Raw genomic sequence first — 56169 nt, forward strand, 5'->3', positions numbered from 1 at the left:
GCCATGCCGTGTTCGCGGATGCCGTAGTGGATGTAGCGGCCCGCATAGTCGTCGGCAGAGAACGTCCTGGTCTGCGAGGTATCGGTATTGTTCGAGCCCGTCAGGTCAGCGGAACCGGCGAGGGTTTCCGGAACGACGCCGTTGATGACTTCGAGGGCCTTTTGCGACGATGCGCGGGTGGCCAGCTTGGGCTTGTCCTCGGCCAGCTTGCGCTTGTAGTCGGCCATTGCCGAACGCAACGCCGGGGGCAGGTCGCCGTTCATGCGCCGGTCGAACTCGGCCTTCTGCTCAGCTTCCGTGGCGTTCAGCCGTTCTGACCAGGCAGCGTATTCGGCACTGCCGCGATTGCCGGCCAAGCGCCAGGCGTCGACAATTTCCTGAGGCACTTCAAAGGGGCCGTACGCCCAGCCGAGCTGCTTCTTGGCCAGCGCGATTTCCTCTTCGCCGAGGGGCGAGCCGTGGGCCTTGGACGTGCCGGCCTTGTTGGGCGAGCCGAAGCCGATCGTTGTCTTGGCGGCGATCAGGGTGGGCTTGTCCGACTTCTGGGCCGCAAGCAGGGCCTTTTCGATCTCATCGGCATTGTGACCATCGATGGCCATGGTGTCCCAGCCGCTCGCTTCGAAGCGCTTGCGCTGATCGGTCGAATCCGAGAGCGACACCTTGCCGTCAATGGTGATGTCATTGTCGTCCCAGATGACGATGAGCTTGTTGAGCTTGAGGTGCCCGGCCAGCGAAATCGATTCCTGGGAGATGCCTTCCATCAGGCAGCCGTCGCCCGCATAGACATAGGTGAAGTGATCGACGAGATCAGCACCGAACTCGGCGCGCAGCTTGGCTTCGGCAATCGCCATGCCCACGGCATTGCCCAAGCCCTGCCCGAGCGGGCCGGTCGTGGTCTCGATGCCTTCGGCGTGGCCATATTCCGGATGGCCCGCAGTCTTGTAGCCAAGCTGGCGGAAGTGGCGGATGTCGTCGAGGCTCATATCCTCGTAGCCGAGCAGATAGAGCGCGGAATAGAGCAGCATCGAGCCGTGGCCTGCCGAAAGCACGAACCGGTCGCGGTCCGGCCAGCGGGGGGCCGTGGGGTCGAACTTCATGATTTTGGAAAACAGCACCGTCGCGATGTCGGCGCCGCCCATTGGCAGGCCCGGGTGGCCTGAATTGGCAGCCTGTACGGCGTCCATGGAAAGGGCGCGTATGGCATTGGCCATTGCATCGTGATTGGCGGTGTTTGTCATGGTGTCCCGAAGCGTTCGAGGTAAGCGAGAAGGACGACGCGTTCGGGCCTGCCGACCCGATCCGGTCGCGCGTGGCCGACACATAACAGGTCCGGGTTTCGAGTCAATGTGGTGTCTGGGTCTTGTGGCGGGGCGCACCCTTGCCATTTCCGCCATTTTTAAGGTTATTGTGGCGGTTAACGGCAATGGATTCGAAGGACCCGCTCCAGTGACATCGCCATCTTCGGGAGACAGCTTCTCGACCGCCATGGAACGGCTGGATCGGGCGCTCAACCGCCTCGATATCTCGGTGCGCTCCTTGTCCGGGCGCATGCGCTCGACGGCGCAGCTTCACGACGAAGGGCGGCGGCTGGTGGCCGAACGCAGCCAGTTGGCTGGGGAACTGGACAAGGCCAATGCGCGCGCCGAGCGGCTCGATCAAACCGCTGAGGATGTGTCTCAGCGGCTCGATGAGGCAATGGCAGCCGTGCGATCGGTGCTTGAACAAGGAGATGTACGTGGCTGAGGTCAGCGTCGAGATCAATGGACGCAAATATCGGATGGCGTGCGAGGATGGGCAGGAAACAAGGCTGTCTTCGCTTGCCGCGCGCTTCAACCGGTATATCGATGAATATAAGGAAACGTTTGGCGAGATCGGGGACAACCGGCTGACGGTGATGGCCGGTATCGCCGTAGTTGACGAGCTGGTCGAGGCCGAACGCAAGCTGGAAATGCTTTCGGGGGAACTGCAGACGGTGACCAAGGCGGGCAGCGATGTTGCCGCCGAGGCCGAGTCCATGGAGACCAGATTCGCCGCCAAGATGGCAGACGTGGCCCGCCGCATCGAATCGATTGCCACCGCCGTCGATGCGGCGGGGCAGGAACCAGGCGAAAGCTGACCCCGAGGGGCAAGCGCGGCGGAGACGAGAGAAAACTGCGTCTTTCCCCTTTGCCGCCCGATCAATACGGCTTATATGAGCCTTGCTGCCCGGTGCGTGTAGGATACTGCATCCCCGGGGCCTTATCGATCCTAAAGGGAGCTGTCCCTGGCCAGGCCCGTGGGCTTGGACATACGGCGCCCACCTACGTATGTAGGTTCCCGGGATCGACACATCCCACGGCCAGGGCGGCACCTTATTGTCGATAGAAAGTAACGGCTTGACCGATAGCGAAGCCCATCTTGAAGAGCAAAAGGCAAGGCTTCGCCAGGAAGCGTTTTCCCGCCGCGCCGCTCTTGGTCCCTCCGATCGCGCCGATGCTTCCAAAGCCGCCGCCTCCGTGTTTCTTGAAGGCGTGCCGCTGGTCAGCGGGCAGGTTGTGGCGCTCTACTGGCCCATCCGTGATGAGATCGACTGCAAGCCGCTGCTGACGAGGCTGGTGGATTCAGGACAGCCGGTCTGTCTGCCGGTGGTACTTGGCGAGGACATGCCGCTGGAATTGCGGCTCTGGGAAGACGGGCAGCCGCTCTACCCTTCAGGTTTTGGCACCCTCGCCCCCTCCGAAACCGCTCCGGTGGTCGTTCCCGATATCGTGGTCATCCCGCTGCTGGCGTTCGACGCGCAGGGAACGCGGCTGGGGTATGGCCGGGGCTATTACGACCGCACGCTGGCGGCGATGGCGAGCAAGCCATTGCTGGTGGGCTATGCGTTTGACGCGCAGGAAGTGGAAACCATTCCGCGGCTGGCGCATGATCTGCCGCTTGATATTCTGGTCACTGAAACCGGCCTGCGCCGCTTCGAGGACACATGAGGCTGTTGTTTTTGGGGGATGTCATGGGCCGGGCCGGGCGCCAGGCCGTGGCCGACCGCTTGCCCGGGCTGATCGAGCGCTATCGATTCGATTTCGTGATCATCAATGGCGAGAACGCCAGCCATGGGCGCGGGCTGACCGAGGGCCACTATCAACTGCTGCGCGATGCTGGGGCCGATGTGGTGACGTTGGGCGACCACGCGTTCGATCAGCGCGAGATGATGAGCGCCATTGCGCGGCACGACACGCTGGTGCGCCCGATCAATTACCCGCCCGGGGCACCGGGACGCGGCGCGGTGCTGGTCACCGGGCGCAACGGACATCAGGTGCTGGTGGTCAATGCGCTGGGCCGGGTGTTCATGCCGCCGATGGACGATCCTTTTCGCGCGGTGGATGCGGCGATTGCCGCTTGCCCGCTGGGTGAGCAGGCCGACGCCATCGTGGTCGATTTCCATGCGGAAGCGACATCCGAGATGCAGGGCATGGGGCAGTATCTCGATGGCCGGGTATCGCTTGTTGTTGGAACGCACACTCATATTCCGACCTCGGATCACCGCATTCTCAGCGGCGGCACGGGGCTGATGAGTGACGCGGGGATGTGTGGCGACTACGACAGCGTCATCGGCATGGAGGCGGACGAACCGATCAATCGGTTCCTCACCGGTATTCCCAATGCGCGGTTCACGCCCGCCGAAGGGCAGGCGACGCTTTGCGGGGTTGCGATCGAAACCGATCGCCGGTCCGGGCTGTGCACATCGATCCAGCCGGTACGTATTGGCGGGACGCTCGCACAGGCCCTGCCGCAATTGCCCTGACGCAACCGCTCACCACGGCTTTATTTTCATCTGCCGGCCCAGTATAAGCCGGCCATCGCCCATCAATCAGCCATTAGGGGACTGTTCGAAATGGCCGGCCATTCCCAATTCAAGAATATCATGCACCGCAAGGGCCGTCAGGACGCGGTGCGCTCGAAGATCTTTTCCAAGCTGGCGCGGGAAATCACCGTCGCCGCCAAAGCGGGCCTGCCCGATCCCGGGATGAACCCGCGTTTGCGTCTGGCCATCAACAACGCCAAGGCGCAGTCGATGCCCAAGGACAACATCGAACGCGCCATCAAGAAGGCAGCGGGCGGCGAGGGCGAGAACTATGACGAGGTCCGCTACGAGGGCTATGGCCCGGGCGGGGTGGCCGTCATCGTCGAGGCGCTGACCGACAATCGCAATCGAACCGCGTCCAATATCCGGGCGATCTTTTCCAAGGGTGGCGGCGCGCTGGGGGAAACCGGTTCGGTTGCCTTCATGTTTGAGCGCGTGGGCGAGGTCTATTACCCGGCCAAGGCCGGCGATGCCGATGCGATGATGGAAGCAGCGATCGAAGCGGGAGCCGATGACGTCCAGTCGGACGAAGACGGCCACACGATCTATTGCGCTTTCGAAGACATCGGCGAGGTTTCAGCAGCGCTGGAAACGGCGCTGGGCGAAGCCGAGAGCGTCAAGGCGGTGTTCCGGCCCCAGACCTCGGCACCGGTGGACGCTGAGAAGGGCGCGAGCCTGATGCGCATGATCGAGAATCTCGAAGACGATGACGACGTGCAGAACGTCTATGCCAATTTCGAGATGAGCGAAGAAGACATGGCCAAGCTTTCTGCCTGATAGGCCTGTCAGAGGAAATAATCTGGGCGGTCCGGTGGGCCGCCCTTTTTCATGCGGTGCGCCGCCTCGGCGCAGGCGTCGGGAGGGGGATTGAGGTGTTGGCCGGGCGCGGGGGTAGCAGGACGACGTCGAAATTGTTCCGCCCCGATTCCTTGACCTTGTAGAGCCGCTGGTCGGCGTGGCGGAACAGTTCCCCGAATTCAAGTGCGCCCCGGGTCACCGCGCCTCCGATGCTGACAGAGAGGCCGCATCGTTCGGGGCCAGCGTCGAAATTGATGTCCCGCACCGCAGCGCGGATCGCTTCGGCGGTACTGCGGGCCCGATCGACATCGGAGTTCAGAAGGAATACGCCGAATTCTTCGCCTCCGAGTCTGCCGATGATATCGCGATTATGGGTCGAGCTGCGGATGGCGCCGACCAAGAGCTTCAGGGCGGTGTCGCCACAGGTGTGGCCGAACCGGTCGTTGATCGATTTGAAATGATCGGCATCGACGACGAGCAAAGCGAAAACCTGATTGGTATTCTCGGCCATGGCGGCATTGACCGCGGCCACGAACGCTCCGTGGTTGAGGCAGTTGGTCAGGCTGTCCCGAGCAGCGGCGGTTTCAAGGCGCTCATAGGCCAGTTGCAGTTCCTGCTGCTTGAGCGAGAGATAAAAGACCAGCGGTCCCCCAAGCATGATCGGCGCCACGATCGCCGCGATCAGGCCGATATGGCCCAGCCCCTGGGAAAATATCTCCAGCATGAGGGTCGAAAGAATCACTGACGCCACAACGGCAATGAGAATATGTTTCGCCGTGCGCCAGAACGCAGCGGCCCACACCGTGGCCGGCAGTCTGAAATCTCCTGTCATCAACATGTCCTGAATGTTCCGCGTCCGGTTGGACACTAGCCGGTGCAAAGTGAACACAGTCTTGCGCCGTTGGGTAAAATGTCAGCTTTCGGCGTGCCTGTGGACAACCGCCGTGAAGTGCGAATGTTTTTGGTTTGTTCACTTTGTACTTGGTAGGTTCCGCAAGAATGGATTAGCCTGGAGGCATGCTGCAAGTGGTGCGAATCATGGGTATCGATCCGGGGCTGCGGCGCACCGGGTGGGGAATTATCGAAGCCGAGGGGAACCGGCTGCGCTTCGTCGCCTGTGGGGTGCTGACGCCAGCGGTCGATCAGGAACTGTCCCTGCGGCTCGTGCACCTGCATGAGGGGTTGATGCGGCTTATTGCCGAGCATCATCCGGCGGAGGCAGCAGTGGAGGAAACCTTCGTCAACGCCGGTGCGCGCTCGACGCTGCTTCTGGGGCAGGCCCGTGGAATCGCTGTGATGACGCCGGCCTCAATGGGGCTTCCTGTGGGAGAATATTCTGCAAACCTGGTCAAGAAATCCGTCGTCGGAACCGGTCATGCCGAAAAAAAGCAGATCGAGCTGATGGTGAAGACCTTGATGCCCGCTGCCAATTTCACTTCAAGCGATGCGGCGGATGCGCTGGCAATTGCCATCTGTCACGCCCATCACCGTCAGCATCGCAAGCTGGCCGCAAGCGCATGATCGGCAAGCTCAAGGGCGTCGTCGAGGCGCTGGGCGAGGATATCGCGCTGATCGACGTGCATGGCGTGGTGTATGAAGCCTATTGTTCGGCGCGAACGTTGCAGACCCTGCCGCAGGTGGGCGAGGCTGCGGTGCTGTTCATCGAGATGATCGTCCGCGAGGACATGATCCGGCTGTATGGCTTTGCGACAGAAGCCGAGCAGAAATGGTTCAAGCTGCTGATGACGGTGCAGGGAGTGGGCGCGCGGGTGGCGCTGGGGACACTTTCGACGCTGTCGCCGTCCGAATTGACCTCGGCAATCGCCTTGCAGGACAAGGCCATGGTCGGGCGCGCGCCCGGCGTCGGCCCCAAGCTGGCCCAGCGTATCGTGACCGAGCTGAAGGGCAAGGCGCCTGCTATCGGCGCTCTCGATGCCGGAGTGATCGGGCTGCAAAGTGCGCTGGGCGAGGGTGCCGCGGGCGGTAACGTTGCGGATGCCGTCTCGGCACTGGTCAATCTGGGGTACGGCCAGGCTCAGGCCTCGGCTGCGCTCGCTGCCGTTGTCGGCAGGGAAGGCGCGGATACGGCCACTGAAAAACTCATTCGCCTTGGATTGCGCGAGTTGAGTTCGTGAGCGAAGGTGCGCCCGCCGCAAGGGCAGGCGGGCGCCGTCTGCCACAATTTGAAATACGACAACAGGATCCGGGGCAGGGCACGCGTTTTGCGCGCTGGCTGCAGGGATCCGGCAGGTTCTCATGACCGATCTTACCGATGCCGCCCAGGGGCGGGACGACACACTCGATGTTTCCCTGCGTCCCTCGGGTTTTTCCGAATTCATCGGGCAGGAAGCGGCGCGCGCCAATTTGCAGGTGTTCATCGAGGCAGCGCGGCAGCGTCAGGCCGCGCTCGATCACGTGCTGTTCGTGGGCCCGCCGGGCCTGGGCAAGACGACGCTGGCGCAAATCATTTCGCGTGAACTGGGGGTTGGCTTTCGGGCAACATCCGGGCCGGTGATTGCCAAGGCGGGTGATCTGGCGGCGCTGCTGACCAATCTTGAAGAGCGCGACGTGCTGTTCATCGACGAAATCCACCGGCTCAACCCGGCGGTGGAGGAAATCCTCTATCCGGCGATGGAGGATTTTCAGCTCGATCTCATTATCGGCGAGGGACCGGCGGCGCGTTCGGTGCGGATCGATCTGGCCAAGTTCACGCTGGTGGGCGCGACGACCCGCGCGGGGCTGCTCACCACCCCGCTGCGCGACCGCTTCGGCATACCGGTGCGGCTCAATTTCTATACGCCCGAGGAACTGGTCAAGATCGTGGAGCGCGGCGCGCGGCTGTTGGGCATGGCCATGTCCGAGGACGGGGCGATGGAAGTGGCTCGCCGCTCCCGCGGCACGCCGCGTATTGCGGGGCGACTTCTGCGGCGGGTGACCGATTTTGCCCTTGTCGAAGGCGCCAAATCCATCGACCGCAAGGTGGCCGACCGGGCGCTTCTGCGGCTTGATGTCGATGCCAAAGGGCTCGACCAGCTCGACCGGCGCTATCTCAAGACCATTGCGGAATTCTACGGCGGAGGACCGGTAGGGATCGAAACCATTTCTGCCGCGCTCAGCGAGCCGCGCGACGCCATCGAGGAGATCGTCGAGCCGTATCTGCTGCAACAGGGGTTTATCCAGCGGACGCCGCGCGGGCGGATGATGACCGCGCTGTCGTTCCAGCATATGGGCTACGCCGTGCCGCAAGGTTTTGCGGGGATGCAGGCAGGGCTGTTCGAAGAGGATGCCGATCAATGATGGAACGGCAGATGATCAGCTTCGATGGGGCGGGAGGCCGTTTTAGTTTTCGTGCCGCGGGCATCGCCTTGCGTCGCGGCCACGTTCTCGTTCACCGTGCGCACTGGGATACGCACTGGTCACTGCCCGGCGGGCGTGTCGAGGTCGGGGAAGCAAGCGCGCTGGCGCTGACGCGCGAAATGGAAGAGGAACTGGGCGTTGTCGCCGATATTGGCCCGCTCCGCTTCGTCATGGAAAATTTCTTCAGCTATGACGATACGCGCTTCCATGAACTCGGCTTCTATTACGCAATGGCCCTGCCCGAGAGCTTTCCATTCCCCGATGATGGCGGCATTTGCCACGAATGCGTGGATGGCGACGCCCGGCTCGAATTCAAATGGGTGAAGGCGGACGGCCCGCTTCTTGCCGGGATCGACTTCCAGCCTGCCAAGCTGCGCGCGCTCCTTGTGAGGACGAGCGACGAGCCGGTCCACATAATCCACGACGAGCGTGCGCCATGAGCGTCGCCAGCGGCATGATCGGCCCAGATGGTGTTCACCGGTTTGCGGTCCGGGTCTATTACGAAGACACCGATTTTTCCGGCAATGTCTATCACGCGGCTTATCTGAAATTCTTTGAGCGCGCGCGCACCGAATTTTTGCGCGACCTGGGCATTCATCACCACGAACTGGCCCGTGAGGGCACCGCGTTCGCGGTGCGCTCGATGAGCATCGATTTCGAGGGGGCGGCCCATATCGATGATCTCCTTGAAATCACGACAGACGTGATGGCGGTTTCAGGTGCTCGGCTGCGGCTTTTACAGACGCTGTCGCGAGATGGCGTCTTGATCACCCGCGCTGAGGTGCTCGTGGTTGCCATCCGGCCAGGCGGTGGCCCGGCGCGCTTGCCGGCGGCGTTGCGCGCCAGGCTGGCAGGGGTCTGACGCAAAAAGGAGGGCGTTGACCCTCCTTTCCAGCCGTTGGGATGACGGCACTTACATGGGGTCAGCTGCCAAGACCTGACCCCGGATTTCGCCATCGGGATATTGCTCTGTGTGAATGTTGAGATACCACATGCCGTCAAGAAGCTGGGTCGCCTGCTCTTCGGTCAGGGTCGCGCTGCCTTCAATGGGGCTGGCAAGGTCGCCCTGGATGGGCACCACGGGGGGAGCATTTTCGCCCGCGGAGGCGGGGCCGTGGAAGTGGGCGGCGGTGGCCGGTCCGGTCAGCCCCTCATAGGTCGCCGTCCAGGAAAACTCCATGGTATCGGAGTCATAGCTCGCTTCCAGCGAGCCAGTGCCTGTGGAGTCGGCGGCGTCAGCCCCAGGGGCCAGCGTAGCGGTGAAATTGGTGGTTTCGGCGTAGGCGGGAGCTGCCGCGAGCATCACTGCGGCTAAGCCGGCCCCAAGGATCGGTGCGAACTTCATGATGTACTCCTCGTTGCGGTAGGTGCCGAGGGCGTTTTGCCCTGCGCGTTCGGTAAAACGCTGTACATCGCGGGCCGTTCCGCTCACGAAAGCGCGAACGGCGCCCAGGCAAGAGGGTTTATTAACCTTTTCTTGACCATAAATGAGGCATCCGGCGAGGAGTCGCGTACAGGCGCCGGAACGCGGGGATTTGTCTCCTAATTTTGACAAATTTGAACCGCATCGCATCGGACACTTGGCTTGAGGCGGGCTGCCCCCCGCGAAGGATCACCCCGGAGAACAGTTTTATGGAAGCAATCGACGCAGTGGGCAGCGCGGCCGCGCATACGGACTTCTCGCCCATTGGCCTGTTTCTCATGGCCGACATCGTCGTCAAGCTCGTGATGCTCGGACTGCTGGCCGCTTCGATCTGGTGCTGGGCCATCATCATCGACAAGGCGATGATGTTCACCCGCGCGCGTCATGACATGAACCAGTTCGAGCGCACCTTCTGGTCAGGCCAGTCGCTTGAAGAGCTTTATCAAACGCTGTCGGAGCGCCCCACGACGGGGCTGGCTTCGGTTTTCGTCGCGGCGATGAAGGAGTGGAAGCGCTCCCATGAGCAGAATGCGTCGAGCTATGTGGGCGTACAGGCCCGGCTCGAAAAAGTGCTCGATGTGGCCATCGCCCGGGAAAGCGAGACACTGGAAAAGCGCCTGTCGTTTCTGGCGACCGTCGGATCGGCAGCGCCATTTATCGGGCTGTTCGGAACGGTTTGGGGCATCATGAATGCGTTTTCATCGATCGCCGCGTCCCAAAGCGCCAGCCTGGGCGTTGTCGCCGGACCGATCGCCGAGGCCCTGTTCGCCACGGCCATCGGCCTTGTCGCGGCCATTCCGGCGGTGATTGCCTATAACAAGCTTTCCGGCGACGCCAACAAGCTGATCGGGCGCCTGGAAGGCTTTGCCGATGAGTTCTCGGCCATTCTGGGACGCCAGCTCGAAGCGCGAGGCAGCAAATAATGGGTATGGGCGCATCCGGATCGCGGGGCGGCCGCAGGCGTCGGCGCGGTTCGCGCGGGCAGCTGATGAGCGAGATCAACGTCACGCCATTCGTTGACGTGGTGCTGGTGCTGCTGATCATCTTCATGGTTGCCGCGCCGATGATGACGGCGGGCGTCGCTATCGACCTGCCGCAGACTGCTGCCGGAGAACTGGACACGCCCCGCACGCCGATCATGGTATCGGTGACGCCAGAAGGCGCGATCTATGTGGGAGAGGATGTGGTTCCGGCCGGTGGCCTGGTCGCCGCGGTGAGCGCGCTGGCCGAGGGAACCGAGGACCGCATCTATGTGCGCGGCGACACGTCTGCCAGCTACGGCACCGTCATGGAAGTCATGGGGACGCTGTCGTCGGCAGGATATTCGCGCATCGGTCTGATCACGGAACAGGCAAACGCCGAAGTATCGGGACAATAGCCCATGCGGATCGGGACCACCGCATCGGTGCTCGGCCACATCGCCATTCTGGCGCTCAGCCTCGTGCATCTGTCGAGCGTCGATCGGCTAAATCCCAATATGGATATGGCGATTTCGGTCGATCTGGTCCCGATCTCTGAATTTTCCAACATCCGGGTGGGTACGCTCGACAGCGATGTGGTGGAAACCGAGACGCCATCGGCAGTCGAGACGGAGCAGGAAGCCAATATCGCCGAGCGCACCGGCAATACCGATCAGGACCAGCCCACGCCTGAAATCACCCCAGATGAATCACCCGCGCCAACGATCCAGACTGCACCGGCTCCGGAGCCGGAAGCCAATCCCGATCCCGTGCCGGAACCTCAACCAGAGCCGACGCCGCCGCCAATTCCTGCAGCGCGTCCTCAGCCCATACCCGCTCCGGAACCCGAGCCTGCGCCTCAACCAGAGCCTGCGCCTGAACCGGCCCCGGCGCCTGAGCCCGCTCCTGCACCCGAACCTGCCCCCACGCCTGAGCCTGCGCCGGTGCCCGAGCCCACGCCAGCACCTGAGCCCGAGCCCGAACCCCAGCCTGCTGCGCCGGTTCCTCCGCGGGTAACGGCGAGCGTTGAGCAATTGCGCGACCAGTTTGCTCGCGATGCAGCACAGCGGGCCGAGCGTCAGCGCCAGGAGCAACAACGTCAGGAGCAGCAGCGGCAGGAACAGGAGCGCCAGCAGGCAGCGGCCCAGACGCCGCAGCCTACCGATCCACTGGCGACCGATCTCGCAGACCGTATCGAGGATATCATCAACAACGAGACCTCGCGCGGCACTACGACGGGAGCGGGCGGGCAGCAGAGCCTTGGTGCGGCAACCGGTCAGGCGGCGACGCTGACCCAATCCGAACAGGCAGCGCTCGCGGCCGCCATGCGCCGGTGCTGGAATCCGCCGATCGCGGCAATGACCACTGCCGGGCTGACGGTGCGGCTGTTGGTGACATTCAACCGGGACGGCTCGGTTGCGGGAACGCCGCAAATCCTCTCGGCAATCACCGATGACCTTGTGCGGTCGACGGCGATGGCCGCTCAGCGCGCTGTGCAGCAATGCAGCCCCTACACCTTGCCTGCCGACAAGTTCGACAACTGGCGTGAGGTCGATGTGACATTCGATCCGCGAGACCTTTGAGGAGATCGGGCCCGTGCGTGACCAAAATGCCATACTGATTCGAAAACCTCGCCGTCACCGACATTCGGACATGATTGGCGGGTATTCGGCGCACCCTTGAATTTGCAATTGCCTCTCCGGTCAGACGCCGGATGGAAGGCGGCGGCGAGACCGCTCAACATGGAGACCGACGTGCACAAGAATGTGATGACCCGCAGAGCCGCTCTTCGGCTTGGCCTATCCGGGGCGGCCCTGATGGCGGTTAGCCATCCCGCGCTGGCCCAATTGCAGATCACCGTCTCCGGTGGCAATTTCACGCCGATGCCGATCGCCGTCCCGGACTTTGCTTCGGGCGATGCCAGCTTCGGGGCGGAAGTGGCGCAGGTCGTGCGCAACAACCTCACCGGTTCGGGCCTGTTCCGGCTGGTCGATCCTGCCGGATATCCCCAGCGGGTCGGCAGTCCCAACCAGACGCCGGATTTCCCGTCCTGGCGGACGACCGGGGCCGACGCGGTGGTGATGGGCGAGGTCAACCGCGCCGGGCAGATACAGTCGAGCCTTCGCTTGTGGGACACGACCGCGGGCGCACAGGTGACCGGCAAATCCTATGGCACGGATGCCAATTCCTGGCGGCGGATCGCCCACATGGCGTCCGACGCCATTTATACCGGTCTGACCGGGGAAACCGGCTATTTCGATTCGCGGGTGGTTTTCGTTGCCGAGAGCGGCCCCAAGGCCAACCGGGTCAAGCGTCTGGCGATCATGGATCAGGACGGAGCTAATGTCCGCTATCTGACCGATGGATCGCTGCCCGCGATCACTCCGCGCCTGTCACCCAATGGGCAAATGGTTGCCTATATGGTGCTCGACGGACCAAATTCTTCGGGGATTTACATTCTCAATCTGGCGACGGGCCAAACCCAGTCTCTGGGGCGGTTTGGGCAGATGAGCTTTGCGCCGCGCTTTTCTCCCGATGGACGCCGGCTGGCCTTCTCGGTCACCCAGGGGGCGGCAACCAACGTCTATGCGCTCGATCTGGCGGGCGGGCAGCCGATCGGCCTGACCACGGGCGCGGCGATCGACACCTCGCCCTCCTATTCGCCGGACGGCCAGCGATTGGTATTCGAATCGGATCGGGGCGGTCGCCCGCAAATCTACGCCATGTCGGCGGCAGGGGGCGGCGCCGAGCGGATTTCGTTCGGCAACGGTTCCTATTCCACTCCGGTGTGGTCGCCCAAGGGCGATCTGATCGCGTTTACACGCCAATCGGGCGGACAGTTCTCGATCGGCGTGATGGCACCGGACGGATCGGGTGAGCGGATCCTTGCCACGTCCTACCACGCCGAGGGGCCGACCTGGGCCCCCAATGGGCGCGTGATCATGTTCTTCCGCGATCCGGGTGGCAATGAAGGGCCGCAGCTCTATTCCATCGACGTGTGGGGCCGCAATGAGCGCCGCATCGCCACCGAAGGCTTTGCGTCCGATCCGGCCTGGGGTCCGTTGCTGTCGTAAGCCAAACGGCAGTACGGCGATCCATTGCAATCGTGCAACACTTATACGGCGTCCCACTCCGGGACGCCGTTTTGCCTTCCAGCGCCGCAATTGCGCCCGATTATCCCAAGATTAACCATGCTCGGACACGCGCGATTAAGATAACGCGCGGTAAAAACGCTAACCACGATTTTCCGTTTTCTGGAGCTTTCTCGCTATGGGTTCGACCATGCCCCTTCTTCGCTTCGGCAAAGGCCTCCTCATGGCGGCGTTGCTCGTCGTCGTAGCAGCCTGTGCCCGTACGCCATCCACCGGTGTCGGCAATCTCGCGCCGGGGCAGGGCGGTGGCGGTTCGCCCGGCAGCCAGCAGGAGTTTCTGGTTTCGGTGGGCGACCGGGTTTTCTTTGAGCTCGACTCGTCGCTCCTGACCGCCGATGCCCAGTCCACGCTCGACAAGCAGGCCCAGTGGTTGCAGCAATATCCGCAGTACCGTATCGTTATCGAAGGCCATGCCGACGAGCGCGGCACCCGCGAATACAACATTGCGCTGGGCGCGCGCCGCGCCACCGCTGTCGTCAACTATCTGGTCTCGCGCGGTATCCCGCAAAATCGCCTCTCTTCGGTGTCCTATGGCAAGGAACGCCCGGTGGCGATCTGCAACGATATTTCGTGCTGGAGCCAAAACCGTCGTGCGGTCACAGTCCTGACAAACTGACCGGCCAAACACCAGATGCCAATCTGGAGGCATAGCGTCGGGACCGCGTATCAGGTTCCGGCGCTTCTTTTTTGCCAAAAACCTGCTTTAATTGCTTTATCGCGTTAGAAAACTGCGCGTTTCGCGTCGGTGACGGAAGCGCGTAACAGGAGTGATTGCCGTGTCGAGACTTTTGCGGACACTGGCGGCGCGGTGGCGGCATGGGGCCGTCATCGCAGCGACCGCCGGACTACTTACCTTGAGCATGACGATGACCGGGCAGGGACAGGGCAATGACCTCGCCTCGCTTCAGGTCCGCATGGATCAGCTTGAAGAATTGGCCCGGGTCAATTCCGGCCAGATCGAAGGGCTGCAGTTCCAGCTTACCCAGTTGCAAAGCCTTCTGGAGCGGATGCAGGAAGATAACGAATTCCGGTTCCAGCAGCTGGAAGGCGGTGGCCTGGGGGAAACTGATGCGGTAACCCAATCCGGAGGCGTGATGCCAGCCGAGCGGTTACCGCAGGAAACACCAGACATGAGCCAGGCCGGAGTGCCGACGGTCATCGATCCGCTGGTCGGCGATTCCGATCTTATCGGAGAGGAACAGCTGGGCGGAGAGGATAATCTTTACGCCCGGGACGTGTTCGGCGAGCAGGGTGTCGTGCTCGGGCCGCCGGAAGGTGCGTTGGGCGCGACCCCGCCTTCGCAGCCGCTCGATCTGAGCTTTGATCCGAACGCCGTTCCCCTCAACGATGGCGACGCCAATGCCCAGTATCAGGCCGGTTATGACGCCGTGGTGCGCGGCGAGTATGCGTTTGCCGAAAACCAGTTCCGCCAGTTCGTCGAAAGCTTCCCCGATCATCAGCAGGCGCCGGATGCGACCTACTGGCTGGGGGAGACGCTGATCAAGCGCGAGGAGTATGGCGAGGCAGCCGAAGTGCTGCTGGGAGCCTTCGAGCGCTATCCGACCTCGACGCGGGCACCGGACCTGCTGTTCAATCTGGGCATCGCACTGCACGGCGCGGGTGAGTTCGACACGGCCTGCCGCACCTATAGCGAGGTGCTGCGCCGCTACAGGGATTCGACAGCCGCTTTCCGGGATCGTGTCGCGGCGGAGCAGGCCCGAGCCGGGTGCTGATCCCCGACGAGCCAGCGCTTGATCCTGCGGCGCTGTTCGCGCCGATCGCTCACCTGCATACAATCGGCCTCGCCATATCGGGCGGGGCCGATTCTTTGGCATTGATGCTGCTCTATGCCCGCTGGATGCCGTCCGGAACAAAACCCCGTGCCATTGTCTATACGCTCGATCACGGCCTGCGTTCCGAAGCGAAAGACGAGGCGGAGATGGTTATGTGCGAAGCCGGCCGGCTCGGCCTTGAGGCACGCGCGTTGCACTGGGACGGCTCCCGGTTCCAGACCCGCCGGCAGCAGGAAGCGCGCGCGGCACGGTATCGGCTGATCGGGGACGCGATGCGGGCGGACAGCGCGCAGGTGCTGCTGACCGCGCATCACCAGCGCGATCAGGCGGAAACGGTGCTCATGCGGCTTGCAAGGGGCAGCGGGACAACAGGACTGGGGGCGATGCACCCGTTTTCCTGCGTGGACGGGGTCAACATCTTCCGCCCCTTACTGGACGTACCTGCCGAGACTCTTTTTGACCTTGTGCAACAGGCGGGTCTGTCCCCGGCGGTCGATCCTTCAAATGCCGATCCGGCATATGAGCGCGTGCGGTGGCGCCAAGCACTGCCGGAGTTTGCGGCCTTGGGGCTTGATGAAGCGGCGCTGGCGCTGGTCGCGCGCCGGGCGCGTCGGATCGATGGGTTGGCTGAAAGGCTCGTCGATCAGTTCATCGCAAAGCATCTTTCCCTCGACAGCTTGGGTATCGTGCGGGTGGACCGGGCGGCGCTTGAGCAAGCCGATGCGGAAATCATCGTTCGGGTGATCGGGCGGATGATCGAAATCGCGTCGGGCCAGCGTTGCGACGCGCTGGCAAGCATCGAGGCGCTGGCGGGGCGTTTGGCTGAGGAGAAATCCTTTGCTGCAACGCTTGCGGGAGCCTCGCTGGTCGCCAATGACAATGGCGTGATGGTCTCTCGTGAAGCTGGCCGCATGAATGTGGCGCTGCGGCATCTGGCTGCGGGTGAGCGGTGTTTTTGGGATGGGCGGTTTGACATCGCCGCGTCTGTTCCCGTCGTGATCGCGCCGGGCGCCGACCTGACACGGGCGCAGTACAAGGCCAGTGTCGGTGGGGAGTTGTCCGGCCCGGTGGCGGCGCTGCGGGCAGCACCCGTCATTTCCACCCCTGACGGCACTATTCTTGCCATCGGCGCACATGTAGTGGGGGACGGAGTTGCCGTCAGCCAGCCGACGTTAACCTCATCCTTGCGAAGCTGCCGCAATCGGACATCTACGGGGGCAGCCGCCCTTGTATCGCCCGAATGACCGCCTTACATTCGGCGTCAACGATCAAAGGCACACATGTGTCGTGCGGATCCCTTCGCCGGGTCCGTTGAAACCCGCGGGCCAGGCCCGATCAGGACAGGATTGATGAACGGAAATTTTCGCAACTTGGCCATCTGGCTGGTGATCCTATTCATGCTGCTGGGCCTGTTCCAGGTGTTCCAGTCCTCCAGCCGGACGGTATCCACGATCGAGCGTACCTACAGCCAGTTCGTTACCGATATCGATAATGGCCGTGTCGCTGAAGTCACCATCATCGACAATACCGTCCAGGGCAGGACCAATGAGGGCACCCGCTTTGAGGTGACCATCCCCGCTGGGGCCAACGTGGTCGAGCGGCTGGAAGATCACGGCGTTTCGATCACGGCGCGTGCGCCGGAAGGCTCGCCATTCTGGTCGATCCTGCTGTCGAGCTGGCTGCCCTTTATCGTCCTGATCGCTGTGTGGTTCTTCTTCATCCGGCAGATGCAGGGCGGGGGCCGTGGCGGAGCCATGGGGTTCGGAAAGAGCCGGGCCAAGATGCTCACCGAATCGTCGGGCAAGGTCACGTTTGAGGACGTGGCGGGCGTCGAGGAAGCCAAGCAGGACCTTGAGGAGATCGTGGAATTCCTGCGCGATCCCGGCAAGTTCCAGCGGCTCGGCGGGCGCATTCCGCGCGGCGTGTTGCTGGTTGGCCCTCCGGGTACCGGTAAGACCTTGCTGGCCCGGTCGGTTGCGGGCGAAGCCAATGTTCCGTTCTTTACCATTTCGGGTTCGGACTTCGTGGAAATGTTCGTCGGTGTCGGTGCGTCGCGGGTGCGCGACATGTTCGAGCAGGCCAAGAAGAATGCCCCGTGCATCATCTTCATTGACGAAATCGACGCTGTCGGACGTCAGCGCGGTGCGGGTCTTGGCGGCGGAAATGACGAGCGCGAGCAGACCCTGAACCAGCTGCTGGTGGAAATGGACGGGTTCGAGGCCAATGAAGGCATCATCCTGATCGCTGCCACCAACCGTCCCGACGTTCTCGATCCGGCGCTGCTGCGTCCGGGCCGTTTCGACCGCCAGGTCGTTGTGCCCAATCCTGACGTTGGCGGGCGCGAGCGCATCCTCAAGGTGCACGTGCGCAAGGTGCCGCTGGCTCCGGACGTCGACCTCAAGGTGCTGGCGCGCGGTACACCCGGCTTTTCGGGTGCTGACCTGATGAATCTCGTCAATGAAGCAGCGCTTCTGGCGGCCCGCCGCAACAAGCGGTTCGTGACCCATGCGGAGTTCGAGGATGCCAAGGACAAGATCCTGATGGGCGCTGAGCGCCGGACCATGGCCATGACCGATAGCGAGAAAAAACTCACCGCCTATCATGAGGCCGGTCACGCCTTGATCAACCTCAAGTTCAGCGGCAAGCTCGATCCCATCCACAAGGCAACGATCATCCCGCGCGGCCGAGCGCTGGGCATGGTGATGACGCTGCCTGAAAAGGACACCTATTCGTTCAGCCGCGAAAAGGCGGTGGCGCAGCTTGCCATGCTGTTCGGTGGGCGCGAGGCCGAAATCTACAAGTTCGGTCCGGAAAAGGTGACGTCGGGTGCGTCCGGTGACATCCAGATGGCAACCAATCTGGCCCGCTCCATGATCATGGAATGGGGCATGAGCGAAAAGCTCGGTCGTGTCCGCTACCGCTCCAACGACCAGGAAGTGTTCCTTGGCCATTCGGTGACCCAGTCCCAGCACATGTCCGATGAAACGGCCAAGCTGATCGACGAGGAAGTCCGGACATTGATCGAGGATGGGGAACGGACGGCTCGTGAGCTGATCCGGGAAAATATCGATCAATTCGAGGGGATTGCTCAGGCCCTGCTCGAATATGAAACGCTGACCGGGGACGAATTGCGTGACCTCATGGAGGGCAAGCAGCCGGTGCGTGACGCCGATAGCGACAACACGCCCAAGTCGACCGGCGTTCCTAAGGCCGGGAAGGCGCATAAGAAGCGCAGCGACGATCAGGGCGAGGCGGGTCTGGAACCGCAGCCTGGCACTTGAGCCAATCGCCTTGCGTAAAGATCAAAGGGCTGCCTTCGGGCAGCCCTTTTTGTTTGGTGCGCGGCTAGACCTCACGGCAAGGGAGCGGTGCGATAAAGCGCGATCCGGATGCCATTGTTGTCAACGCTGTCGCCGGGTTTGCCGAAGGGCAGGCTGGTGGCCGCGGCCAGCGTTTTATCCGCCGTGACCAGCCCGACCCGCCAGCCCGAAAAACGGCTCGAAAGCGAGCGGCCCAGCGCGCCATAAAGCGGATAGAGGCCCTTGCGATCTCCGATGCGCGCGCCATAGGGCGGATTGACGATGATCAGGCCGGGAGGCCCCTGTGGCCGTTCCAGCGTTTCCACGCCAGTTTGGGTAAAGCGGGTGACCGACGCTACCCCGGCGCGCTCGGCATTGGCTGTGCTCATGCGGATTGCACCGGCGTCGCGATCACTGCCGAAAAAGAGAAAGGGCGTGGTCTTGCTGGCGGTTGGCTGTTTCATCGCCGCCCAGCGTGCGGGATCAAAGCTTGCCAATTGCTCGAACGCAAATCCTCGTGCCCGTCCCGGTGATAGCCCAAGGGCGATTTCGGCAGCCTCGATGACGAACGTACCCGAGCCGCACATGGGATCGAGGATCGGCTCAGTGCCATCAAAACCGCATTGGCGCAGAAACAGGGCCGCAAGGGTTTCGCGCATGGGCGCCCGGTTGACCTCCTGCTTATGGCCGCGCCGGTGGAGGCCTTCGCCGGATGTGTCGACACTGATGGTGCACACGTCGGTGTCGATCCGAACGAGCACCCGAACAGCAGCATCAGGGGACAAAGGCGCGCCGAGGTCCTCGGCAATGGCGCGCTCGACGCGCTCAGCGGCTGCGCCGGAATGATAGATTCTCGATTTGCGGCAGCTGGCTTCAACCCGGATCGGAACGTCTTTGCGCAGTACCGCGCCCCACTCCACCTGACGGGCACGCCGGTCAAGCTGGGCGAGATGGTTGACGCGAAAGCTTGCAATCCGCACCAGAACCCGTCCGGCCCCGCGCAGCTCTAAATTGGCCCGCCAGACATCGGGCCAGTCACCCGTCAGCTCGACCCCGCCCTGGACCGGGCGAGGATCGGCAAAACCCAGAGATTTGGCTTCGGCACAGAGGGGCTTTTCCAGCCCCGGGGTGGCGACGAGGAAAATGGCGAGCGGTTTGGTATCCATGCGCCTGCATAGACGGAAGCTGTGCGAGAGGCGAATGAATTATGGTTTTGAGCAACGGGCCGAGGGCACCATGGCAGCGCCCCCGGAATCGTGGAAAATAATGTGTGGCCTATTGCATCGGTGTGGTGACACCCGGATCAGCCGGAGCCACGCCACCATCTTCCGGCGGGGGCATGTCGCAGGCGGCCAGAGCCAACATCAAAGGCAGAGCCAGAAGAGCAAGCAATTTACGCATTGGGATTCTCCTTATCTCCTAGAGCCATTCCTGATCTCTCAATCAGATCAGGCGCTCTAACTCCTTGTTTTATCGCGCTTCCGAACCGGAATGCCGGCTCAGTTTTTGGAACCGCTCTCGACAAACAAATGGCCGATCACAGGAAACGTTCCCTTCCGGACGAGCGGCATTGATTTGACCTGCAAAGACTGGGGACCGACGATGACGAAAATGTGATCATGGGAAATTGCAATGCAGATCAACAGGATAAGGTAATTTCGGTGCTTTCTGACCTTCGTGGAAAGTGGCGCGGATAAGGCAGGTGGGCAGGTGGGGCGCGTGGGTGACCGTTTTCTCCAGATGGCTTATAGACAGCGCTGATCGTTCTTTGCGTCAGGGCTCTTGATGACCGACCATATTCAAGCTGCAGCTGCCTCGCAGTCGACCGCTTTTTTCCAGCCGGTCTTTTCGGGCATTCTTGCGTCCATCGTCGGGTTTGCGAGTTCGTTCGCCATCGTTTTGCAGGGGCTCGATGCCGTTGGCGCGAGCCAGGGCGAGGCCGCTTCGGGGCTGTTCATCCTCACCCTCGTCATGGGTCTGGTGGGGATTGTGCTCAGCTTCCGGTTCAGGATGCCGCTGGCCATAGCGTGGTCGACGCCCGGCGCTGCCTTGCTGATCTCGACCGGCCCGGTGGAGGGCGGGTTCTCGGCAGCGGTCGGTGCCTTCATCGTTGCGGGGCTTCTCGTCGTCGTTTCAGGGCTGTGGCGGCCCTTCGGGCGGGCGATTGCGGCAATTCCGATGCCCCTCGCCAGTGCGATGCTGGCGGGGATATTGTTCAATCTCTGTCTCGCGCCCGTGCAAGCCGTGGCCGAACTGCCGATGCTGGCGCTGCCGGTGGTTTTGACCTGGGCGGTTTTGCTGCGCTTTGCACGGGTCTGGGCCGTTCCGGCGGCGGTGGCGGTGGCTGCGATCATGATCGCCATTTCGACTGACCTGCCTGCGGGTCTGTTCACCGACGCCTGGCCCCGTCCGATATTTGTTTCCCCGACACTCAATCTCGATGCTGTGATCGGGATTTCCATCCCGTTGTTTGTGGTGACCATGGCGTCACAGAACATTCCCGGCATGGCGGTGCTACGGGCCAATGGGTATGAACCAGACCCAAGCCCGGTGTTTGTGTCCACGGGGGCAGTGAGCGCCGTGGGCGCGCTGTTCGGCGGGCACCTGATCAACCTTGCCGCCATCACCGCGGCGCTTTGTGCCGGTCCCGAGGCGCATCCCGATACCGCCAAGCGTTATATCGCGGCCATGGCCGGGGGCGTCACCTATGTGCTGCTGGCCATCGGTGCGGGCGCTGCCGCGGCGTTTATTTCTGCAGCGCCGCCGCTGCTGATCGAAGCGGTGGCCGGGCTGGCGCTCATCAGCGCGCTGGCTGGTGCCTTGCTGGGGGCGGTATCGAGCGAACGGTTCCGGCTGCCCGCCGTTCTGACCTTCATCATCGCGGCGTCGGGTCTCACCCTGTTCGGCATCGGGGCGGCGTTTTGGGGCCTCGTTGCGGGTGGGGCAGTCCATATGCTGTGGAAAAACGCTCCAAAATAAAAAAGGCGGCCCATCACAGGCCGCCTTTTCAGATCAGGATATTTTTGGCTCAGAAACGATAGCGAACCGTGGCACGCAGCTCATGGATGAGGGCGTTGTCGATCGAATAGTGATTGACCGTCGCGCCAGAGTTTTCGATGCCGTTGATGTAGATGCCGCGATAGCCCAGATCGGCGACCACCGCTCCGAAATCATAGCCAGCGCCGACCATGGCCGCAGCCGCAAAGCTAGTGTTGGAACCATCCGGAATCGGAGACGCGCCCGAGGGGTAGGACACCGAGGAGCTGTTGAAGGCAATACCCGCGCCCGCGCCGACATAGCCAAAGGCACCACCGGCAGCAGACAGGCCCATATCGCCAAGGCCGAAGTCGTAATAGACGTTGGCGAGGGCGAGGGTCGAGCGCAGATTGAGGGTGTAGGGGCCGGCGTCTGAGGCGGCCGACGGAGGAGTCGTCTTGGTGATGCGCAGGCCTTCATTTTGCAGGTGATCGACGGTCACGTCGAAACGCAGGCCGGTGCCGGTTTCAAAGCCCGCACCGATACCGGCACTGTAGCCCCAGCCGAGCGCGTCGGTGTCGAAGCGATCGGGATTTGCGTTGGGATGGCGGACTTCCTTGGCCCACAACATGTTTCCGCCCAGACTGCCGCGCAGATAGAACGAACCCTTGAGGCCCTGATCCACCGGGGGGATATAAGGGGGGATGTAGTCCTTATAGACCGGATAGTTGAAGGAGATAGGATCTGCGGCGAGCGCTGCCGTCGATACCAATGCCGCTGCCCCCAGGGCAACTGAAACTGCCAGTTTTCTCATGTGTTCCCCAAGCGGATCAATATGTCGAATTGATCTAAACTTAGGGAAAGTTCCTTAAAACCCGCTTAACCCTGCGCATTATGCCTGAATGTCGGTTTTTTGGAGCAATCTGATCTGATTGAGGCAGATGAGGTGCTCCAATTGCGTGTGTGTCGCGCTTCCGAATTGGGTTTCGACTCTTAGGCTACTTTGCCGATGGCGGTGGCGATTTCATTGACCACCTGCGAGATCAGCGCGGCATCATCGCCTTCACCCATCACGCGGATCACGGGTTCAGTCCCCGACTCGCGGATCAACAGGCGGCCGGATGCCCCCAGGCGGATTTCGGCTTCGGCGATCAGATCGCGCACCGACTTGTCCTCAAGCGGCTTGCCGCGCCGGTAGCGCACATTCTGGAGCAGTTGCGGTACCGGCTCGAAGCGGTGGCAGACTTCCGAGACGGGTTTTCCCTCCTGCTTGACGACCGCAAGCAGTTGCAGGGCGGCCACCAGGCCATCGCCGGTGGTGGTGAAATCGGACAGGATGATGTGCCCCGATTGTTCGCCGCCGACGTTGTACCCCTTGCCCCGCATTGTCTCCAGCACGTAGCGATCGCCCACCTTGGTGCGTTCGAGCAGAAGGCCCATGTTTTCGAGGTAGCGCTGGAGCCCAAGATTGGACATCACCGTCGCGACGACCCCGCCACCTTCAAGCATGCCGCGCTCATGCCAGGACGAGCCGATGACCGCCATCAACTGGTCGCCATCGACCTTGTTGCCCTCTTCATCGACGATCAGAACGCGATCGGCATCGCCATCAAGCGCGATACCGATATCGGCGCGCAGTTCTTTCACCTTTTCGATCAGCGCGCCGGGCGCAGTCGACCCACAGCCATCATTGATGTTGAAACCATCTGGGGAGACCCCGATCGAGATTACCTCGGCCCCAAGCTCCCACAGGACTTCCGGGGCGGTTTTATAGGCGGCGCCGTTGGCGCAATCGACCACCACCCGCAGGCCGGTGAAATCGATATCGCGCGGCAGGGTCCGCTTGGCATATTCGACATAACGGGTGCGCGCTTCTTCCACGCGCCGCGCCCGACCTATCCTCTTGCCTCGGGCCAGGCGCGCGGACAGATCGGCATCGATCAGGTTCTCGATCTCCGTTTCGAAGCTGTCGGAGAGCTTGTAGCCGTCGGGACGGAAAAGCTTGATGCCATTGTCATCGAACTGATTGTGCGAGGCCGAGATCATCACGCCCACATCGGCTCGCAGCGAACGCGTCAACATCGCCACGGCTGGAGTGGGCATCGGGCCGAGCAATAGCACGTCCATGCCGACGGCGGTAAATCCGGCGGTGAGGGCGTTCTCGATCATATAGCCGGAGCGTCGCGTATCCTTGCCGATCACCACCCGGTGCGTATAGTCGCCGCGCTTGAAGGCCAGACCGGTTGCCATGCCGACGCGCAGGGCGAGTTCAGGCGTGAGTTTCGAGCCGTTGGCCAGGCCGCGAATTCCATCGGTGCCGAAATATTTACGAGCCATAGACATGTTCCCGGAAGCCTCAACAAGACATCAATGAATATACCCGCCCGGGTACAAAAAAAAGGCAAACCCCGGGTCGCGGTAAACCGGTAGGTCAGGCCGTGCGCTCCAGGGTCAGAAAGCGATAGGTGTTGACTGCGGCAAATGCTTCGGGAGACCGATAGTCCGCCTTGAGCCGCGCCACGATGTTCTCGCGCTCGGAGGCGGGGACGAACAGTTTGTAGGCCATGGTCGCGAACCAATAAAGAACAGGGCGCTTGCCTTCCAGCAGCCCGCGAATCTGCTCGACGGCGGGAGCGACGAAACCCCGATAGACGTTCTGATCGATGGCCATGCTTTGGGCAGCGGCAAGCGTTACGTCTTCGTTTTCGACGATGCGGAAGCCGTGCCGTTCAACCGCCTCGGTAAAGACGCTGTAGCGGTGACCGCCTCCGGGCTGCCGGTCGCCTTGATAGGCATCGGCGCGGAAACAGTCGGCAATGATGATTCGCCCGCCCGGTGCGAGAATCGCGCTCAGCTTGTCGAGGCTCACGTCCAGATCGACATATTGGAAGCTTTCCGAGAACAGGCAGATATCGAACGGGCCGACCTCGGTGAAGTCCTCGAACCTGGTTTCATGCACTTTTGCGTTCGGGCCGAGCTTTTCGGCGGCGACCTCAGCCTGCAGGTGGCTCGGGGTAATCATAGAAACGGTATAGCCCTTGTCGATCAAGACCTTGGCAAGTTCGCCGGTTCCGCCGCCGATATCGAGAAGACGCGCGGGAGCCGGCGGGATCAGGGCGAGAAGCTTGTCGACATAGCGCTCCTGAGCCATGCGGAGCTGGGGAATGTTGGGGCGCTCATCCGGCTCCCACAAGCCGTAATGCAGCCATGGGCTGTCCGCAAAAGTTTTGGCCACATGGACATAAAGGTCCAGCCCTTCAGTCTTGGTATCGATCCTCGCCACGTGTCGCTCCTCGTCGATGGTTCCCTTGGGTAGTCAAGGGCGTCGGTTCTGACAAGTACGCCCGTGCACACCGGGCCTTCCAATCGGGCCATTGCGAGGGTTCGACTGCGATTTTTGCTTATGGCTACACCTCTTTACCTTCCGCCCCTTGTCAAACAGGGCCGCCTTCTATATCGCCCCAGGTGGGCCATTCCTCCCCAACGAGGGACGACCCATCTGGAAGGATGGAGCAACATGACAGATATTCAAGCGGCCACCGCCGCACTCCCGGACGTGCGTCCGGCCAATCCCAATTTTTCTTCAGGTCCTTGCGCGAAGCGTCCCGGGTGGACGGTCGAAGCGCTTGCTGGCGCGCTGGTGGGGCGGTCCCACAGGGCCAAGCCGGCCAAGGCCCGTATCCAGCGCGCGATCAATCTGACGCGCGAATTGCTGGAAGTTCCCGCCGACTATCTGATCGGCATTGTTCCGGGCTCCGATACCGGAGCCGTGGAAATGGCGCTTTGGGGCATGTTGGGAGCCCGGGGCGTCGACATGCTGACATGGGAATCGTTCGGGGCCGGCTGGGTCACAGACGTTCAAAAGCAGTTGAAGCTGGATGATGTGCGCGTGCTCAAGGCCGAGTATGGCGAGCTGCCCGATCTTGCCCAGGTCGATTTTTCGCGGGACGTGGTATTCACCTGGAACGGTACGACCTCGGGTGTCCGCGTGCCGAATGGCGACTGGATTCCAGATGACCGCGAAGGGCTGACCATCTGCGATGCCACGTCCTCGGCCTTCGCGCAGGACATGGATTTCTCCAAGCTCGATGTGGTGACGTTCTCCTGGCAGAAGGCGCTGGGCGGGGAAGCCGCGCATGGCATCCTGATCCTGTCGCCGCGTGCGGTGGAACGGCTGGAAAGCTTTGTTCCGGAAAACCGTCCCTTGCCGAAAATTTTCCGTCTGACCAAGGGCGGAAAGCTGATGGCGGACATCTTTGAAGGCGCGACCATCAACACGGTTTCGATGATTTGTGTCGAAGACGCCGTGGACGCGATGGAATGGGGTCTTGAAGTTGGCGGGCTCAAGGGCCTGCAGGCGCGGGCTGACGCCAATGCCAAGGCGATTGCCGACTGGGTGGCAAAGACGGCGTGGGTCGATTTTCTCGCCGCTGATCCCGCCGTGCGGTCCAACACTTCGGTGTGCCTCAAGATTGTCGACCCTGAAGTGACGGCGCTTCCTGAGGAAGCTCAGGCGAAACTCGCCAAGGCGATCGTTGCCCGTCTCGATAAGGAAGGCGTCGCCTATGACATCGGTGCCTATCGCGACGCCCCAAGCGGCTTTCGCATCTGGTGCGGATCGACAGTTGAGACCGCTGACCTCGTGGCCCTGACGCCGTGGCTCGACTGGGCTTTCGCCGAGGAAAAGAAGGCAGCGCTGGCCGCCTGAGCCACCGCTGACGCCTTACATCCGTACTCGGTTCTGCCGGCTCACCTTGAATAGAAGGGTAACGGGCCGGCAGCCAACCTCAAGACATCTCATTCATGGAGGGCGCTATGCCCAAGGTACTCGTTTCGGACAAGATCAGCCCGGCGGCGATCGAGATTTTCAAGCGTAATGGAGTCGAGGTCGACTATCTTCCCGATGTCGGCAAGGACAAGGACAAGCTGGCCGAAATCATTGGACAGTATGACGGTCTTGCCATTCGCTCGGCGACCAAGGTGACCGACAAGATTTTGGCCAAGGCCGACAATCTCAAGGTGATCGGGCGCGCCGGGATCGGCGTGGACAATGTCGACATTCCGGCGGCGACCGCCAAGGGCGTGATCGTCATGAACACGCCGTTCGGAAACTCGATCACCACGGCGGAGCACGCCATTTCGATGATGCTGGCGCTGGCGCGCCAGATTCCCGAAGCCGACGCGTCGACCCGTGCCTCCAAGTGGGAAAAGAACCGCTTCATGGGTGTCGAGGTGACCAACAAAGTGCTCGGCCTGATCGGCTGCGGTAATATCGGTTCCATCGTTGCCGACCGCGCCCATGGGCTGCGCATGAAAGTGATTGCCTACGATCCTTTCCTGACCCCCGAACGGGCCGTTGACCTGGGCGTGGAAAAGGTTGAACTCGATGATCTCCTGGCGCGCGCCGATTTCATCACCCTCCACACGCCGCTGATCGATGCGACACGCAACATCCTCAATGCGGCTGCGTTCGCAAAAATGAAGGACGGGGTGCGGATCATCAACTGTGCCCGCGGCGGCCTGATCGACGAAGCAGCGCTCAAGGATGCCCTCGAAGCGGGCAAGGTCGCTGGTGCGGCGCTCGACGTGTTCCTCGAAGAGCCGGCCAAGGACAATCCGTTGTTCGATGTGCCCAATGTGATCTGCACGCCGCATCTTGGCGCGTCGACCACGGAAGCGCAGGAGAACGTGGCGTTGCAGGTTGCCGAGCAGATTGCGGCCTATCTGACGAGTGGCGAGATCACCAATGCGCTGAACTTCCCGTCGATTTCGGCGGAAGAAGCCCCAAGATTGACGCCATTCGTCAAACTTTCCGAACTGTTGGGGTCGTTTGCCGGTCAACTTACAGAAACCGGCATCAAGGGCATTCGCATCGAGTTCGAGGGTGATGTCTCCGCGCTCAATACGCGCCCGATGGTGGCGGCAGCGCTCAATGGCGTGCTCAAGCCGTTGCTGGGCGACGTGAACATGGTTTCGGCTCCGGCCCAGGCCAAGGAACGCGGCATTGCCGTGGAAACCGTCAATCGCGAGCAGGTCGGGGCCTATGATAACCTGATCCGTCTCACGGTCGTTACCGAGCGGCAGGAACGCAGCGTGGCCGGAACGGTCTATGGTTCGAAGGCGCCGCGGATCGTTGAGATCAAGGGGATCACGCTCGAAGCCGAATTGACCGAGGACATGCTCTACGTCACCAACGAGGACAAGCCCGGTTTCATTGGCCGGTTCGGTACGCTGATGGGCCAGCTTGGCATCAACATTGCCAACTTCAACCTCGGCCGCCTCGAAGAAGGCAAGGATGCGATCGCCCTGGTGTCGATCGACAGCCGGTTGTCCGACGAACAACTGGCCAAGATCAGCGAACTCGAAGGCGTGGTTCAGGCCAAGCGCCTGGTTTTCACCGTTTGATCTCTGATCTCGCTCAGATCAGGAAGGCCGGCAGAAATGCCGGCCTTTTTCATGGCTGGGGCTTGAGGATAGTCTGGAGATTGCGGCGGGCGGCGTATTCGGCAAGGCCGATGCCCGCGACGATGAACGCCGCCGCAATGATGTGGAAGGTCTCAAGGCTTTCGCCCAGCATGAGCACGGCGAGCACTGCGCCAACCACGGGGATCAGGTTGATGAACAGGCTGGCGCGGTTGGGTCCGATCAATTCGACGCCCTGCGCGTAGGTCATCTGGGCAACGATGGAGGGAAGCAGTGCGACATAAGCGACCACCAGCCACCCGCGCCAACTCATGACGGCGACCGAGGAGGCAAGACCCGAGAAGCCGGTGGAAAACAGGAACTGATAGACCAGAGCGGAGAGTGCGGCAAAAAAGCTGGTGACGGCGATAAAGCTCATCCAGCCGATGCGCGGCTTGTAGCGCAGCAAAAGCGAATGCAGCGCATAGAGCAGGGACGCACCGAGCATCATGGCGTCGCCGATGTTGAGATCAAGGCCGAACAGCCGCAGCGGCGCGCCATGGCTGGCCACGTGGATGACCCCATAAATGGTGAGAACCACGCCTATGACATGGAGCGATGATGCCCGGACGCGGAAGATCAGGAAATTGCCGATCATCACCAGCACCGGGATCGCGGCCTGGATCATGGCGACGTTAACGGCAGCGGTGAAGGTGGTTGCGCCGTAGAGCAGGGCATTGAAGCTGGTGAAGCCGACGACGCCATAAAACACCAGCCAGCCGAGGCCGCGGCGGATTTCACCCCACTGCGAACGCAGTTCGGACCAGGCAAAGGGCAGGATGATGACGAAGGCCGCGATCCAGCGCATAGCGGAAAGCGCGTATGGATCGAGTTCGCCGATCGCGTATTTTCCAGCAATGATATTTCCGCCCCAGAACAGCGCCGACAGCGTCAAAAGCATATAGGGCTGGCGCGCGAGCCAGGAAAAGGCGCTCGTCGGAGCGGAAGTGGGCGTAGTCTTTGTCATAACGGGCCTTGTACTTTATAGAACACGGACTTATCAGCGTTTCGGCCCCGGGTGAATGGCCAATAGCGGCCCGGCCAGTGCGGAGAGCCACGGCGGCGCGGGCGTGACGGAAAAAAGGAACTAGGCGTAAATGGCGAATGTTGTGGTGGTCGGCTCGCAGTGGGGCGACGAAGGCAAAGGCAAGATCGTTGACTGGCTGTCCGAGCGCGCCGATGTGGTTGTGCGCTATCAGGGCGGCCACAATGCCGGCCACACGCTGGTTATCGATGGGGTCAGCTACAAGCTCTCGCTGTTGCCCTCAGGGCTGGTGCGCGGCAAGTTTTCGGTGATCGGCAACGGGGTTGTGGTGGACCCGCACCATTTCGTCGCCGAGATCGAAAAACTGGCCGGGCAGGGCGTCTCGGTGACGCCCGAGGTCCTGCGCGTTGCCGAAAACGCACCCCTGATCCTGTCGCTGCACCGCGAACTGGACGCGCTGCGCGAGGATTCCAATTCCGGGCTCAAGATTGGCACGACGCGGCGCGGCATCGGTCCCGCCTATGAGGACAAGGTGGGGCGGCGTGCGATCCGCGTGTGTGATCTGGCCGAGCCCGAAACGCTGATGGACAAGATCGAACGGTTGCTCACCCACCACAATGCCCTGCGCCGTGGAATTGGTGCGCCGGAGATTTCGGCACAAGCTATCCATCAGGAGCTTTTGCAGGTTGCCGACCAGATCCTGCCCTTTATGGACCGGGTGTGGGAACTGCTCGATGTACGGCGGCGGCGTGGCGAGCGCATCCTGTTTGAAGGAGCGCAGGGTGCGCTGCTCGATAACGATCATGGCACCTATCCGTTCGTGACCTCATCGAACACGGTGGCCGGACAGGCGGCGCCCGGGTCGGGCTTGGGGCCCGCGGCTATCGACTACGTGCTGGGGATCACCAAGGCCTATACAACAAGAGTGGGCGAAGGGCCGTTCCCGACGGAGCAGGACAATGAGATCGGGCAGTTCCTTGGCGAGAAGGGCAATGAATTCGGCGTTGTGACCGGGCGCAAGCGGCGTTGCGGCTGGTTCGACGCGGTGATCGTGCGCCAGACGGTGCGGACCTCGGGCATTCACGGCATCGCGCTGACCAAGCTCGACGTCCTCGACGGGATGGACGAAATCAAGGTCTGCGTTGCCTATGAGCTTGATGGCGAGAGGATCGACTACCTGCCTGCCTCAATGGGAGCACAAAGTCGAGTCAAGCCAATTTATGAAACGCTGGAAGGCTGGAAAGACACCACGGCGGGGGCTCGCAGCTGGGCGGATTTGCCGGCCCAGGCGGTCAAATATGTGCGCCATATCGAAGAACTTATCGGCGCGCCGGTGGCCATGCTTTCCACCAGTCCTGAGCGTGAAGACACAATTCTGGTCCAGGACCCGTTCCAAGATTGAGTTTTCTTGTTTAGAAACAATATCGTTCCAATGCCGGCAACAAGTGATGTTGAGTAGATAATGGCCGATTATCGCGAACTGTTGCGCAAGGCGATCGATGCCCTGCCGGACAATACCGGGGCCAATCGCCGGGCGGTTTATGAGAAGGCGCGCAGTGCACTCGTTGCCCAGCTGCGCGCCATCGACCCGCCGCTGCCAGCTCGCGAGATCACCACCCATCGCCTCAACCTCGAAGACTGCATCCGCGAAGTCGAACATGAAGCGACCGAGCGGCTGCTGGGCCGGTTCCGGGCTATCGAGGACGCGCCGCTGGAGCCGACCCCGGACGTCCTGCCGGTTGAGGACGAGCAGAGGGAGCCGGATTATCTTGATGCGGAGGCCGAGGAGCGCGACTTCGAAGCGCCCCAGGCTGATGCACCCGATGCCGATGAAGAGCCCGCTCCGGAGCCTATCGATCCCGAAGCGGGCTTCTGGCCAAAAGACGATGAGCCGGAGACGGGCAGTTCAGAAGCCGATCCTTACGCGGTGCCGCCCGTTGTAGAAGTCTGGCACGAGGACGAGGCAGAAGAACGGCCCGCCGAACCGGCTGAGCCAGACGACGCCGAGGACACATTCACCGATCAGGCCAGTGGCTGGGAGACCGAGAGCTGGGCGCCCGCCGAGGAAGCTCCTGAAGAGACCCCGTCGGACACCGCTGACGAACCCCGGTCGTTCAGTGCGGGATCGATCGAGGATATTATCGCTTCGGCGGAACAGGCGGCAGCGCCATGGGTTCCCGATACGGTGATCCTGGACGAGGCGGACGAGCCTGCCGTCGTTGCTCCATCGGTTTCCCCCGGGGCCGGAGACGCCCCTTCGGGCGAGCACCATTTCCTCACCTCAGCGGCCGATGCAGAGCCGCACCCCGTTCCGCCGCTGGTCGATGTTCATGGCCGCCCGCTGGGAGCCGCGCAACCGACAGAGGCTGCGTCTGAAACGGCGATGTCGAGCGTTCACGAGGTGGACCTTGAACCTGGGCTGCTGTCGCGTCCGGAGGTTTCCGATGCCCAGGTGGCCATTGACCGGGCGATTGCTGCCCTCGATCGCGAGGCGCGGGGCGAAACCGAAGCCCCGGACGATAGCGATGCCGCTCCCGCCGAACAGGCTGCGGGGCGCGAGCCTGATGCCGGGCCGGAAGCGCGAGGGGGCGGTTTCAGCGCCCTGACCATTTTCCTTGTCATTTCTGTGTTGCTGCTGGGCGGCGGTGGCTTGGCCGGGTATTTTGCGTGGCGTGAAGGGTTCATCGATCTCAATGCGGTGTTCGCGCAAAGCGGTGCGTCGACGACCGACACGGCAGGAGACAGTGCGGTTGCGGACGGCGGGGCGGACGAGCCCGTATTGTCGGCGACCAACACGACGCCGGAGGTGCCCAGCACCAATGGTGAAGTCGCCGGGGCAGCGATGCCGGGCGAAACCCTGCCCTTCACCGAAACGGAAACACCCGCGCCGACAACCACCGAGCCCGAAGCGAGCTTTGAAGATCGTCTGCCAGCCGAAGCGCAGACGCCCGCCGAGCCTGACGCACAGGTTCCGGAGGACGATGGCATCGCGCTGGCCGCCGAGGGCGCGCAGTCCTTGCTGCTCGAAGAACAATCGGGCGGAGCGACCGGGGCGGTGCCGTATTCGGGCAGCGTTGAGTGGTCGCGCGGGACCGATGAACTGGGGCACCCCACCATCATCGCCGACGCGTCGATACCGGCCCGCAATCTGGATGTGGAAGTGCTGTTGCGCCGCAATGCCGACGCCAACCTGCCGGCTAGCCATCTGATGGAAGTCAAGTTCACGGTGGCAGAGAGCTTTGTCGGCGGTTCGATCGCGAACCTGCCCGGCGTGTTGCTCAAGGACGCCGAACTTGTCCAGGGGCAACCCCTGACGGGCGCCTCGGCGCGGATCGTGGGGAACTCCTTCCTGTTCGCACTGTCGAGTGCGAGCGATATCGACGTCCAGAACAACCTGAACCTGCTGTCCAGCCGGTCTTGGATCGACCTGGCCATGGTGTATGGCACCGGGCGGCGCGCTATCCTGACCCTGGAAAAGGGCGAGGACGGCGCTGAGATCTTCGAGGATGTGCTGGGGGCGTGGGCGGCGCTGGATGATGCCGCCTTGCCGTCCGAGGGCGACGACGCTGCATCCGCCGCGGGAGAAGACGCCGTTTAAGGCTTTAGGGTCTGGCCGTCTTCGATGCGATAGAGTCTTGTGGCCAGGGTTTCGATATCTTCGTCCTGATGCGACACGATAATGGTGCGCCAGCCCCGTTCGCGGACCAGGTTGGCCACGGTTTGGCGGATTGGGCCCGCAGTTTCGGCGTCGAGCCCGTTGAAGGGCTCGTCGAGAAGCAGGATCGGGCGGTCGCGCAGGAGCGTCCGCGCCAGCGCAACGCGCTGCTTCTGGCCACCTGAGAGCTGGGCTGCCCGGCGGTGGACCATATCCTCTAGTTTCATCCGGATGAGTGCATCCACCACCCGTTCATCGTCGGCCTTGACCCGGTTTCCCAGACCCAGGGCGACATTGGCCCCTGCCGACAGGTGTTCGAACAGATTGTCGGCCTGAAACAGGATCGAGACAGGGCGGTTTTCCGGAGCAGTGCCAAGGATGGAGCGACCGTCAAGGCGGATGTCGCCGCCCTGCGGGGTGAGGAAACCGGCGATCAGATCGAACAGCGTGGATTTCCCCGAACCCGAAGGGCCGACCAGACCGACGATCTCCCCTGCTGCCACGGTCATGTCGAAGCGAAAACGCAAATCGTTGCGGGGATAGCGGAAGGTGAGATCAGCGATTTCGAGCATTGGTGAGCCAGTCGAACAGTTTGGGGATGAAGATGAAGGCCGAAACGCTCAGCAGCAGCAGGATTGCGGCGATGGCGTCGGCATCGTTGGTACGATAGGCTCCCAGCGCGCGGTACATCAGCCAGGGCAGGGTGGAGAATTCGGAGGTGCCGAACAGCGAGATGACCCCGAGATCGCCCAGCGAAAACACAAAGGCGATGGCGAGGGCATAGCCGATGGGCTGGCCGAGCAGCGGCCATTCGATACGTCGCCATTGGGTGAGCGAGGAAAGCCCCAACGTGCGGATGACCCGTTCGTGACGCAGCGCCAGCGCTTCGAGGGGCGGCGCAAGCGTCGCAAAAACGAAGGGCAGGGCGAGCAGCGCATTGGCGAGGATCAGCACGCCCGGCGCAACGGCCAGCGGCGGCAGGCCGGTAAGGCGGGCCAGCAGAAAGAACCCAAGAGACAGCACGACAGCCGGTACGGCCAGATAGGCAAAGACCGGAAACCCCAGGACCGCGCGCAGGGGCGAACCGTGGGGTTGCAGCGCCCGCGCCATGCCCAGTGCCGTGCCCAAAGCGACGGTGAGCAGGGCGCTGAGGGTGCCGACGACAAGGCTGGTGCTGGCAGCACGCCAGAAGCCAGGCTGCACCAGAACGCCGCTCATCGCGCCAGCACCCTTGGTGAGCACGGCGGCAAGGGGGGCGAGAAAGCCTGCGGCAAGGACAAGCAGCAAGAGGGACTGGACAGCCGACAGCCATGGCTTTTCTGGCCAGTGCAGGCCGCCGCGCGCGCCAAACAGCGTCGAAGCTGGGGCGAGCGTGGAGGCGGGGATGATGATGGCCGCGCAGACGAGAAGCTGGATCAGCGCGAGTTTGACCGCCGCGCCCAGATCGAAATCAAGCCGCACCGCCTGATAGATGGCGACCTCGAAGGTTTGATTGGCGGGGCCGCCCCCAAGGGTGAGAACAATCGGGAAACTGGTGAAACACAGCAGGAAAACGGTGGCGGCGACACCAGGGATCGAAGCACCAAGTGCGGGCAGGTCGATGATGGCAAAACGGCGTATGGGACCAAGCCCAAGGCTGCGTCCCAGCTTGAGCTTGTCGGTGGGAATAGCGGCGAGCCTGTCGAGAAAGATACGGCCGGAAAAAGCGCCATTGAGAATGACGTGGGCGGCAAGAATGCCGCCCAATCCAAAGATTGATGACCCCGTTTGCAGGCCAAAAGGGGCAAGCACGAGGTTGGCCCAGCCCTGCCGGCCCCAGATGGCCAGAAGGCCCGAGACAATGACCAGTGCAGGCATGACCAGTGCCGTCGACAGCATGCCGATGACGAGGGCACGACCGGGAAAGCGCAAGCGGTCGAGCACCCAGGCCAGAACTATCCCCGCGAGAATCGAGAGGAGCGTCGAGAGGCTTGCCTGAACGAGCGACATGGCGAGGAGGTCGCCAATGCCGGTGACGCTGGAGCCCGTGGTCGCAAAGCGCTGCCCGGCGATCCACAGGGCGCCGAGCAGCGAGGCAATCAGCAAGGCGATGGCGGCGGCGATGACCGCCCCGACAAGGCGGCGGCCGGGACGCCAGAGGTGTGAACTCCCGGCCATCTCGCTTACCGCAGCGCGGAGAAGGCTTCGTCGATCCAGGCCCTGGTATTGGCGGTGACTGTATCGGCGTCCAGAAGCAGAGCGGGATCGGGATCGATCATGGCGTCAAAGCCCTCATCGAGGCCGCCTTCGGGCTCGGTGACCGGATACATCCAGTTGGTTTCCGGAATCGCGGCCTGTGCGGCGGGCGACACCAGATAGGCCAGGAACTGTTGCGCCAGATCCTGATGCGGGCTGGAGGCGAGAATGCCGGCAACCTCGATCTGGGTGTAGTGCCCGGCGTCGAACTTGGCCGCGCGGTAACGGTCTTCGCCCTCGGCGACGACGTGATATGCAGGCGAAGTGGTGTAGGACAGAACCATATCGGCCTCGCCGGCGAGGAACAGGTCGTAGGATTCCGACCAGCCGTTGGTCACCGTCAGAATGTGGGGCGCAAGACCCTCCCAGACAGAGAGCGCATCGTCGCCATAAAGCGCCTTGATCCAAAGCACCAGCCCCAGGCCCGGTGTCGAAGCGCGCGGATCCTGGATGACGATCTTGAAATCGTCCGGCAGGGCGATCAGTTCCTCAAAGCTGGACGGCGGCGTCGAAAGCTCCTGCGCGTCATAGACGAAGGCGAAGTAGCCGTAGTCGAAGGGAACGAACACCGGATCGGACCAGTCGAGCGGAATGTCGAGATCAGGCAGATCGAGCCCGTGTTCAGCGAAGAGGCCCGTGGCCATGCCTTCACCGATGGTGGCGGTGTCGAGGCCGAGAATGATATCGGCCTTCGTCGAATCGCCCTCCAATTGAGCGCGACGCAGCGAGCCGATCGAAGAATCGGTGGCGACGATATCGAGCGTGCAACCGCACTGCTCTTCAAAGCCGGCCTTGAGCTGCGGGCCCGGGCCCCAATCGGCGGCAAAGGCATCATAGGTATAGACGGTGAGGGTGGGTGTATCCTGTGCGGTGGCGGGCAGCGCGAGCGCTCCCACAACAAGGGCGCACAGGCTCGTCTTGATCGGATCAACCATGGAAAGTCCTTTCGTCGCGCGCAATGAGCGCGCCAAGCAGGTTGTCGCGGTCGGTGTGGACGAGAAGAAAGGCATGGAATGGCGAAGCCCGAAGGCCCTTGCCATCTCGAACTTCCTCCGCCAGCATGACCTGGTTCAGGTTCTATGGGTTTTTCTCAGCCCATCCTTTCGGACAGACACCCCAGCGAGACGAGGCGAGACTACAGGCGTGCAGGCTCCAGTGCAAGGGAGGGCGACAGGTGACGCCCTGCCACTGAAATTCAACGGTATTTTGCTGATCGCCGGAGCGGGGACGGTCGAGCGCGACCTGCTCGTGAAGCTGGCCGATCGGGCGGAGGGGCTGGTCGGCGCCGATAGGGGCGGTGACCTCTTGATCGAGGCCGGCCTGGTCCCGGACGCGGTAATCGGCGATCTCGATTCGGTTGCCGATCCGTCCGGTTTTCCGGGGCGCACCCGGGTGATCGCCCTGCCCGAGCAAGACACCACGGATTTTGAAAAATGCCTCTATTGCACGAGTGCCCCGGTGACGGTGGCGCTGGGCATGACGGGCGAGCGGTTCGATCACACGCTGGCTGCGCTGCACGTGGTGGCGCGCTACGCCGCCAAGGGGCGGCGAATCGTGCTGATCGACGAGCATGATCTGGCGTATGGGATTGCCGGTTCAATGCGCATTAGGGTGGGAAAGGGAGCGCGGATATCGATCTATCCGCTGGGCCGAACGCGGTTTTTGCGCTCGACAGGCCTGCTCTATCCGCTCGACGGGCTGGAGATGGAGCAGGGCAAGGCGATCGGGACATCCAATCAGGCGATTGCAGATGTTATTTCCATCGAGGTCGCGCCAGGGGTGCAGGACCCCTGGTTGCTGATCCTCGATCGCGGGCTGCTGGACCCGGTTCTTGCCGGGATTTTGGAGCAGCCCGGATCATAGCCGGCCTGGGGCGAAACCCTTTTCAGTCCGACGCTCTATTCCTCGTTGCGGACAACGGGGGACGCGAGCACCTTGTCGACGCGGCGACCGTCCATATCGACGATTTCGAGCCGCCAGCCATCGGCTTCCAATGATTCACCCGTGGTTGGCAGGTGCTGCAGCCGGTCGATGACAAAGCCAGCGAGCGTTTGATAGTCGCGCTTTTCGGGCAGCAGCAGGCCGAGGCGATCGGCGAGATCATCGGCAGTCAGACTGCCGGCCAAAAGCCATGAGCCATCATCGCGCTGAATAGCCTCGTCGGCTTCGCCCTCTTCGAGATCGGAACGGAACACGCCTGCTATGGCTTCGAGCAGATCAGACGGGGTGACGATGCCCTCGAAGTGGCCGTACTCATCGAGCACCAGCGCCAAAGGAAAGTCAGAGCGCCGTAGCATGTCGAGCACGTCGAGCGCGCCGAGCGTATCGGGTACGATCTGCGGCTTGTGGAGCAGGCGGCGCAGGGCAGCGTGATCCTTGGGTTGGGTCGCAAGAAAATCCCGCAAGACGAGAATGCCGATAATGTTGTCGAGTTCACCACTTGAGACTGGCAGGCGTGCGTGGCGGGCCCGGACCAATTGCGCGCGGATTGTTTCGAAATCAGCATCGAAATCGATCATCTCCACGTCGGTACGTGGGGTCATGATCGCCCTTGCGCGCCGGTCGGACAGCCGCAGGACGCCCGCGATCATGCGCTTTTCATCGCGTTCGATGACGCCGGTTTCGGCAGCTTCCGCGACCAGCGACTTGATCTCTTCTTCGGTGACCTGTTCCTCGTTGGTCTCGCTCATGCCCATGAGACGGAAAATCATCCGCGTGGAGGCGTCGAGCAGCCAGACGACCGGCGAGGCGATTTTGGCCAGCACCGCCATCGGAGGCGCCACCGTACAGGCGAGCGCTTCCGGCCGGCGTAGGGCGAACTGTTTGGGAACAAGTTCACCGACAACCACCGAAAGATAGGTGATGATCATGACCACGCCGCCATACCCCATGGCAGAGGCAGCGGCAGGCGGCAGACCGGCATCGGAAAACACTTCGGCGAGTGATCCGCCGAGCGTCGCACCGGAAAACGCGCCGGCAATGATGCCGATCAGCGTGATTCCAATCTGGACGGTGGACAGGAAACGGCCCGGATCATCTGCGAGCTGGACGGCGGCGGAAGCTCCGGACTGGCCCCGTTCCGCCATGCTGCGCAGAAGGGGCCGACTGGCGGAAACTATGGCGAGTTCGGACATGGCGAACACGCCGTTAAGCAGGATCAGGCCTGCAACGATAGCTATTTCTATCATCTGGAACGGCCCGGTTAAATCCGGACCGATTTCGTCCTTGGGTCAGTTGCACCGGCTGCACAATGGGGCCAGACGGAATTTACGTCAATGCGCCTGTTCGCGCGCGGCCTCTTGAACGGCATCTTGCACCTTTTCAAAGGCGCGGACCTCGATCTGGCGGATGCGCTCACGCGAAACTTCGTAAACCTGGGCCAATTCCTCCAAAGTGGAGGGCGTTTCCTGCAAACGCCGGGCTTTGAAGATGGCGCGTTCGCGATCATTCAGCACGTCCATGGCGCCTTCGAGCATCTCCATCCGCTCGTTGAACTCCTGGTTTTCCCCAAGAATTTCTTCCTGATCGGGCGTGTCATCGATCAACCAGTCCTGCCATTGGCTGGCGCCTTCATCGGCGCGCATGGGTGCGTTGAGCGACGCGTCGCCGGTCAGCCGCTGGTTCATCGAGACCACGTCATCTTCGCTCACGTTGAGGGTGGTGGCGATATGCTTGATCTGGTCGGGATGCAGGCTGCCATCATCAAGCGCCGCGATCTGTCCCTTGATGCGGCGCAGGTTGAAGAACAGCCGCTTCTGGGCTGCGGTCGTGCCGATCTTGACCAGCGACCACGAGCGCAGGACGTATTCCTGAATCGACGCGCGAATCCACCACATCGCATAGGTTGCGAGGCGGAAACCCTTGTCTGGTTCAAAGCGCTTCACGGCTTGCATCAGGCCGACATTGCCCTCGGAAATCACTTCCGAGATCGGCAGGCCATAGCCGCGATACCCCATGGCAATCTTGGCCACGAGCCGCAGGTGCGACGTGATCAGCTTTTGGGCAGCCGCGGGATCTTCATGCTCCTTGTAGCGCTTGGCGAGCATGAATTCCTCGTCAGCGTGCAGCATGGGAAACTTGCGGATTTCCTGAAGATAGCGATTCAGTCCGCTTTCGGACGAAAGAACCGGAAGATTACTTTGGGCCATTTATAGCACCCCCTTTTTCTTGCGCACCCGGTTACAACGGCATGCTCACCCTGCGTCGCCCGGCCAGCGGCACGGCGCAGGATACACCACAGTGTACAATATAGGTCAGATTTGGGCGGTTTCATCCCCTCGCGTCAATTTGGTCACGAAGGGGCATCCATCCCTTGAACGCTTCACACCCGGTTGGGTTGCGTTTCGCCGGTGCGGCAGTTAGACAGAGGCGTCCACAGGGGTGCTCCGCAAGGGGCTGAGATGCGGCAATGGCCGCGAACCCTAAAGCTGATCTGGATAATGCCAGCGGAGCGAGATGGAAATGCATCATAGCATTGCCACGTCCTTTTGTCCTGTTTCTCGCGTCATAGCGCGGCGAAAGCCTTATTTGGCGCGCTTTGGGCTGCCTGGCATCCGGGTCGATTTCATGAACCGACTATCATCAGGATGCAGTCATGTCCTTTACTTGCTATCTTCCAGCAGCGGCGCTTGCGCTTGGTCTCGTTTCAACTCCGGGTGTTGCAGCTGAACCGGTTTCTGTGACGCTGGACTGGACGCCCAACACCAATTTCGTCGGGCTGTACGTCGCTCAGGCGCTCGGCCTTTACCAGGAGGCGGGGCTTGAGGTGACCATAGCGCCCTTCGCGTTCGGCCAGCCCAGTGGCGACATCGCCGCTTTCGGCGTTCTCGATTTCTATACCGCCCGGGCCGCCGGGCTCGACGCTGTCGGCGTTTATGCCGTGATCCAGACCGAAACGGGACGGCTTGCCTATGGGGGAGAGGGGATATCCGGGCCGGCTGATCTGGCGGGCGGGGTTTACGGCGGGTTTGGAACGACGTGGGAAAAGGCGATCCTCGATACCATGATCGCTCACGATGGGGGGCAGCCGGACTACGAAGCGGTGACGCTCGACGGCTCGGTTTATGATGCGCTGCGGGCCGGGGACATCGACTTCACGCTGGATGTGCTCACATGGCAAGGCGTTGAAAACGCGCTTGCTGGCCATGCGGTCGAAGCGTTCCGCTATGCCGATTACGGCGTGCCGGATCAGCATACGATCATTCTGGCCGCCGACGAGCGCTTTCTGGCCGAACGCCCCGACGTTGCGCAGGCGTTCATCACCGCGACCAAGGCCGGGTATGAGCATGCGGTGGACCATCCTGTGGAAGCGGCGAACATGCTGATCGAGATGGCACCGGAACTGGCGCAGGCCGATCTGGTCGAGGCCTCGATGCGGGTGATGATTGAGGGACACTATCTGGCGCGTGAGGACGGCACGATCGGGCTGTTTGATGCGCAGATGATGGAGGCGCTGGGCGCGTTCCTGTTTGACGCCGGAGCGCTGGTCGATGCAGAGGGGCAGGCGCTGCGCGAAAAACCTGATTTCTCCAGCTATTACACCAATCGCTATCTGGACTGAGCGGAAAGCGCAGTCCGCAGGGCATCCAGGTCAGCGGGGAGGGGAGCCTCAAAGCGCATCTCCTCCCCGGTGGCGGGATGGGCAAAGCCGAGGAGCGCGGCATGGAGGGCCTGGCGACGCAGCGTTCGCAGCGCGGTCTGCGCGGGAGGGGGAAGTGTGTTGATCTTGGTGGCAAAGCCAGATCCGTAAACCTCGTCTCCGAGCAACGGGTGGCCGATATGGGCCAGATGGACGCGAATCTGATGGGTGCGCCCGGTCTCCAGCCTGCACGAGAGTTGTGAAACCGCCCAGCGGTCGGCGGCGAAGCGATCGTCGACCCGGTAATGGGTGATCGCCTCGCGGCCATCGCGGTCAAGCACGGCCTGTTTGAGCCGGTTATGCGGATCGCGGCCAATCAGGGTTTCCACCGTCCCGATCAAGGGGTTTGGAAGGCCCCAGACGAACGCCGTGTAGCCGCGCTCCAGCGGGCCGGTTCGGCCATGGTCGGCGAACTGGGCAGCCAGCCCATTGTGGGCGGTTTCGGTCTTGGCGGCGACCATTACGCCAGAGGTGTCCTTGTCCAGCCGGTGGACGATGCCGGGACGTTTCACGCCGCCGATACCGCGCAGGCTGTCGCCGCAATGATGGATGAGGGCGTTGACCAGCGTGCCATCGGGATTGCCGGGGGCAGGATGAACGACCATGCCGGCGGGCTTGTTAATGACGATCAGGTGGTCGTCCTCATAGAGGATATCGAGCGGGATGGCCTGTGGCTCTGGTTCGGCTTCAACGGGCTCGGGCGCGGCGAGGGTGATGGACTCGCCCAGCCTTACACGATATCTGGGCACATCGACGGTCGCCCCATCGATACTGACCGCATCGGAGAGGATCAGGTCCTTGACCCGGTTGCGGGAAAATTCGGGGAAACGGGCGGCCAGAAACGCATCGAGCCGCATTCCAACCTCGCTGTCGAGGACGGTAGCGTCGAAACTTTCCAGCTGGATCGGACCCTCTGCCATGACGCATCCCCAGGACAACTACGAAAAGGACGAGCCGCTCAGTGCCGAAGCCGAAGCCGTGATGGCCAAAGCCCGGCGGCGTGCGGGGCTGTCCATGCTCGTCATGATGCTGGGCTTTATGACGATTGCCATCGTGGTTGTCTATCGCTTGTCAACGATGGGGTCGGGCATCGAGCAACGTTATGCGCTTGAAGAGGTTGTCATCCCGACAGGCGCAGAGGTGGTGTCGGCGCAGGTGCAGGATGGGCTTGTTACCATTGTTTATGCCCTAGACGGGGGCCAGACCCTGCGCATATTTGATGGCAAATCCGGAGAATTGGTGCGCGAAATTCCCGTCGTTGAACGCTGACCTGCTTTAGCAGTCAGGCACCGCAACGCTGAGGCCGCCGAGCGACGTCTCCTTGTAGCGCTCATCCATGTCGCGCCCTGTCTGGCGCATGGTTTCGATGCAGGCATCGAGCGGCACCACGTGGCTGCCATCGCCTTGCAGGGCCAGGGACGCGGCGGCCACAGCCTTGACGGCTCCAAGCCCATTGCGCTCGATGCAAGGCACCTGCACCAGTCCTCTTATGGGGTCGCAGGTCATGCCCAGATGGTGTTCCAGCGCGATTTCAGCGGCGTTCTCGATCTGGGTATTGGTGCCGCCCAAAGCGGCGCACAGGGCCGCTGCGGCCATCGCAGAGGCGGAGCCCACCTCAGCCTGGCAGCCGGCTTCAGCGCCTGAAATCGAGGCATTGTATTTGATCAGGCCCCCAATCGCTGCGCCAACCAGCAGCATGTCGGAAATCCTGTCACGGCTGGCTCCGGGGACATGCGAAAGATAATAGCGCAGGACAGCCGGAAAAACCCCGGCGGCACCGTTGGTGGGGGCGGTGACCACCTGCCCGCCGGCGGCGTTCTCCTCATTGACCGCCATGGCGTAGGCCGATAGCCAGTCCATCGCCGAATGCAAGGGGGCGTCGTTGGCATTGGCGCGTTCGGACAGGCTGTTAAAAATGGTGTGGGCGCGGCGTTTGACATTCAATCCGCCCGGCAATTCGCCCGTTGCCCGCAATCCCCGCTCGATACAGGCATCCATCGTCTCCCAGATGCCGAGCAATCGGTGTGTGAAATCCCCCTCGGCCAGATGGGCGCACTCATTGTGGCGCTTCATCTCGGCAATCGACAATCCGGACGCTTCGCCCATCTCCAGCATCTGGCGCGCGGTCGAGAAGGGAAACGGGATCGCGTCCGGCTGATCGTCTGCGACATCGGCGGCGATTTCCGCCTGGGTCATGATGAAGCCGCCCCCAATGGAAAAGTAGGTTTCCTCTGCAAGCATCGAACCTGCGGTATCGAGCAGGGCAAAGCGCATGCCGTTGGGATGGGCGTCGAGCCGGGTCTTGCGATCGATGACCAGGTCGGCTTGAGGATCGAGAGCGATGGTCTGGCCGGATGGCAGGGTGAAGGAGCGCACAGCGCTGAGTTGCGTGAGAGCCGCCGCGGCCTGGGCCTGATCGTAGGTAGCAGGGGCAAAGCCGAGGCAACCGGCAAGGACGGCGGCATTGGTGCCGTGGCCGATACCGGTATAAGCCAGCGAGCCATAAAGAGTTATGCGCAGCCGGGCTCCGTGGCGTGGAGCACTCTCGGCGTGGTCGGCGAGAAAGCGGGCGGCGGCCAGCATCGGTCCCATGGTGTGGGACGACGATGGTCCCACGCTGATCTTGAACACGTCGAAGACCGATACGAACATGCCGGCCTACCCCTCCAGCGAATGCATCGTTGGCAGGAAGGAATAGAAAATTTTTGCGCCCGTCAAGGGCACGGGCCGGGTATCGTTTTCCGAATGCCGCGCGTTATCCGCTAAGCGGCTAAATTTCGCCCATGCTTACGCGAAAATGTTTCAGATGGCGGTGGCGGGAAGCAAGGTGGGGAGCCGGGCAGCGGCGCAGTCGGACGAGTGCGCCGCCTTTCATCGATCAGCGGCGGTAGCGCAGGCGTCCGATCTCGTCGAACTCGGCCTGCTCGCGCTTTTGCTGCTCTTCCTTTTCGCGTGCGGTTTCGCGCGCATCGAGCAGTTCGACCTTCTTGAGGTCTTCAATAGCTTCGGCCAGTTCGTCCTGGGCCGCTTCGAGCTTGCCACGCATGTCACTGGCGGACGTGAGAAGATTGTCGCGGCGGGTGATGGCGGCCTTGGCAAAAGTCGAATAGGCAAAGTGCGCCACATCCGAAATGCCGGTCTTTTTGTGCTCGATTTCGATCTGCTGGTCGAGTTCGGCGGCCATGCGCTCGAAATCGGCGACCATGGTCTCGATCTGCAAGACCTGACGGCGCTTTTCGTCCACCTGAAACTTCTTTAGGCGAATCAGGCTCGCGCTCTTGGACTTCATGACTTGTACTCCTTACACATCAAGCCGCGTCGCCCGCACCCATCGTCTCCAAAATCGCCGCCAGCAGATTATAGCCGTCGGCAATTGTGGTTCGCTCATCCGATTGCTGGCTCAAAAACGCCTCCAGCGCCGGGTTGAGCGCGATGGCTCGGTCAACCTTGGGATCTGATCCTTTGCGGTAAGCCCCCAGCCGGATCAGTTCCTCCATGTCGGCGAAAACCGACATCAGTTCGCGCGCCCTGCTCAGCGTGGGCCGGACATCCTCCGGCACGCATCCGGGCATGGTGCGCGACACGGACCGAAGCACATTGACGGCAGGATAGCGCCCCCGCTCGGCAATAGCTCGCTCCATGACAATGTGGCCATCAAGAATGCCCCGAACGGCGTCCGCGATGGGTTCATTGTGATCATCACCTTCTACCAAAACGGTAAATAGACCGGTAACGGAGCCGGAATCGACGAGACCGGGCCCGGCCCGCTCCAAAAGACGCGGCAGTTCGGCAAAGACGGTGGGCGGATAACCCTTTGCGGTGGGCGGCTCGCCGGTGGCAAGGCCGATCTCGCGCTGGGCCATGGCAAACCGGGTCAGACTGTCCATCATGCACAGCACGCGCATGCCGGCATCGCGGAAAAATTCGGCGAGCGTAAGGGTGAGGTAGGCCGCCTGGCGGCGCATCAGGGCCGGTTCGTCGGAGGTGGCGACAATGACAATCGCCTTTCTCATCCCCTCCTCGCCAAGCTGTTCGGTAATGAATTCCTGAACTTCACGGCCACGTTCGCCGATCAGTCCGATGATCGATACATCGACGTCGGTGTTGCGTGCCAGCATGCTCATCAGCACGGATTTTCCGACGCCGGACCCGGCGAAAATTCCCATCCTTTGACCTTCACAGCAGGTGGTGAAGGTGTTCAGGCACCGTACGCCCAGATCGATGGGGTTGCCGACGCGGCCCCGCTCATGGGCGGGAAGCGGCAGGTTGCGCAGGCCATAGGGTTGCGCGCCACGGGCCAGAGGGGCGCCGCCATCGATCGGTTGACCCTCGGCATTGATGACCCTGCCCAGCCAGCTGCGATCAGGATAGACCGCACCATCATGGCCGGCAAAAACCGCCTTGCATCCGAGGCGCACGCCTTCGACCGGCCCGAACGGCAGGCACAGGGCGAGGCCGTCGCGGAAGCCGATGATTTCGCAGGCGAGACTGCTGCCGGTCTGGGTCTCGATGGAAACGCGACCGCCCACGCGCAATTCGCGCACCGGGCCGACCACCTCGATCAGCAGGCCCTGCACGGTCTTCACGCGACCGAAAACCTCGATCCCGTCTATCGCGTCAATGTCTGCGATCAGCGACTGCACAATGGCTCCGGCGATGGCCTGCGATTCGCACCCTAAGCGGCCACATTGGTAACTCATCCTTAAGCTTAAGGCGATATTGCCATGTGTTGAGCAATTTTTTTCGCCGCCGCTGGCGTGCGCCCGCTTTTCCCCGTCAGTATGGTTTCAGTGAGTCCGGTGAATCGCTTGTCAGCCTTTCTTAACGTTATGCATTAAGAAAAATTAGGATTGTTTTTCCTTTAAAAACAATGACTTAGCGTAATATACAGTTAATTTCTCTCGCATATTGCCCGACCGAATTAAACTTTGTTAACTAATTGCTGTTAGCTTCGAATCGTACCCAGTAGGGTTTGGTTAAGGGTGGCGGGGCGAGCCGTGCACCCGGTCCCAGCAGGGGACTTTTTGGATTTTAAGGGGATTGGCATGCGTGTGCTCTTGATTGAGGACGACAGCGCGACAGCGCAGAGCATTGAGTTGATGCTCAAATCCGAGAGTTTCAACGTATATACCACCGACCTCGGCGAGGAAGGTGTCGATCTGGGCAAGCTGTATGATTACGATATCATCCTGCTTGATCTCAATCTGCCGGACATGAGCGGGTATGAAGTGCTGCGCACGCTACGCGTTGCGAAGGTTCAGACCCCGATCCTGATCCTGTCGGGCCTGGCAGGGATTGAAGACAAGGTTCGCGGCCTGGGTTTCGGGGCCGACGACTACATGACAAAGCCGTTCCACAAGGACGAGCTGGTCGCCCGCATTCATGCGATCGTGCGCCGCTCAAAGGGGCATGCGCAGTCGATCATCACCACTGCCGATCTGGCGGTGAACCTCGATACCAAGACGGTGGAGGTCGGGGGACAGCGGGTGCATCTGACGGGCAAGGAATATCAGATGCTGGAACTGCTCTCGCTGCGCAAGGGCACGACGCTGACCAAGGAAATGTTCCTCAATCACCTGTATGGTGGGATGGACGAGCCCGAACTCAAGATCATCGACGTGTTCATCTGCAAGCTGCGCAAGAAGCTTTCGACGGCGACGGGTGGCCGGAACTACATCGAAACGGTGTGGGGCCGCGGCTATGTGCTGCGCGAACCGGAAGACAGCGAGCTGGCTGAAAGCGCCTGATCGATATCGACAGGTCTGTTTGAAAGGCTCCGTGCGACAATCCCCGCACGGAGCCTTTTTATTTTTGCAATGCCCCTAAGCCTCTGATCTCAATCAGCGATCTTGCGGTAGAGATGCCAGGTGGCGTGCCCGAGGATGGGCAAAACGATCGCCAGTCCCACAAATAGCGGCAGCGACCCGACGACCAACAGCGCGATGACAAACAGCCCCCAGGCCAGCAGGGGGACAGGGTTTGCAGCGAAGGCGCGGAGCGACGCGCCGATGGCCCGACCTGGGCTTCCGCCCTTGTCGACAAGCAGGGGGAAGGCGATGGAGGTGGTGGCCAGGACCACCAGCGCGAATCCCACGCCGACCAGATTGCCCCACATAAGCAGCGACCAGCCATGGGGGGTGGTGAAGATATCCCGCAGCAGGGCCGAGAGGTGTTCGGCGGGCTGGGGGGCGAAGTAAAACGAGTAGAGCGCACCGGCGGCGGCGATCCAGAACGCGAAGAGAATGGCCAGAAAAGCGCCGATAACCACCATCGAGCCAATGGCAGGATGGTGAATGATATCAAGGGCGTAACGTGGGTTATCGTCCTCCCCATCCTCGCGGCGACGGCTCAGTTCATAAAGGCCGATGACGGCGATGGGGCCGACGAGGGCGAAGCCGATGGCGAGGGGATAAAGCAGCGGGAAGGTGACCGCTCCGGCGCTCCACACGGCGATGACGATGCCGACGGCGGGGTAGATGAGGGCGACGAACAGGTAGTGCGAGGGGTGCCGCCAGAAATCGGAGGCCCCTTCCGAGAGCGCGTCGACAACGTCGCTGACGGTTATCGTATTGATATATATATGAGTTTCGTTGGCTGCTGCAAAGGCAGGGTCGGTGTGGGCAGGCATGCTGACCTCCTTGTTGCAAGGAGCGCGGGTGCCGTACGGAGCCCCAAAAACGCAGGCACGTCACGCCTTTAGCGGACGGTTCCCGGAGGGGAAATGCCAGCATCCGGGAAACGGATCCAAGCACCATCTTAGCTCAAAACAGCCAACCATGGCCAAAGCTTTATGAGAAAATGAGTGGACTTGTGACCAGTCAAGCAGCCAGTTGGCCTAAAAATCAGACGAAGGGTTGGAATTTGGCTTCCAGCATGGCCTGATCGAAGGGCTTGAGCATGTGATCGTTGGCCCCGGCCTTGCGCGCCATGGCGATGTGCCCGATGTCGCGCTCGGTGGTGCAGTAGATGACCGCAGGCTTATCCCCGCCCGCATAACCACGCAGGGCCTTGAGAAATTCCAGACCGCCCATGACCGGCATCTGCCAATCGAGCAGGATCACATCGGGCATTTCCCGCGTGCACTTGTCATAGGCGTCCTGACCGTCCTCGGCTTCGTCGACGACAAAATCCATATCTTCGAGAAAACGCCGCGCAACTTTGCGGATGATGCTGGAATCATCGACGATGAGGCACGATTTCATGACGTTGGCTTTCCCCCACGCACCGGACAGCACCAGTCTAGCCGGGCAATGGTTAGCGAATGGGTAACCACGAGCCCGGTGCGGAGCGGCCATGTACCGTTATCGGGTTTCGAGCCTAATCGATATCGTGGGGCAGGGGATCGGCGGTGAAGCGCAGGGCGTCGCCATCGAGGACGAGGTTGAGCCCCATATGGGAAAGCCGTGCGAGAAGACCGGTGTAATAGGGCTGGATGCCGCGCGCATCGACCGTGCCATCCTCGGGCGTGGCCGCCAGCAGGCCCTGAACCGCGTTAGGGATGAGTGTCTTGGGGCCGGTCGCGGTGATGGTGAAGCGCTCACTGCCCGCTTCGCCCTCGACCTCAACGGTGACGGTGCCGCCGCGCGGCACACCCGCCACAGCGATCAGCAGCATGTTGAGCAGCATCTTCGCCTTGTTCTTGGGCAGCAGCATGGGGGTGACCTTCCACTCAAGGTCGGCCTTTTCGCCAGCCATGAGCAGGGAAGAGACGCGCTCGGCCTCGCGGGTATCGATATCGGTGCCGGCGGTGGAGGACGCGCCAAAAGCGAGGCGGGCGAATTCGAGCTTGGCCCGGGCCTGACGCGTCGAGTTCTCGATCAGCTCCTTGGCAAAGGCCTGCATCTCGGTCTGTGTCGGGTCGGCAAGCACCTCAAGGCCGTTGCCGATGGCGCCGACCGGGTTGATGAGGTCGTGGCAGACGCGCGAGCACAGCATCGCGGCAAGATCGGCAGCTTCCAGTTCTATAATGCTTGTCATGGCCGGTTTTGCCTTTCGCGTTCAGACAGAATCAATTTGGCAGCACTTTACAGTGCAAGTGAGGCGGAGCAACGCCAAGGCGCGGCCCGCAAGGGGTTGCGCCCAGCTATTGTGGCGCGGAGGCGCGCCGGTCGGGCAGTGGATCCCAATGCCCGAAGGCGTCGGCGAGGGCGGAAGCCGGTGCAAGGTCGAAGGCCGCCCGGTTTCCGATGGAATAGAATAACATGAGGCGTCCCCCGACGACGCGAAAAATCTGCGGATTGCTGCGCGCAAGATAGCCGCGCGCCATGGCCATGGCGCAATGGCCGCCAAACAGGGGAGCGTAAATCTCGGGATTGGAGATAAAAACGTCGCGATTGGCGGCGGAGGCGAAATACCAGGTCGCTTCGTTCCACTCATATTCATACAGCGAGGTGCCCAATACCGCCGCATCCTCGGTGAAATAGGCAACAGGATCGTAACCCGATATGGCAACGCCGCGCAGGCTGTCGGTCACCACCGACTTTTCCTGGCCCGGGGCCGCACCGGCAAAAACCAGGCCGCACACCAAGAGGAAATAAACAGCGTAAGACTTTGTAAGGGTTAAGATTTGTTTACCTATTTGCCACATTATCGCTCATTGGACCGCTATGCTGATGGGGGCGGACGGGTCGATCCTAGCGCAGGGCCGTTTGGCCTTGGTTAACCCGGTACGCATATCGCGAAATCGAACGCGCGAGTTGGGAGCACAAAGGTAATGATGAATCGCTTCTTGGCAGCATTGGTTCTGGTGGGCGGATTGTTTGCGGGCGCACTGCCCGCGCAGGCCCAGCAGAGCGGGTCGCTGTCCGAAACCTATTCGAGCGAGGAAATCCTCTCGGCCGGTCACCAGTTCTTCGGATCGGTCGCCCAGGGGCTTGCCTCGGTGATTGAGCAGGCTTTTGAGCGCTATGGCCAGCCCAATGCGTATATTCTGGGCCAGGAAGGCGGCGGGGCACTGTTCATCGGCGCCAAATATGGCGACGGCACCATGTACACCCGCAATGCCGGGACCCATCAGGTGTTCTGGCAGGGCCCGAGCCTGGGCCTCAATATCGGGGCCGATGGCAGCCGGGTGATGATGCTGGTCTATAATCTGCCTGCGGTAGAATCGATCTATGACCGCTATCCGGGGGTCGAAGGCTCGATCTTTGCGGTGGGCGGGATCGGCATGACCGCGCTCAAGCTCAACGATGTCTATATCGCGCCGATCAGCGCCGGAGTGGGGCTGCGGGCCGGGGTGTCGGTGGGCTATCTGAACTTCACCCGCGAGCCGACCTGGAACCCGTTCTAAGGAGTTCTGCGCTCAGTTCGGGTGTGGTGTCGGGGGCGCAACTGCGCCCCCATACCTTTTGATGACGGAACTCTCCCGATCAGGTAAGGTTACCATCAACACAGACTGGCGCTGCGCGTATGGCAACGTCAAACTACAATGATGGTGACGTTGCCGGGACGCTGCACCGGTCGCGTTTCGTGAATGAGACTTCCCGCGAGGGGAGAGGCGCATGGTCATAGAGAACGCAATGTATTTCGCGCTGGGCTCGCTGGCGGCGGGGCTGGTGGCACTTGCCATCGGGCCGGCTTTCTGGCGGCGCGCGGTGCGGCTGACCCGGCGCAGGATCGAAGCGGCAACCCCGGTGACGCTGGCCGAATTCCGCGCCGACAAGGATAATCTGCGCGCCGAATTCGCCATTGCCCTGCGCAAGAAGGAATTGCGGATCGAGGCCTTGCGCGAGCAGGTGGTGGCGCGGGCCGTGGCGCTCGACGCGGCGACCACGGAACTCGCCGCGCTGCGGACCGAGCGCGATGAGCAGTTTGCCGCCATCGGGCTTCTGCAAACCCGCGAACAGGAACTGGTGGCGCATGTGCGCGACCTCGAACGCGACGGGGCGGCGCTGGCGGCGCGGCTGCGACAGGCCGATGCCGACTATACCGATATCGACCCGGAGCTGATGCCCGAAGCGATCGAGCCGGTGAGCGCCGGGCAATTGACCGGCGATTACCGCGCCGATGTCGAGGACCTGCTGACCGCGCTCACCATCGAACGCCAGCGCAACACCTATCTCGAAGAACAGGCCAAGATGCTGCTGGCGCGGCTGGAAAAGCGCAAAAAAAGCGGGATCAAGGACGAGGCCGTCGCCATGTTGCGCGACACGCTGGCCCGCAACGACCCCGACAGCGAGGCGCGAGTGGATTTGCGTCGGGCCGAGGCGCGCATTTCCGGGGCGGAAAGCCGCCTCAATGCGCTGTTGTCGGACACCGGGGCCGACGAGGCGGGCGCGGGCCAGAGCAATGGCCACACGCGCCATCTGGCGCAAGACCTGTCGCTGGATGAACAGGCGGAACGGCTGCGCGGCGACGTGGAAGGGCTCAAGGGAGCAATCATGGACGATTGGGACACCGCGCGGTTCGACGCGGACGCGTTGCGGCAGCGGCTGGCCGAGATTGCGGTGGACGTATCGCGACTGGTCTATGCCGGGGATGCCGAGGACGAAACCGAACTGGCGGAAAGCCTGTTTGACCGGGTGCGCAAATTTGCCGCCGACGGGTTGGAGCTCGACCTGCCGCCGCCATCGGAGGCGACCGGCACGGGGGCGGTGTCCGAGCGGCTGGCCTCGCTGGGGAACCAGCAGGGGCATTAGGGACCGGATTTCCGGTTTTGATGCGCGACCAAACGCGCTTTAGAGCGCTTGACAAGACCTCTCTGGGTCGGCCAGCCGGGCCTTTTCGCCGCCGGACGGCGTTGCCGCCGATGCTTTGGCATCGGCTGTGTTCGGCGTCTTGCCGGACAGCAAAAATCCCTCGCCCGGCCTCAGCCCCGAGGCTTTGCCAGGCGCTCTTAGTGCAGTTCCTGACGTGGAGGGGTGGAAACGCGCAAGAGCGGTTCCATTCCAATCGGCGGCTCCGGCGGGGCAGGATATTTCCCGCGTTCAAGCGCGCGCAGCATGGCGCCGTCTTGGTTCGCCCCCACCGCAAGCGTAAAATCTGCCCAAGGTTCATGGGCCGCGGACCGCTGCGGCCATCGCTAGAGGCACATCATGTCATCTTCATCTCTTTCCGCTCGCGGACGGCGCCAGACGCCGCTTTACGCGTCCTTCGGATTTCAGGTTCTCGTCGCGCTGGTGATCGGGCTCGTTCTGGGGCTGGTCGCCCGCCAGATGGGCGCGACCGAGGCCGGGCCGAACTGGCTGGTCCAGACGCTTTCGACCATCGGCTCGTCGTTTGTGCAATTGCTGCGCGCCATCGTGCCGGTGCTGATCTTTACCGCCATCGTCGCCTCGATCGCCAATCTGCGCGAATTGAGCAATGCGGCGCGGCTGGTGTGGCAGACGCTGTTGTGGTTCGCCATCACCGCGCTGATTGCCGTGGTGATCGGCATCGCGCTGGGGCTGATCATCCAGCCGGGGCTGCATACCGGCGTGACCGAGGCGGCGGCGCGCCTGCCCTCGCGCACCGGCTCGTGGCTCGATTTCCTCACCGGGCTGATCCCTTCCAACATCCTTGGATTGCAGGCTTCGACATCTCTGCGTGACGGCGGGGCGTCGACCAGCCTCAATTTCAACGTGCTGCAGATTCTGGTGATTTCGATCGCGGTGGGGATTGCGGCGCTCAAGGCCGGGGATGCGGCCAAGCCGTTCCTCGATTTCAACCGGGCGTTCCTGAAAATCATCCACAAGCTGCTGTGGTGGATCATCCGGCTGACGCCGATTGCAACCGTGGGCCTGCTGGGCAATGCGGTGGCGGTGTATGGCTGGGAGACGCTGGCGCAGCTGGGCTGGTACGCGGCGGCGATCTATATCGGCCTCGCCATCGTGCTGCTGGTGGTTTACCCGGCGCTGCTGATGGCCCACGGGCTCAACCCCATCCGCTATTTCCAGGGCGCGTGGCCGGCGATCCAGTTCGCGTTCGTGTCGCGGTCGTCCATCGGGACGCTGCCGATCACCGAGCGGGTGACGGAAAAGAACCTCGGCGTGCCGCGTGAATACGCCAGCTTTGCCGTGCCGCTGGGCGCGACCACCAAGATGGATGGCTGTGCCTCGATCTATCCGGCGATCTCGGCGATCTTTGTCGCGCAGTTCTTCGGTATCCAGCTGGGCTTGCAGGAATATCTGCTGATTGCGTTCGTGGCGGTGATCGGTTCGGCGGCGACAGCCGGGCTGACCGGGGCGACGGTGATGCTGACGCTGACGCTGTCGACACTGGGGCTGCCGCTTGAAGGCGTGGGGCTGTTGCTGGCCATCGACCCGATCCTCGACATGGGCCGCACGGCGGTCAACGTTGCCGGGCAGGCGCTGGTGCCCACTCTTGTCGCCAAGCGGCAGGGCATCCTCGATCAGGCGGTCTATGACGCGCCCGAGGATATCGACTCGCTCGATATCAGTCCGCAGGCGGTGCCGGCGGAATAAACAGCAAGGGGGCCGATTGGCCCCCTTTTTTGTTGTTCAGATGCTGCCGACGGTGCGCAGGCGGATGCGGGGGTGGACCTCGTTCTGGCTCATCACCACGGTCTGGGGGCGGAAACGTTCGATGATGGCGCGGACGTGGGGGCGGATATGGGGCGAGGTGATCAGCACCGGGATTTCGCCCATCTGCGCCGCGTTCTCAAAGCCGCTCTGGATGCCGGCGATAAATTGCTGGAGCTTGGACGGGGCCATGGCGAGGTGGCGCTCATCGCCTTCACCGACCATGGCTTCGGCGAAATCGCGCTCCCAGTTGGGCGAAAGGGTGAGGAGCGGCAGGTTGCCATCCATGCCCAGATTGGCGGCGCAGATCTGACGGGCGAGGCGGGCGCGGACGTGCTCGATGATCTGGCCGGTGTTGCGGGCCGATCCGGCGATCTCGGCGATGCCTTCGAGGATGGTGGGCAGGTCGCGGATCGAGACGCGCTCGGCCAGCAGGCCCTGAAGCACGCGCTGGATGCCGGAGACGGAAATCAGCGCTGGTACGATGTCCTCGACCAGTTTCTGCTGGTCCTTGTCGAGGCCCGACAGCAGCGACTGGACGTTGGCGTAGCTGAGCAGATCGGCGGTGTTGGCTTTCAGAACTTCGGTGAGGTGGGTGGAGATCACCGTCGAGGGATCGACAATGGTGAGGCCGTGGACCTCGGCCTCGTCGCGCAGCGCGGCGTCGATCCAGGTGGCGGGCAGGCCGAAGGTCGGCTCGACGGTGGCGCGGCCCGGCAGGGTGATGGCGTTGCCATAGGGGTCCATGACCATGAGCTGGGTGGCGTGAACCTCGCCCGCGCCGGCTTCGACTTCCTTGATCTTGATCTTGTAGAGGTTGGGTTCGAGCTGCATGTTATCGAGAATGCGCACGGCGGGCATGATGAAGCCCAATTCGCTGGCCAACTGGCGGCGCAGGGCCTTGATCTGTTCGGTGAGCCGGTCAGTGCCGGTATCGTCCTCCTTGACCAAGGACAGCAGTCCATAGCCCAGTTCGAGCTTGAGTTCGTCCATGCGCAAACTGTCGGTGATCGGCTCTTCGGCGGGGCCTTGCGCGGTGGCGCGCGCCACCTGATCGGTAATGGCGGCCTTTGCGGCTTCGGCCTCTGCGACCTTACGGCGGCGGGCGGTGGTCCAGGCCAGATAGCCCACGGCACCGCCGATGCTGACAAAGGGCACCAGCGGCATGCCGGGAACCAAAGCCATCAGAAACATCACGCCCGAGCTCATGCCCAGCGCCACCGGATAGGAGGTGAACTGGGTGGCCAGCGCCTTGTTGGCCGAACCGGTGACGCCGGCCTTGGACACGAGGATACCGGCGGCGGTGGAGACGATGAGTGCGGGAATCTGGCTGACCAGACCATCGCCGATGGTCAGAAGCGTGTAGTTGGCCCCGGCCTGAGCGAGGGGCATGCCCATCTGCATCACGCCGATGATGATACCGGCGATGACGTTGATGAAGGTGACCAGCAGCGAGGCAATGGCGTCGCCGCGCACGAATTTGGACGCGCCGTCCATGGCCCCGAAAAAGGAGCTTTCGTCTTCAAGATCCTTGCGGCGGCTGCGGGCCTCTTCCTCTTCGATGAGGCCAGCGGAGAGGTCGGCGTCAATCGCCATCTGCTTGCCGGGCATGGCATCGAGGTTGAAGCGCGCCGAAACCTCGGCGATGCGGCCCGAACCCTTGGTGATGACGATGAAGTTCACGATCAGCAGGATCGAAAACACGATGATCCCGATGACGAAATTGCCCCGGGTGACGAAATTGCCGAACGCCTCGATCACCTGACCGGCGGCATGGGTGCCGGTGTGGCCATCGCCCAGAATGAGCCGGGTGGAGGCAAGGTTGAGGGCCATGCGCAGCATGGTGGCGACCAGCAGCACGGTGGGGAACGAAGAAAATTCGAGCGGGCGCTGGATGAACAGCGCGGTCATGAGGATCATGACCGAAAAGACAAAAGAGAGGGTCAGCAGCAGATCGAGGATGATGGCCGGCATCGGCAGGACCAGCACGGCGATGATGCCGATAACACCGATGGCCAGCCCGGTGTTGGACTGGCGCACGATGTCGAAAACAGAATTGAGGCGGCCCATGGGCGAGGGGGAAACGGCGCCTTGCGTGGTGTCGGTCATGGTCTGCTGAGGTGTTCCAGAAAGATCGGGAGAGCGTGTCGCGGCGCCCGGGCTCACGCTCCGGGGCCGACCCGGAGCGGTCGGCGATGGAGGCGTGAGGGGCGCCGCGATGCTCATGCGGCGCTGTAGCGGTTACGAGGCGCTGGATCGCCCGGATCGGGGACCAATCCCGCGCCCGTTGGGCGCTGTTCGCCGGGAGCGGGGACAGGCACGCCCTCATCGGCATATTGATTGAGCTTGTTGCGCAGGGTGCGGATGGAAATTCCCAGAATATTGGCCGCATGGGTGCGGTTACCCAGGCAATGACCAAGGGTGTCGAGGATCAGGTCCCGTTCCACATCGGCCACGGTGCGCCCGACCAGCGAGCGCGAGACGGCTTCGGCGGTCTGGGCGGCCTGAGTGGCCAGGGAGTGGCTGGCGACCGCTTCGGACAAGCCGGTGCCATCGGGCATGCGGATGGCGTCGGGCTCGATCACCTCGCCCGAGGATAGCAGCACCGCGCGGTGCAGGGTGTTTTCCAGTTCACGCACGTTACCCTGCCAGGGGGCCTTGAGCAGTTCGTCGCGGGCGGCGGCGGAGAGAACCCGCTGGGTGAGGCCATTGGCTGCGGAATAGCGGGCGACGAAATGCTCGGCCAGCGAGACGATATCGCCGGGGCGTTCACGCAACGGCGGCAGCTTGAGGTTGACGACGTTGAGGCGGAACAACAGGTCTTCGCGGAAGCGGCCTTCGCGCACTTCGGTGGCAAGATCGCGGTTGGCGGTGGCGAGGATGCGAATATCGACGGGCACCGGACGCGCGCCGCCGACGCGGTCGATCACCCGCTCCTGAATGGCGCGCAGCAGCTTGGCTTGCAGGCGGAAATCCATTTCAGAGATTTCATCGAGCAGCAGGGTGCCGCCATTGGCCTCTTCGAACTTGCCGATGCGGCGGGCGATGGCCCCGGTAAACGCACCCTTTTCATGGCCGAACAGTTCGGATTCGAGCAGATGTTCGGGAATGGCGGCGCAGTTGATGGAAATGAAAGGC

General features: G+C 62.3%; 54 protein-coding genes, 1 other RNA gene and 2 riboswitches (1 of these 57 only partly in view). Of the genes, 31 read left to right on the top strand and 24 right to left on the bottom strand.

What is annotated here, in order from left to right; all coding sequences use genetic code 11:
- A partial coding sequence (locus VNS12_RS02465) for a transketolase family protein (RefSeq protein WP_325486255.1) occupies nucleotides 1-1238 on the bottom strand: 1238 nt, incomplete at its 3' end.
- Nucleotides 1239-1446: 208 nt separating this feature from the next.
- On the opposite strand from VNS12_RS02465, the gene VNS12_RS02470 reads away from it, so the two are divergent.
- The 6 genes from VNS12_RS02470 to VNS12_RS02495 all read left to right on the top strand — a co-directional run bounded on the left by VNS12_RS02470 (nucleotide 1447) and on the right by VNS12_RS02495 (nucleotide 4618).
- Entirely contained in the window at nucleotides 1447-1743 is a 297-nt protein-coding gene (locus tag VNS12_RS02470; protein ID WP_325486256.1) for a DUF4164 family protein, read from the top strand.
- A complete protein-coding gene (locus VNS12_RS02475) occupies nucleotides 1736-2116 on the top strand; it encodes a cell division protein ZapA (protein ID WP_414693045.1) in 381 nt (126 codons plus the stop codon). The genes VNS12_RS02470 and VNS12_RS02475 overlap by 8 nt, the downstream gene beginning before the upstream one ends.
- 79 nt (nucleotides 2117-2195) lie before the next feature.
- Nucleotides 2196-2354: non-coding RNA, 6S RNA (ssrS, locus tag VNS12_RS02480), on the top strand.
- Nucleotides 2355-2375: 21 nt separating this feature from the next.
- Nucleotides 2376-2966 (top strand): 5-formyltetrahydrofolate cyclo-ligase, encoded by a 591-nt coding sequence (locus tag VNS12_RS02485; RefSeq protein ID WP_325486257.1) that lies wholly within the window; start codon nucleotides 2376-2378, stop codon nucleotides 2964-2966.
- Nucleotides 2963-3781 (top strand): TIGR00282 family metallophosphoesterase, encoded by an 819-nt coding sequence (locus tag VNS12_RS02490; protein ID WP_325486258.1) that lies wholly within the window; start codon nucleotides 2963-2965, stop codon nucleotides 3779-3781. Before VNS12_RS02485 ends, VNS12_RS02490 begins: the two co-directional genes overlap by 4 nt.
- Nucleotides 3782-3871: 90 nt before the next feature.
- A complete protein-coding gene (locus VNS12_RS02495; protein ID WP_325486259.1) occupies nucleotides 3872-4618 on the top strand; it encodes a YebC/PmpR family DNA-binding transcriptional regulator in 747 nt (248 codons plus the stop codon).
- Between the two features lie 49 nt (nucleotides 4619-4667).
- Here the strand turns inward: VNS12_RS02495 and VNS12_RS02500 are convergent, their stop codons facing one another.
- Nucleotides 4668-5471, bottom strand: a complete 804-nt coding sequence (locus VNS12_RS02500) for a GGDEF domain-containing protein (RefSeq protein WP_325486260.1) — start codon at nucleotides 5469-5471, stop codon at nucleotides 4668-4670.
- A 185-nt stretch (nucleotides 5472-5656) separates the two neighbouring features.
- On the opposite strand from VNS12_RS02500, the gene ruvC reads away from it, so the two are divergent.
- From ruvC to VNS12_RS02525, 5 genes are all read left to right on the top strand, one after another.
- Entirely contained in the window at nucleotides 5657-6160 is a 504-nt protein-coding gene (gene ruvC, locus VNS12_RS02505) for a crossover junction endodeoxyribonuclease RuvC (RefSeq protein WP_325486261.1), read from the top strand.
- The gene (ruvA, locus tag VNS12_RS02510; RefSeq protein ID WP_325486262.1) at nucleotides 6157-6774 is read left to right on the top strand and encodes a Holliday junction branch migration protein RuvA; all 618 of its coding nucleotides are present in this window, start codon (nucleotides 6157-6159) and stop codon (nucleotides 6772-6774) included. The genes ruvC and ruvA overlap by 4 nt, the downstream gene beginning before the upstream one ends.
- A gap of 121 nt (nucleotides 6775-6895) precedes the next feature.
- Complete coding sequence (gene ruvB / locus VNS12_RS02515) at nucleotides 6896-7936, top strand: Holliday junction branch migration DNA helicase RuvB (RefSeq protein ID WP_325486263.1); 1041 nt, start codon at nucleotides 6896-6898, stop codon at nucleotides 7934-7936.
- Complete coding sequence (locus tag VNS12_RS02520) at nucleotides 7933-8436, top strand: NUDIX hydrolase (RefSeq protein WP_325486264.1); 504 nt, start codon at nucleotides 7933-7935, stop codon at nucleotides 8434-8436. Before ruvB ends, VNS12_RS02520 begins: the two co-directional genes overlap by 4 nt.
- On the top strand, nucleotides 8433-8858 hold the full coding sequence (locus VNS12_RS02525) for a YbgC/FadM family acyl-CoA thioesterase (RefSeq protein ID WP_325486265.1): 426 nt from the start codon (nucleotides 8433-8435) through the stop codon (nucleotides 8856-8858). Before VNS12_RS02520 ends, VNS12_RS02525 begins: the two co-directional genes overlap by 4 nt.
- 51 nt (nucleotides 8859-8909) lie before the next feature.
- Here VNS12_RS02525 and VNS12_RS02530 read toward each other — a convergent pair whose 3' ends face one another.
- Nucleotides 8910-9341, bottom strand: coding sequence for a CHRD domain-containing protein (locus VNS12_RS02530; RefSeq protein WP_325486266.1), 432 nt, complete (start codon nucleotides 9339-9341; stop codon nucleotides 8910-8912).
- 296 nt (nucleotides 9342-9637) lie between these two features.
- Here VNS12_RS02530 and tolQ point away from each other — a divergent pair, with 296 nt between their 5' ends.
- From tolQ to ftsH, 8 genes are all read left to right on the top strand, one after another.
- The gene (tolQ, locus tag VNS12_RS02535) at nucleotides 9638-10342 is read left to right on the top strand and encodes a protein TolQ (protein ID WP_414693047.1); all 705 of its coding nucleotides are present in this window, start codon (nucleotides 9638-9640) and stop codon (nucleotides 10340-10342) included.
- Nucleotides 10342-10797: an ExbD/TolR family protein gene (locus VNS12_RS02540; RefSeq protein ID WP_325486268.1), complete on the top strand. Its 456-nt coding sequence runs from the start codon at nucleotides 10342-10344 to the stop codon at nucleotides 10795-10797. The genes tolQ and VNS12_RS02540 overlap by 1 nt, the downstream gene beginning before the upstream one ends.
- 3 nt (nucleotides 10798-10800) lie before the next feature.
- The gene (locus tag VNS12_RS02545) at nucleotides 10801-11961 is read left to right on the top strand and encodes a hypothetical protein (RefSeq protein WP_325486269.1); all 1161 of its coding nucleotides are present in this window, start codon (nucleotides 10801-10803) and stop codon (nucleotides 11959-11961) included.
- A 186-nt stretch (nucleotides 11962-12147) separates the two neighbouring features.
- The gene (gene tolB, locus VNS12_RS02550) at nucleotides 12148-13452 is read left to right on the top strand and encodes a Tol-Pal system beta propeller repeat protein TolB (RefSeq protein ID WP_325486270.1); all 1305 of its coding nucleotides are present in this window, start codon (nucleotides 12148-12150) and stop codon (nucleotides 13450-13452) included.
- 208 nt (nucleotides 13453-13660) lie between these two features.
- Nucleotides 13661-14146: a peptidoglycan-associated lipoprotein Pal gene (gene pal, locus VNS12_RS02555; RefSeq protein WP_325486271.1), complete on the top strand. Its 486-nt coding sequence runs from the start codon at nucleotides 13661-13663 to the stop codon at nucleotides 14144-14146.
- A 160-nt stretch (nucleotides 14147-14306) separates the two neighbouring features.
- Entirely contained in the window at nucleotides 14307-15263 is a 957-nt protein-coding gene (ybgF, locus tag VNS12_RS02560) for a tol-pal system protein YbgF (RefSeq protein ID WP_325486272.1), read from the top strand.
- Nucleotides 15257-16567, top strand: a complete 1311-nt coding sequence (gene tilS / locus VNS12_RS02565) for a tRNA lysidine(34) synthetase TilS (RefSeq protein WP_325486273.1) — start codon at nucleotides 15257-15259, stop codon at nucleotides 16565-16567. Before ybgF ends, tilS begins: the two co-directional genes overlap by 7 nt.
- A 105-nt stretch (nucleotides 16568-16672) precedes the next feature.
- The gene (ftsH, locus tag VNS12_RS02570; protein WP_325486274.1) at nucleotides 16673-18604 is read left to right on the top strand and encodes an ATP-dependent zinc metalloprotease FtsH; all 1932 of its coding nucleotides are present in this window, start codon (nucleotides 16673-16675) and stop codon (nucleotides 18602-18604) included.
- Nucleotides 18605-18675: 71 nt separating this feature from the next.
- Here the strand turns inward: ftsH and VNS12_RS02575 are convergent, their stop codons facing one another.
- Nucleotides 18676-19788, bottom strand: coding sequence for a THUMP domain-containing class I SAM-dependent RNA methyltransferase (locus tag VNS12_RS02575; RefSeq protein WP_325486275.1), 1113 nt, complete (start codon nucleotides 19786-19788; stop codon nucleotides 18676-18678).
- A 109-nt stretch (nucleotides 19789-19897) separates the two neighbouring features.
- The gene (locus tag VNS12_RS02580) at nucleotides 19898-20023 is read right to left on the bottom strand and encodes a hypothetical protein (RefSeq protein ID WP_325486276.1); all 126 of its coding nucleotides are present in this window, start codon (nucleotides 20021-20023) and stop codon (nucleotides 19898-19900) included.
- A 384-nt stretch (nucleotides 20024-20407) separates the two neighbouring features.
- Here VNS12_RS02580 and VNS12_RS02585 point away from each other — a divergent pair, with 384 nt between their 5' ends.
- Entirely contained in the window at nucleotides 20408-21601 is a 1194-nt protein-coding gene (locus tag VNS12_RS02585) for a benzoate/H(+) symporter BenE family transporter (protein ID WP_325486277.1), read from the top strand.
- A 49-nt stretch (nucleotides 21602-21650) separates the two neighbouring features.
- On the opposite strand, the gene VNS12_RS02590 is transcribed toward VNS12_RS02585, so the two are convergent.
- From VNS12_RS02590 to VNS12_RS02600, 3 genes are all read right to left on the bottom strand, one after another.
- Entirely contained in the window at nucleotides 21651-22412 is a 762-nt protein-coding gene (locus VNS12_RS02590; RefSeq protein ID WP_325486278.1) for an outer membrane protein, read from the bottom strand.
- Nucleotides 22413-22591: 179 nt separating this feature from the next.
- Nucleotides 22592-23935, bottom strand: a complete 1344-nt coding sequence (glmM, locus tag VNS12_RS02595) for a phosphoglucosamine mutase (protein ID WP_325486279.1) — start codon at nucleotides 23933-23935, stop codon at nucleotides 22592-22594.
- Nucleotides 23936-24029: 94 nt separating this feature from the next.
- Complete coding sequence (locus VNS12_RS02600) at nucleotides 24030-24881, bottom strand: class I SAM-dependent methyltransferase (RefSeq protein WP_325486280.1); 852 nt, start codon at nucleotides 24879-24881, stop codon at nucleotides 24030-24032.
- Between the two features lie 234 nt (nucleotides 24882-25115).
- Between VNS12_RS02600 and VNS12_RS02605 the strand changes: the two genes are divergently transcribed.
- Complete coding sequence (locus tag VNS12_RS02605; protein ID WP_325486281.1) at nucleotides 25116-26306, top strand: phosphoserine transaminase; 1191 nt, start codon at nucleotides 25116-25118, stop codon at nucleotides 26304-26306.
- Nucleotides 26307-26413: 107 nt separating this feature from the next.
- Nucleotides 26414-28003 carry a phosphoglycerate dehydrogenase gene (gene serA / locus VNS12_RS02610; RefSeq protein WP_325486282.1) on the top strand — a complete coding sequence of 530 codons (1590 nt, stop codon included), beginning with the start codon at nucleotides 26414-26416 and terminating at the stop codon, nucleotides 28001-28003.
- A 49-nt stretch (nucleotides 28004-28052) separates the two neighbouring features.
- On the opposite strand, the gene VNS12_RS02615 is transcribed toward serA, so the two are convergent.
- Nucleotides 28053-29027 carry a DMT family transporter gene (locus VNS12_RS02615; protein WP_325486283.1) on the bottom strand — a complete coding sequence of 325 codons (975 nt, stop codon included), beginning with the start codon at nucleotides 29025-29027 and terminating at the stop codon, nucleotides 28053-28055.
- Nucleotides 29028-29157: 130 nt separating this feature from the next.
- On the opposite strand from VNS12_RS02615, the gene VNS12_RS02620 reads away from it, so the two are divergent.
- Both VNS12_RS02620 and VNS12_RS02625 read left to right on the top strand, forming a co-directional pair.
- Nucleotides 29158-30447, top strand: coding sequence for an adenylosuccinate synthase (locus VNS12_RS02620; protein WP_325486284.1), 1290 nt, complete (start codon nucleotides 29158-29160; stop codon nucleotides 30445-30447).
- 60 nt (nucleotides 30448-30507) lie between these two features.
- Nucleotides 30508-32643, top strand: coding sequence for a hypothetical protein (locus tag VNS12_RS02625; RefSeq protein ID WP_325486285.1), 2136 nt, complete (start codon nucleotides 30508-30510; stop codon nucleotides 32641-32643).
- Here the strand turns inward: VNS12_RS02625 and VNS12_RS02630 are convergent.
- Genes VNS12_RS02630 through thiB form a run of 3 tightly spaced genes read right to left on the bottom strand, consistent with a single transcriptional unit; the run spans nucleotide 32640 to nucleotide 35870 of the window.
- A complete protein-coding gene (locus VNS12_RS02630) occupies nucleotides 32640-33272 on the bottom strand; it encodes an ATP-binding cassette domain-containing protein (protein ID WP_325486286.1) in 633 nt (210 codons plus the stop codon). The two genes, VNS12_RS02625 and VNS12_RS02630, sit on opposite strands and share 4 nt — an antisense overlap.
- Nucleotides 33256-34857 carry an ABC transporter permease family protein gene (locus VNS12_RS02635; RefSeq protein WP_325486287.1) on the bottom strand — a complete coding sequence of 534 codons (1602 nt, stop codon included), beginning with the start codon at nucleotides 34855-34857 and terminating at the stop codon, nucleotides 33256-33258. Before VNS12_RS02635 ends, VNS12_RS02630 begins: the two co-directional genes overlap by 17 nt.
- A 5-nt stretch (nucleotides 34858-34862) precedes the next feature.
- The gene (thiB, locus tag VNS12_RS02640; RefSeq protein WP_325486288.1) at nucleotides 34863-35870 is read right to left on the bottom strand and encodes a thiamine ABC transporter substrate binding subunit; all 1008 of its coding nucleotides are present in this window, start codon (nucleotides 35868-35870) and stop codon (nucleotides 34863-34865) included.
- Between the two features lie 95 nt (nucleotides 35871-35965).
- Nucleotides 35966-36064, bottom strand: a riboswitch (TPP riboswitch).
- Between the two features lie 14 nt (nucleotides 36065-36078).
- Here thiB and VNS12_RS02645 point away from each other — a divergent pair.
- Nucleotides 36079-36798, top strand: a complete 720-nt coding sequence (locus tag VNS12_RS02645; protein ID WP_325486289.1) for a thiamine diphosphokinase — start codon at nucleotides 36079-36081, stop codon at nucleotides 36796-36798.
- Between the two features lie 35 nt (nucleotides 36799-36833).
- On the opposite strand, the gene VNS12_RS02650 is transcribed toward VNS12_RS02645, so the two are convergent.
- Complete coding sequence (locus tag VNS12_RS02650) at nucleotides 36834-38123, bottom strand: hemolysin family protein (protein ID WP_325486290.1); 1290 nt, start codon at nucleotides 38121-38123, stop codon at nucleotides 36834-36836.
- 84 nt (nucleotides 38124-38207) lie between these two features.
- The gene (rpoH, locus tag VNS12_RS02655; RefSeq protein ID WP_325486291.1) at nucleotides 38208-39083 is read right to left on the bottom strand and encodes an RNA polymerase sigma factor RpoH; all 876 of its coding nucleotides are present in this window, start codon (nucleotides 39081-39083) and stop codon (nucleotides 38208-38210) included.
- Nucleotides 39084-39301: 218 nt separating this feature from the next.
- A riboswitch (TPP riboswitch) is annotated at nucleotides 39302-39407 on the top strand.
- A 122-nt stretch (nucleotides 39408-39529) separates the two neighbouring features.
- Here rpoH and VNS12_RS02660 point away from each other — a divergent pair.
- Nucleotides 39530-40495 (top strand): ABC transporter substrate-binding protein, encoded by a 966-nt coding sequence (locus VNS12_RS02660; RefSeq protein WP_325486292.1) that lies wholly within the window; start codon nucleotides 39530-39532, stop codon nucleotides 40493-40495.
- On the opposite strand, the gene VNS12_RS02665 is transcribed toward VNS12_RS02660, so the two are convergent.
- Nucleotides 40483-41493 (bottom strand): RluA family pseudouridine synthase, encoded by a 1011-nt coding sequence (locus VNS12_RS02665; RefSeq protein WP_325486293.1) that lies wholly within the window; start codon nucleotides 41491-41493, stop codon nucleotides 40483-40485. The two genes, VNS12_RS02660 and VNS12_RS02665, sit on opposite strands and share 13 nt — an antisense overlap.
- Between VNS12_RS02665 and VNS12_RS02670 the strand changes: the two genes are divergently transcribed.
- Complete coding sequence (locus VNS12_RS02670; RefSeq protein ID WP_325486294.1) at nucleotides 41492-41842, top strand: DUF6476 family protein; 351 nt, start codon at nucleotides 41492-41494, stop codon at nucleotides 41840-41842. The two genes, VNS12_RS02665 and VNS12_RS02670, sit on opposite strands and share 2 nt — an antisense overlap.
- A gap of 6 nt (nucleotides 41843-41848) precedes the next feature.
- On the opposite strand, the gene VNS12_RS02675 is transcribed toward VNS12_RS02670, so the two are convergent.
- The 3 genes from VNS12_RS02675 to fliI form a co-directional block, all read right to left on the bottom strand.
- Nucleotides 41849-43225: an L-serine ammonia-lyase gene (locus tag VNS12_RS02675; RefSeq protein ID WP_325486295.1), complete on the bottom strand. Its 1377-nt coding sequence runs from the start codon at nucleotides 43223-43225 to the stop codon at nucleotides 41849-41851.
- A 226-nt stretch (nucleotides 43226-43451) separates the two neighbouring features.
- The gene (gene fliJ / locus VNS12_RS02680; RefSeq protein WP_325486296.1) at nucleotides 43452-43862 is read right to left on the bottom strand and encodes a flagellar export protein FliJ; all 411 of its coding nucleotides are present in this window, start codon (nucleotides 43860-43862) and stop codon (nucleotides 43452-43454) included.
- Nucleotides 43863-43881: 19 nt separating this feature from the next.
- The gene (fliI, locus tag VNS12_RS02685; RefSeq protein ID WP_325486297.1) at nucleotides 43882-45216 is read right to left on the bottom strand and encodes a flagellar protein export ATPase FliI; all 1335 of its coding nucleotides are present in this window, start codon (nucleotides 45214-45216) and stop codon (nucleotides 43882-43884) included.
- A gap of 402 nt (nucleotides 45217-45618) precedes the next feature.
- On the opposite strand from fliI, the gene ctrA reads away from it, so the two are divergent.
- The gene (gene ctrA / locus VNS12_RS02690) at nucleotides 45619-46320 is read left to right on the top strand and encodes a response regulator transcription factor CtrA (protein WP_325486298.1); all 702 of its coding nucleotides are present in this window, start codon (nucleotides 45619-45621) and stop codon (nucleotides 46318-46320) included.
- Between the two features lie 89 nt (nucleotides 46321-46409).
- Here ctrA and VNS12_RS02695 read toward each other — a convergent pair whose 3' ends face one another.
- The 4 genes from VNS12_RS02695 to VNS12_RS02710 form a co-directional block, all read right to left on the bottom strand.
- Nucleotides 46410-47201, bottom strand: a complete 792-nt coding sequence (locus VNS12_RS02695) for a DUF2189 domain-containing protein (RefSeq protein ID WP_325486299.1) — start codon at nucleotides 47199-47201, stop codon at nucleotides 46410-46412.
- A 214-nt stretch (nucleotides 47202-47415) separates the two neighbouring features.
- On the bottom strand, nucleotides 47416-47775 hold the full coding sequence (locus VNS12_RS02700; protein ID WP_325486300.1) for a response regulator: 360 nt from the start codon (nucleotides 47773-47775) through the stop codon (nucleotides 47416-47418).
- A 115-nt stretch (nucleotides 47776-47890) separates the two neighbouring features.
- Nucleotides 47891-48550, bottom strand: a complete 660-nt coding sequence (chpT, locus tag VNS12_RS02705; RefSeq protein ID WP_325486301.1) for a histidine phosphotransferase ChpT — start codon at nucleotides 48548-48550, stop codon at nucleotides 47891-47893.
- 106 nt (nucleotides 48551-48656) lie between these two features.
- Nucleotides 48657-49049: a YHS domain-containing (seleno)protein gene (locus VNS12_RS02710; RefSeq protein ID WP_325486302.1), complete on the bottom strand. Its 393-nt coding sequence runs from the start codon at nucleotides 49047-49049 to the stop codon at nucleotides 48657-48659.
- A 237-nt stretch (nucleotides 49050-49286) separates the two neighbouring features.
- On the opposite strand from VNS12_RS02710, the gene VNS12_RS02715 reads away from it, so the two are divergent.
- The 3 genes from VNS12_RS02715 (at nucleotide 49287) to VNS12_RS02725 (ending at nucleotide 52974) form a co-directional block, all read left to right on the top strand.
- Nucleotides 49287-49862, top strand: coding sequence for a DUF1134 domain-containing protein (locus VNS12_RS02715; protein WP_325486303.1), 576 nt, complete (start codon nucleotides 49287-49289; stop codon nucleotides 49860-49862).
- A 211-nt stretch (nucleotides 49863-50073) separates the two neighbouring features.
- On the top strand, nucleotides 50074-51210 hold the full coding sequence (locus VNS12_RS02720; protein ID WP_325486304.1) for a coiled-coil domain-containing protein: 1137 nt from the start codon (nucleotides 50074-50076) through the stop codon (nucleotides 51208-51210).
- Nucleotides 51211-51606: 396 nt separating this feature from the next.
- Nucleotides 51607-52974 (top strand): dicarboxylate/amino acid:cation symporter, encoded by a 1368-nt coding sequence (locus tag VNS12_RS02725; protein WP_325486305.1) that lies wholly within the window; start codon nucleotides 51607-51609, stop codon nucleotides 52972-52974.
- Nucleotides 52975-53010: 36 nt separating this feature from the next.
- On the opposite strand, the gene flhA is transcribed toward VNS12_RS02725, so the two are convergent.
- Nucleotides 53011-55140 (bottom strand): flagellar biosynthesis protein FlhA, encoded by a 2130-nt coding sequence (gene flhA, locus VNS12_RS02730; protein WP_325486306.1) that lies wholly within the window; start codon nucleotides 55138-55140, stop codon nucleotides 53011-53013.
- A 113-nt stretch (nucleotides 55141-55253) separates the two neighbouring features.
- Nucleotides 55254-56169, bottom strand: the 3' portion of a protein-coding gene (flbD, locus tag VNS12_RS02735; protein ID WP_325486307.1) for a sigma-54-dependent transcriptional regulator FlbD. The gene runs 509 nt beyond the window's last position; the window shows 916 of its 1425 coding nt (coding positions 510-1425); its start codon lies beyond the right edge, outside the window; it ends in the stop codon at nucleotides 55254-55256.

This window comes from Pelagibacterium sp. (assembly GCF_035555455.1).
Taxonomy (GTDB): domain Bacteria; phylum Pseudomonadota; class Alphaproteobacteria; order Rhizobiales; family Devosiaceae; genus Pelagibacterium.

Excerpts from the sequence above, each read along its gene's own strand:
- VNS12_RS02490 (WP_325486258.1), top strand. The coding sequence starts at position 2,963 with ATGAGGCTGTTGTTTTTGGGGGATGTCATGGGCCGGGCCGGGCGCCAG.
- VNS12_RS02495 (WP_325486259.1), top strand. The coding sequence starts at position 3,872 with ATGGCCGGCCATTCCCAATTCAAGAATATCATGCACCGCAAGGGCCGT.
- VNS12_RS02500 (WP_325486260.1), bottom strand. The coding sequence starts at position 5,471 with ATGACAGGAGATTTCAGACTGCCGGCCACGGTGTGGGCCGCTGCGTTC.
- ruvC (WP_325486261.1), top strand. The coding sequence starts at position 5,657 with ATGCTGCAAGTGGTGCGAATCATGGGTATCGATCCGGGGCTGCGGCGC.
- ruvA (WP_325486262.1), top strand. The coding sequence starts at position 6,157 with ATGATCGGCAAGCTCAAGGGCGTCGTCGAGGCGCTGGGCGAGGATATC.
- ruvB (WP_325486263.1), top strand. The coding sequence starts at position 6,896 with ATGACCGATCTTACCGATGCCGCCCAGGGGCGGGACGACACACTCGAT.
- VNS12_RS02520 (WP_325486264.1), top strand. The coding sequence starts at position 7,933 with ATGATGGAACGGCAGATGATCAGCTTCGATGGGGCGGGAGGCCGTTTT.
- VNS12_RS02525 (WP_325486265.1), top strand. The coding sequence starts at position 8,433 with ATGAGCGTCGCCAGCGGCATGATCGGCCCAGATGGTGTTCACCGGTTT.
- VNS12_RS02530 (WP_325486266.1), bottom strand. The coding sequence starts at position 9,341 with ATGAAGTTCGCACCGATCCTTGGGGCCGGCTTAGCCGCAGTGATGCTC.
- VNS12_RS02540 (WP_325486268.1), top strand. The coding sequence starts at position 10,342 with ATGGGTATGGGCGCATCCGGATCGCGGGGCGGCCGCAGGCGTCGGCGC.
- VNS12_RS02545 (WP_325486269.1), top strand. The coding sequence starts at position 10,801 with ATGCGGATCGGGACCACCGCATCGGTGCTCGGCCACATCGCCATTCTG.
- tolB (WP_325486270.1), top strand. The coding sequence starts at position 12,148 with ATGACCCGCAGAGCCGCTCTTCGGCTTGGCCTATCCGGGGCGGCCCTG.
- pal (WP_325486271.1), top strand. The coding sequence starts at position 13,661 with ATGCCCCTTCTTCGCTTCGGCAAAGGCCTCCTCATGGCGGCGTTGCTC.
- ftsH (WP_325486274.1), top strand. The coding sequence starts at position 16,673 with ATGAACGGAAATTTTCGCAACTTGGCCATCTGGCTGGTGATCCTATTC.
- VNS12_RS02575 (WP_325486275.1), bottom strand. The coding sequence starts at position 19,788 with ATGGATACCAAACCGCTCGCCATTTTCCTCGTCGCCACCCCGGGGCTG.
- VNS12_RS02580 (WP_325486276.1), bottom strand. The coding sequence starts at position 20,023 with ATGCGTAAATTGCTTGCTCTTCTGGCTCTGCCTTTGATGTTGGCTCTG.
- VNS12_RS02585 (WP_325486277.1), top strand. The coding sequence starts at position 20,408 with ATGACCGACCATATTCAAGCTGCAGCTGCCTCGCAGTCGACCGCTTTT.
- VNS12_RS02590 (WP_325486278.1), bottom strand. The coding sequence starts at position 22,412 with ATGAGAAAACTGGCAGTTTCAGTTGCCCTGGGGGCAGCGGCATTGGTA.
- glmM (WP_325486279.1), bottom strand. The coding sequence starts at position 23,935 with ATGGCTCGTAAATATTTCGGCACCGATGGAATTCGCGGCCTGGCCAAC.
- VNS12_RS02605 (WP_325486281.1), top strand. The coding sequence starts at position 25,116 with ATGACAGATATTCAAGCGGCCACCGCCGCACTCCCGGACGTGCGTCCG.
- serA (WP_325486282.1), top strand. The coding sequence starts at position 26,414 with ATGCCCAAGGTACTCGTTTCGGACAAGATCAGCCCGGCGGCGATCGAG.
- VNS12_RS02615 (WP_325486283.1), bottom strand. The coding sequence starts at position 29,027 with ATGACAAAGACTACGCCCACTTCCGCTCCGACGAGCGCCTTTTCCTGG.
- VNS12_RS02620 (WP_325486284.1), top strand. The coding sequence starts at position 29,158 with ATGGCGAATGTTGTGGTGGTCGGCTCGCAGTGGGGCGACGAAGGCAAA.
- VNS12_RS02625 (WP_325486285.1), top strand. The coding sequence starts at position 30,508 with ATGGCCGATTATCGCGAACTGTTGCGCAAGGCGATCGATGCCCTGCCG.
- VNS12_RS02630 (WP_325486286.1), bottom strand. The coding sequence starts at position 33,272 with ATGCTCGAAATCGCTGATCTCACCTTCCGCTATCCCCGCAACGATTTG.
- VNS12_RS02635 (WP_325486287.1), bottom strand. The coding sequence starts at position 34,857 with ATGGCCGGGAGTTCACACCTCTGGCGTCCCGGCCGCCGCCTTGTCGGG.
- thiB (WP_325486288.1), bottom strand. The coding sequence starts at position 35,870 with ATGGTTGATCCGATCAAGACGAGCCTGTGCGCCCTTGTTGTGGGAGCG.
- VNS12_RS02650 (WP_325486290.1), bottom strand. The coding sequence starts at position 38,123 with ATGATAGAAATAGCTATCGTTGCAGGCCTGATCCTGCTTAACGGCGTG.
- rpoH (WP_325486291.1), bottom strand. The coding sequence starts at position 39,083 with ATGGCCCAAAGTAATCTTCCGGTTCTTTCGTCCGAAAGCGGACTGAAT.
- VNS12_RS02660 (WP_325486292.1), top strand. The coding sequence starts at position 39,530 with ATGTCCTTTACTTGCTATCTTCCAGCAGCGGCGCTTGCGCTTGGTCTC.
- VNS12_RS02670 (WP_325486294.1), top strand. The coding sequence starts at position 41,492 with ATGACGCATCCCCAGGACAACTACGAAAAGGACGAGCCGCTCAGTGCC.
- VNS12_RS02665 (WP_325486293.1), bottom strand. The coding sequence starts at position 41,493 with ATGGCAGAGGGTCCGATCCAGCTGGAAAGTTTCGACGCTACCGTCCTC.
- VNS12_RS02675 (WP_325486295.1), bottom strand. The coding sequence starts at position 43,225 with ATGTTCGTATCGGTCTTCGACGTGTTCAAGATCAGCGTGGGACCATCG.
- fliJ (WP_325486296.1), bottom strand. The coding sequence starts at position 43,862 with ATGAAGTCCAAGAGCGCGAGCCTGATTCGCCTAAAGAAGTTTCAGGTG.
- ctrA (WP_325486298.1), top strand. The coding sequence starts at position 45,619 with ATGCGTGTGCTCTTGATTGAGGACGACAGCGCGACAGCGCAGAGCATT.
- VNS12_RS02695 (WP_325486299.1), bottom strand. The coding sequence starts at position 47,201 with ATGCCTGCCCACACCGACCCTGCCTTTGCAGCAGCCAACGAAACTCAT.
- VNS12_RS02700 (WP_325486300.1), bottom strand. The coding sequence starts at position 47,775 with ATGAAATCGTGCCTCATCGTCGATGATTCCAGCATCATCCGCAAAGTT.
- chpT (WP_325486301.1), bottom strand. The coding sequence starts at position 48,550 with ATGACAAGCATTATAGAACTGGAAGCTGCCGATCTTGCCGCGATGCTG.
- VNS12_RS02715 (WP_325486303.1), top strand. The coding sequence starts at position 49,287 with ATGATGAATCGCTTCTTGGCAGCATTGGTTCTGGTGGGCGGATTGTTT.
- VNS12_RS02720 (WP_325486304.1), top strand. The coding sequence starts at position 50,074 with ATGGTCATAGAGAACGCAATGTATTTCGCGCTGGGCTCGCTGGCGGCG.
- VNS12_RS02725 (WP_325486305.1), top strand. The coding sequence starts at position 51,607 with ATGTCATCTTCATCTCTTTCCGCTCGCGGACGGCGCCAGACGCCGCTT.
- flhA (WP_325486306.1), bottom strand. The coding sequence starts at position 55,140 with ATGACCGACACCACGCAAGGCGCCGTTTCCCCCTCGCCCATGGGCCGC.